This is a genomic window from Streptomyces durocortorensis, from assembly GCF_031760065.1.
Lineage (GTDB): Bacteria > Actinomycetota > Actinomycetes > Streptomycetales > Streptomycetaceae > Streptomyces.
Window position 1 is genome coordinate 1364815 of the sequence record NZ_CP134500.1, and the last position, 57090, is coordinate 1421904.

Sequence of the window (57090 nt, forward strand, 5' to 3'; positions counted from 1 at the left end):
GTTCGCCCAAGAGGTCAACCGCATCGGGACCGAACGCGGAACCCCCCTGAAGTACCAACAGCCGTCCGTTCACCAGTGGTTAAGCGGCCACCTGCCGAAGGAAGCTGTTCGGCCGCTGATCCTGGAAGCACTCGCCCGGAGACTGCTCCGTCCCATCACCCACACCGAGGCGGGATTCCCGGCACCCCCGGAAGAGTCGAACAGCAACCCGACTACCGTGGAGGGGCTGGTAGACCTCGGGAGGCAAGACATGGACCCGTCACGCCGTAGCGTCCTGAGTGCGGGACTGTTCTCCGTCGCGCTTACCGTTCCCGGCTGGCCGGACGTTGTGGGCCGCATGGAAGCAGCGCAGAAGGGCACCCGGACCCGTATCGGCATGTCCGACGTGCAAACGGTCTCGGCCATGACAGAACAGCTCTCGTCGATGGACGACCAGTTTGGCGGCCGGACAGCCCGCCCGCTTGCCGCAATCTTCCTGGTGAACACGGTTGCCCCGTTCCTGCGGACGGACGGCCCCGAGGACGTACGCAAAGCGATGACGTCTGCGGCTTCCGATCTCTGCTACCTCACCGGGTACATGGCCGTTGACGAGGGGTTGCACGGGCTCGCACAGCGCTACTACCTGAAAGCGCTAGAGCTTGCGGGAGCCTCGGAAGACCACTTGACGTACTGCACCACGCTCCGGGGCATGAGCGTGCAAGCGGTAGACCTGAATCAAGGGCCGATGGCTATGCGGCTTGCGGATGCTGCGGCGGCTTCCTCCCCCCAGGCTGGTCCTCGGATGCGTGCCTTCCTCGCTGGCCAGCAGGCACATGCAGCCGCGCAGATCAGGGACCGCCGGTCCGCGCTCATGTACTTGCAGGAAGCCGAAATTGCCATGGAGAAGGCAGAGTCACGCGGGAAGGTGTTCGGCTCGTATGACCCTGCGTCGCTCAATTACCACACCAGTCAAGTGCGGTTCGAAATGGGCGACGTGAACGGCGCAGTTGCCGCTATGCAGGAATCGGACCGACTTCGGTACAGCATCTATCGGCGTACACGCGTCAAGGAACGGGCGATCCTCGCCGAGCGCCAACTAGCCGTGGGCCATCTCGAAGCCGCGTGCCAGACATGGGGGCTGGCGCTGGACGATTACCCCCTGGTCAACTCGGGGCGCATTGACAAGCGGATGACGGGCATGTTCAACCTCATTCGCCCCCACGCCAGGAACCATGACGCCCAAGCCCTCTATCAGCGTGCACGCGAGACCGTTCGGCCCGAACTAGTCCCGGCATAGCAAAAGCCCCGCCGTGCCCCCTGTGAAAGGAGCACGGCGGGGCACTGTTAACGCGGCCTGAATCTGGGGCTTGGGTTTCTGCCCGGGAATTTCCGCGCTATGGCACCTCCACCGAAACGGCCCAATGAGCCATGCGAGTTTTTTGCCTCCCTGCCGCTCAATCTCGGGAGGAGAGGGGAGTACCCCCCTGGTCAGAACGGCGGGCGTTCGTTCGCCTCGCGCCGTGACCGTGCTTCGGCAGCAAATCCGCCCGGCTGATTGCGCGCGGTCTCTCGGTTGTGGCTCGCGACGCACAACGGACGAATATGCTTCGCAGCGTCAGGATTCGATGCACCCCGGGCTATCAACTCGCGTCGGCTCAAGGGGAAATGGTCGGCGACGTTCGCCGACTGCCCGCAGAGCACACACCACGGATTCGCGTACAGGTATGCGCGCCTGATGCGCTGCCAACGGGTTGTGTAGACGGCTCCGCCACGCGACGCACGGTCCGCGTTCGCTTCCCTGGTGTGCTTCGGGCAGCGACCACCACGGGCGGTCAGCTCGGGGCACCCGGGGATAGAGCACGGGGGGGGCGGGGCCTGCGGGGCATGGGGGATCACCTCCGAGTGAAAGGGGTGTTCTGGCAACTCCTGTGATGAACACGGGGGTGGGTACGTCATGGGCGGATGGTCACGCAACATGTGCTCTCATCCGGCGCGATGCCGGAAGGGTCCGCAGCACGGAACGGGAATACCCCAGGTGAGCGAAGCGCGGCTATGCCAACTCGCATGGAATACCGGGGAATCCCTGGTAACCCGCCCGAGAGGCTTGGACACTTACGTCTGTCCAACTCACGCGGGTAGCGCACCCTCGGAGGCCCGCGCTGCCATGGTCCTGCGAACCTTTCCAAACCAGTTGGAAACCCGCCTCTCCTAGCACGCCCGCTGTCCACTAGAGGAGTTTGGCGACAGCGGACCTGTAGCGCACCGCCACCGTGCGGTGCTCCCATCGGCGGACACCGGCACCAGACCACCAACGCGGAAGGCACCATGACGCACCAAACCAAGCCCAGCCCTGCGTTCGAACTCCGATGCGGTGGACTCCACTTGACCATTCAGCGCGTCCCCGGATGGCTGGTGGCAACGCTCGCCACGGCGACAGGCAGCGGGCTCGCCGCGTGGCTCACGTCGCGGTGAGACGCCCCGGGTCATCTTGGCGCGCCTAGGGTAGATCGCGGGGACGGGGTCTGCGGAGGATGGGGGCTAACCTCCGGCTGAGGCTTCAGCTGCTGTGACTCGACGCCTCGCCTGTCGTTTCCCACGGCATGAACAGACCGCGGACCACAACAGTCCTCACCCTCACCGCAGCAGCTATCGGGGCGGCGCTCGCCACCGGCTCACCCGCGTACGCAGGGGGGGTCGGTGATCTCCTGTCACCTGCATTCGGCGCAAGCTGTGCCAACCTGCGCAACGGAACAGCAGCCGGAGGCGAGACGAGTCACGGCAGCGGAACCCTCGGTGGGAACGTTGGGCGCTTTCCGCTGGGCAGCGCGCTTAACCAATGCGGGGGCGCCGATCTTCCGTCGGTCGGCGACCCAAATGCCGCCTCAGGGTCCACTGGCAGAGGAGTTGTGGTTACCGTCTTGGACGATGGGCTCGAATGGACCTAGTCCCTGGCTGAAGTCCGCACTCCGTACGGATCTTGAGCTGGTGGCAGTCGTAGCACAGCACTTGGACGTTCGAGTCCACGTCTTCACCGCCGAGGGACAGCAGACGCGTCCACCCCGTCCGCGGGGAAGTCACCCAAGCACCAGTCGCACCAGGCCGAGCCCCGCCTTTCCGATGAGCTGGCAAGACGGGGACGCGCGGACCTAGATCGCGGCATGGGGGCCCTTCGGCGGGATCACCGGGGGATCAATCGGAGTTCCGTCTGGGTGGCGGGGTGTGAGGTCGATAGCTGTGAGCTGGCCAGCGTGCCGAATTCGGTGAACTCCTCTCGGCATCACAGTCTCTGCCGCCATGGCCGTGTCGGACCATGCGGGCTGCCCATCCGCATCGCGGGGGGAAGTACGGGTAATCCCCATCTGGCCCCGGGTCGAGTGCGTCAACCGCCATCATCACTCCTTCTTGCCCAGAAACTCATCCCGAGCCTTCCGCAGCTCGTCGGCGAACTCGGCGGCCTTCTCCGCAGCCTTCTTTTCGGCGTAGCTCTCAATGTCAGTGAGAATGGCCACCGGGTAGTAACGCTGTTCGGGAACGGTCACGACTTCCTGCAATGCCCGCTGTGCTCGCTGCGCCTCATCGAGAACATGCCTGCGCTTGTGGCGGGCCGACCGGTATTCGACGTAGGCAGCGAACCAAGGTTCCTCGGCCAGCAGTTCATAGAACCGGGCACGGGAATCTTCCCCGGAATTTGCGACTTCCGTCGCTCGCCCCGACCCGTTGTGGGCAAATTCGCGGTCGTATATCTCTCCGCGCTCGGCCCTACGGGCCGCTTCGGCTTCCTGCGCTGCTTCCAATGCGGCCTGTGCGTCAGCGAGCGGGGCAGACAGCTTTTCCGCCTGATCCTGGAGCTTGTCGACTCGTTCCGTTGCCTTCTGGATTTCGTTGGTGGTCATATCAGTTGGCACCCTTCGTCACGTCGCGGCCATGCTCGGCTGCAATCTTCTTGTCGTTCTCGTAGTAGCCAAGGCTCATCCGGATGGAAGTGCCGAGCGTTTCGAACACTTCGGGGCGCGAGTCGCGCAGTGCGGCGAGTTCTTCCATGCGCTCATCCCGCTTGAATGCGTCGGCGCGGATCTGTCCCTTGTTGCGCTCCCCGTCCAGGAACGCGGCACGGTTGAGATATTCGTTCACGGTCTTTCCTTCATTGTGTTCGGGCTTGAAAAGCCCCTGTGTATGGCACGTCAGGGGTTCGTGAGTGAATCTCTGGAGTTGTGGGCGTTCCTGCCCCTATGCGGGGGCCCTTTCCGGGGTTCCGATCAGCGCACGCGCGGCCATCTGCGTCGCCTGGTACGTATCCGTTCGACAGTCCGCCGAGCAGTACAGCGGGCGACGACCCCGCCCGACGTAGTGCAGTTCGTTGGAGCAATTCGGGTGGGCACAGATGCCGGGCCCCGTGTCCTCGGCTCGCTGCCGCGTCGGCGATGAAAGCGAGTGTCGTACGCGCGGCGGCCTGGTCGCCGTTCACGGCGTCCTGTGCGGCGTTCTCAGCGCGTCGCAGCAGCGTGCAGACCTCTATGTGTCGTGTGGTGTCCATCGTTCCTCACTGGTGCAAGGAGAGAGCCGTACAAGCCCTCTCAGCGGCTAAGGGGAAGCCGGGGTTGCCCGCGCTCCCGGCGTCGCTGGTCGGCGAGTGCGGGCCGCTTCCTGGTTCGCGGGTAGTAGGGACCAAGGAATTCCCGCAAAACGGACTTCACAGCGGTCATCGACGGGTGGGCGAAGACCAGCGAAGGTGTCGAAGTTCGACACCCTCAACACCTTTTCGCCTCTCGCTGTAGAGCGGCCCCGCCGGTCGGCGCAGCCTCATGCGTCCGTCTGCGGGCACGTCAGAGCCCCGGCGGGCACACGGGGGCCGTCCGGGGCTCCTGAGAGGCGTAGGGGCGTGCGGTGGGATTACGCGGCCACCAGTTCGCGGACAGGCTCGACCAGACGCACGCTCGCGCCCGGGGTCGGCTCGTCTCCGCGCGCTTCGGATTCCAGCGCCGCCACGACGTCCGCGAGGGCTTCCGCTGCGGGGTCCAGCTCACCGCGCATGGTGAAGTCCACGCGCCGTACGTCGAGCTTGCGCCACCCGCCCCGGACACCGCGCCGCACGTCCAGACGAACGCCCGCTTCAACGAGCATCGCGCGCCGTCCCGCCGTGTCCTTCTCCGCCCACTCGTCCGCGAACGTCCGGCCCGTGCTGGTCACGATCCGTTGCGGCTCGACCTTTTCGGCAGCCTCCAGCGTGGCAAAGCGGTTGTCGAGCGCGTCCGCACGTCGCTGCCATTCGGCCGCCGCGTGCTTGGACTTCTGACGGCCGCGCTGTTCCTGGTGCTCGGCGAACTCGGCCACAGTGGCGCGCAACTCGGGCTCCGGGTCGTACCCCGGAATCTCGACAACGTGAGTCGTTTGGACCGGACCGACCACCCGCAGGAATTCGGCTTCAACGTACTCGTCCACCCAGTCCCCACGGATATGTGCGGCCGCCTCACACTTGATGCCACGGCCATGAGCGTTGCACTTATAGACGGGAGTTTGGTTCGCGCTTGCGGACATCTTGTCGCGGTACATCCGTCCGCCACATGAGTCGCAGTGGATCACGCGCAGCAGCAGTGCGTCCGTGTCCTTGCGTTGCTTGTTGTCGATGCTGCGGGAGTCGAGCACGACCCCGATGCGGTCGAACTCCTCGCGCGTCAGGATCGGGGTTTCGGTCTGCATGATCGGGTTGCCCTCGGCGTCCCGGACCGGCTTGCCCTTGTGCATCTTCCAGCCGAGCAGCGTCGGGTTGCGCAGCATCCGGGTAATGACAGCGGGAGTCCACTTGAACACGTCACGGACGACGTGCGATCCCTTGGCCCCGCCGGTCTTCCTGCCCTTTTCGCGCTCCTTCTTCACGGCCCAGTGATCGCGCGGGCTCGGGATGCTGTCGGCGTTGAGCCCCACGGCGATAGCCGAGACCGTCGTCCCCTCCAGCAGCTCACGGATGATGCGTTCAATGGCCTTGACTGCATCGGGGTCCGGTACGAGGGCCCAGCCGATGCCCCCGTGTTCCTTGGGCATGGGGGCGGGCATGTAGCCGTACGGCGGACGACCACCACCACGCCACCGGAGGGGCATTTTCCGGATGGCAGCCATGGCCCCGGTGACACGGTCGCTGATGCTCTGCGCCTCCACCTGAGCGGCGAAGGCGAACATGGTCATCTGCAATTCCGCCATCGGGTCCAGCGGATTGCGGAAGTCAAAGACGAGCTTGCCCCCGCCGATGCCCTCGGCGAACACCAGCACCTTCATGTGCTCGCGGGCCCACTCGGCCAACTTGTGCATGTCCGCCATGGACCGGATAGCGCGGTCAAAGCGCCACCACACCAGGGCGTCAAAGTCATCGGGCCGCGCGAGCCAACCGCCGAGGGCGGGACGGTCAAAGGGGCTGATCTTGGAAGCGGAAACGTCAAGGTCTACCGCTTCGCGGAGCTGGTCACCCTCGCCGAAGCTGATGTTGTGCGCGGCTGTTGTTAGGTCGTCGGCCTCGCGCTGCCGCTCGGGGCTGGTGGTCTCGTCGGTGAGTACGGACAGACGGATACACCGCACGCCCCGAAGGGTCTCGGCGTAGACCGTGCCCGCGAGGGGGTTCCTGCGTGTGGTCTTTTCCATGGGCCCCGTAGGGACCAAGGAATTCCCGCTACCCGACTTGACCAGGGACGATGCCACCATGCCGACACTCCAGAACCTCTAGTTCTGTGTGTTGGGAGACCCCGAGGGCAACCGCTTCTGCGTCATCGACACGACGCACGGGGGCTGAGGCGCCCCCGGAGTGCTGGGGCCCTGGGGTGTTGGGCGCCGGGGGCCTGGGGTGCTGGGGTCCTGGGGTCAGAGGACGACCTGGTCCGATCCCTGCTCCAGCTTCGTGACCGCGGCCCGGCAGGCGCCGACGAAGCGGTCGAAGACCTCGGTCGTACTGCCGGCCCGGCCCGCGCGGGTGTTGACCGTGAACATGGCGGCGCGCAGTTCCGTGGTGAGCTCCAGCTGACCGCCCTTGGCGAGCATCGTGCGGTTGACGGGGTTGACGCGGTTGACCCCGGCCAGGTTGGGCACCTCGCTTCCGTCCCGCCAGGCGATGCCGACCGCGTCGAACTCCGCCTTGAGCAGGGTCTTGAAGCGGGTGTTCAGTCCGCCGACGACCACGGCCTGCGGGCCGGTGCCCGCCTGCGCCGACGTACAGCCGTGCAGGCTCAGCACGTTGAGGCTGCTCGCGGCCATGGAGAGGGCGACGTGGTCGTCGCAGTTCTTGGCGGTGACGTGCAGATCGCGGTTGCCGGAGGAGCGCAGCCCCTCGAACATCCAGTAGTCGAAGACCCCGTGGCCGTCCTGGAGGGGCTCCAGCGTGGCGGGGTGGTAACCGGCGATGGCGAGGCAGAGCTCGGAGGTTCCCATCTCGATGCCGCCGCCGTGCATCGCCATGACCGTGGTGCGGTTGTACGGATACCTCTGCGGCAGCGAGTGGTCGGTGTACTCGTGCCTCTTGTAGCGGCGGGCGAACTCGACGCCCTCCTTGCCCGCGAGCTTCTTGTAGAGGTCGGAGTTGGAGGTGTAGATGTCCAGGTCGCCGGTGGCATGGGCGTCGGTCGCGGTGATCGAGCCCAGCAGCGGGCCGCTGACGGCGGCGGTGGCGAGGGCGGTGAGCACGGTACGGCGGTGGGTGAAGGTCATGATCGACATCGTCGCCGACGGCGGCGCCGCTGCCCAGGGGTCAGGCTGTGCAGTCGGTCACGGGCCGGTCGCCCGACGGTGGGCCGGGCGCTCCAGGAAGGGTTCCAGCAGTCCCGGTACGGCCTCGGCGGCGAAGGTGAGGCCCTCGCTCGCGTCGGTGTCGTAGGCGGTGTACGCGCCCCCTCCGGCGGCGGTGGTGGCCGTGATGCTGAGCAGCCCGGCCCGGCGCTGGAAGACCGACTGCTTGACCGTCCAGCCGATCACCCCGGCCCGTTCCAGGGCGGCGGTGGAGCGGCGGACCGTGCCGGAGCGGGTCACCAGATAGCGCCCGGAGAGCGCGTGCCCGAGCCCCCGGTACGCGTCCAGGGCCAGGGCCACCGCGAGCGGAAGGAAGACCACCGCGCAGCCCAGGGCGATCCAGAGCAGCACAGGGGTGAGCAGGGCCCCGAGGAGGACCAGGAGCAGCAGGGGGGCCAGGGCCGTGGCGAGCGACCAGCGCAGTCTGCGGCCCCGGGCGGCGTACGGATGGCGGATCAGCGTGGCGCCGGTCGGGGTGACCGCCTCGCGCAGCACATCGGCGGCGACGGTGTCGGCCCTGGGCCGGGGCGCGGCCGGGAGCAGGGTGTTGTGGTCTGCGCTCTGACCCTCGTGGTCCTTGGCGAGCCCGGTGGTGATGGCCTCCAGCCGGGCCGCGCCGAGCAGCCGGATACCGAGCGGCTCGACCAGGTCGACGCCGCGCAGCCGGGCCTCCTCCACGGAGATCGACCGGGAGGTGAACAGTCCGCGCCGCACCCGCAGCGTGCCGCCAGGCTCGCGCTCCAGGCGGTAGTTCCACCACATCTCGATCCAGAGGCCGAGCGCCCCGGCGGCGCCCGCGATCAGGGCCGCCACGACCAGGCCGAGGATCACCCAGGTCAGCGGGGTCTCCCGGAAGAGGTCGCCGACCCAGGCGATGACCGCGCCCTGGGCCCCGACCCAGTCGCTGATCTGCATCACGGCTCCGGCCGCCGCACCGCCGAGCACGGGGGCGACGAAGGACACCGGGGCGTAGCGGACCCACCGGGGGTCCAGCACGGCCAGCTCGCCCTCACGGTGGCCGCCGGACGGCGGGGCCGCGGCGCGTTCCAGCAGCAGACGGCGGAGCCGTTCGCCCTCGGCTCGGGTGACCGGGTCCAGGGTGAGCGTCGAGTCGTGGCCCTGTTCCCCCGTGCCGATGCGGACGGTGACCAGGCCGAGGAGGCGCAGCAGCAGGTTGGCGGTGAGGTCGACCGTGCGGATGCGTGTCCGGGCCAGGGAGCGGCGCTTGACCAGGAGCAGGCCGGTGTGGAGCTCGACGCGCTGCTCGCCGATGCGGTAGCGGGTGCGGTGCCAGCGGACCCGGTCGGCGCCCGCCGCGGCCGCGATGACCAGGAGGGCCCCGGCCAGCGCCCAGAGGACGGCGAGGGGGAGGCCGAGCCAGCGGGAGAGCCCGAGGGTGGCGGGGATGGCGACGCCCGCGACGACGCCCGCCATGACGAGCGCGGTGACCAGAACCGTACGGGGGTCGAGACGGCGCCAGTCGTCTTCCGGGGCGGCGGCGCTCATGTGGCGTCGCCCGGGGTGTCGCGGGTGATGCGGGTGAGCTGCTGGGCCAGTTCGGCGGCCACCTCGTGGTCCAGCCCCTGGATGCGTACCGCGCCCTTGGCGGAGGCGGTGGTGACCGTGACGGTGGCGAGCCGGTAGAGCTGCTCCAGGGGGCCCCGTACGGTGTCGACGGTCTGGATTCGGGACATCGGGGCGATCCGCCACTCCTGCCAGAAGAACCCGGTGCGGACGTACACCGCGTCCTCGGTGATCTCCCAGCGGTGCGTGCGGAACCACCACAGGGGGAGGAGGACGGTGGCCGCCGCCCCCGCCGCGGCCAGGACCGCGGCGGACAGCAGCAGCCAGAAGCGGGCGGGCCCGATCAGCGCGCCCAGCACCGCGAGCGGCACGACGTGCCCGACGGTGAACAGCAGCCACTGGACCCGCCACCAGCCGACGGCCCGCTCGTTCAGCGTGTTGCGCGGCGGCCGCAGCCGTACCGTCGTCCCCTCCCCCTGTGTCATGGGCTCAGCGCCCCCGCAGCGTGCGGTAGGCGGCGACCAGGGCGGCGGTGGAGCTGTCGAGCTGCCCGGTGTCCGCGCCGCTGTCCCCGGTCAGGAGCGGCTCGATCTTCTTGGCGAGGACCTTACCCAGTTCGACGCCCCACTGGTCGAAGGAGTCGATGTTCCAGATGGCGCCCTGGACGAAGACCTTGTGCTCGTAGAGCGCGATGAGCTGGCCCAGGACCGAGGGGGTCAGCCGGTCGGCGAGGATCGTCGTCGTGGGGTGGTTGCCCCGGAACGTCTTGTGCGGCACCAGCGCCTCGGGCACGCCCTCCGCACGGACCTCGTCGGGCGTCTTGCCGAAAGCGAGGGCCTGGGTCTGGGCGAAGAAGTTGGCCATCAGCAGGTCGTGCTGGGCGATCAGGCCGGGCAGCAGATCGTGGACCGGGGCGGCGAAGCCGATGAAGTCCGCCGGGATCATCTTCGTACCCTGGTGGATCAACTGGTAATACGCGTGCTGCCCGTTGGTGCCGGGGGTGCCCCAGACGACCGGGCCGGTCTGCCAGTCCACCGGGTTGCCGTCGCGGTCGACGGACTTGCCGTTGGACTCCATGTCGAGCTGCTGGAGATACGCGGTGAACTTGGACAGGTAGTGGCTGTAGGGCAGCACCGCGTGCGACTGGGCGTCGAAGAACTCCCCGTACCAGACGCCGAGGAGACCGAGCAGGAGCGGGACGTTCTCCTCGGCGGGGGCGGTGCGGAAGTGCTCGTCGACGAGGTGGAAGCCGTCGAGCATCTCGCGGAACCGCTCCGGGCCCACCGCGATCATCAGCGAGAGGCCGATCGCGGAGTCGTACGAATAGCGGCCCCCCACCCAGTCCCAGAACTCGAACATGTTGGCCGTGTCGATGCCGAACTCCTCGACCTTCCCGGCATTGGTCGACAGGGCCACGAAGTGCTTGGCGACGGCGTCCTGACCGGCCCTCAGCTCGGTCAGCAGCCAGTCCCGGGCGGAGGTGGCGTTGGTGATGGTCTCGATCGTGGTGAACGTCTTCGACGCGACGATGAACAGCGTCTCGGCCGGGTCGAGATCGCGGACCGCCTCGTGCAGGTCGGCGCCGTCCACGTTGGAGACGAAGCGGAGGGTGAGCGCGCGGTCCGTGTAGGAGCGCAGCACCTCGTACGCCATGGCGGGGCCGAGGTCGGAGCCGCCGATGCCGATGTTGACGATGTTCTTGACGGGGCGGCCGGTATGGCCGGTCCACTGTCCTGACCGGACCTTCTCGGAGAAGGCGGCCATCTTGTCCAGGACCTCGTGGACAGCGGGCACGACGTTCTGGCCGTCGACCTCGATCACCGCGTCGCGCGGGGCGCGGAGCGCGGTGTGCAGGACCGCCCGGTCCTCGGTGGTGTTGATCTTCTCGCCGCGGAACATGGCGTCCCGCAGCTCGGCGACGCCGGTCGCGGCGGCGAGCTCGCGCAGCAGGCGCAGCGTCTCGTCGGTGACCAGGTTCTTGGAGTAGTCGACGGAGAGTTCGCCGACCCGGAGGGTGCAGTCGGCGGCGCGGTCCGGCTGTTGCGCGAACAGCTCGCGCAGCCGCGTCGCTCCGAACTCCTCACGGTGCTTGGCGAGAGCCGTCCACTCGGGCGTCTGGTTGAGCTTGGCTCGGCTTGCTGCGTTCATCCGGGATATCAGCCCACTTCTTCTCGTACCTCAGCATCCCCGCTGCCCCTCCAACCTAATTGATCGAGGGGACGGGTGGCGCGGAGGCGAGCGGTGGGGGGCGGGAACGCGACCGGCCGGACACCCGTGAGACGGGTGTCCGGCCGGGGAAGGCTCGGGTGGTGCGGGGAAACGGGGCGGACCGGGGCGGTGAAGCTCTAGATCTCGCCGCGGAGCTTGGCCAGCGCCTCGGCGAGGATCGCTTCACCGTCGGCGTCGCTGCGCCGCTCCCGTACGTACGCGAGGTGCGTCTTGTACGGCTCGGTGCGGGGCGGGTCGGGCGGGCTGTCCTTGTCCTGGCCGGCCGGGAAGCCGCAGCGCGGGCAGTCCCAGGTGTCCGGCACCTGCGCGTCATGGGCGAAGCTCGGCTGCGTCTCGTGCCCGTTCGAGCACCAGAAGGAGATGCGCAGGCGCGGCGCGGACTCGCCGCGCTCGGCCTCGCCCATCGGCCCCGCTCCGACCCGGCTTCCCCGGATCGCGTTGCCACTTGCCACGGTCGTAACTCCCTGCGTGATGGTGCTCGGAGGATGCCCCAGTCTACGTAAGGCCCAACGCGCGTCCAGTGGAAGGAGTTACACCGTTACCGGAATCGCGGAACGGCTGGTTCAGTCCAGCTTGATGAGCAGCCCGAGGACGACAATGCACGCGAACCAGATCAGACCGACCACGACGGTGATCCGGTCGAGGTTACGCTCGGCGACCGATGAGCCACCGACGGAGGACTGCATTCCGCCACCGAACATGTCGGAGAGGCCGCCGCCCTTGCCCTTGTGCATGAGCACCAGCAGCATCAGCAGCAGGCTGAAGACGATCAGAGCGATCTGGAACGCCAAAACCACGGCTGGTCCCTACTTTCCGGAATTCTTGACTACTGCGTGTACGTACACCGGGGGCCGAAGGGCGATAACCCCTTCGGCCCCCGCAAGACTACGACGGATCGACGCTACGGCATACTCACTGGTCGCGGAAGCGGACGATCTTGACGAACTCGTCGGCGTCCAGCGCGGCGCCGCCGATCAGGGCGCCGTCCACGTCGGGCTGCGCCATGATGGCCGCCACGTTGCCCGACTTCACCGAGCCGCCGTACTGGATACGGACGGCGTCGGCCAGCTCCTGCGAGTACAGCTCGGCCAGCCGGCCGCGGATCGCGCCGCAGACCTCCTGGGCGTCCTCGGGGGTGGCGACCTCGCCGGTCCCGATGGCCCAGACCGGCTCGTAGGCGATGACGATGGTCTCGGCCTGCTCGGCCGGGATGTCCTTGAGGGCACCGTCGAGCTGCGCGAGCGTGTACGAGACCTGCTCACCGGCCTTGCGGATGTCCAGGCCCTCGCCGACGCAGAGGATCGGGGTCAGGCCGTGCAGATAGGCGGCCTTCACCTTGGCGTTGCAGATCTCGTCACTCTCGCCGTGGTACTGGCGGCGCTCGCTGTGGCCGACGGCCACGTAGGTGCAGCGCAGCTTGGCGAGCATGGGGCCGGAGATCTCGCCGGTGTACGCGCCGGAGTCGTGCGCGGAGATGTCCTGGGCGCCGTACTTGATCTTCAGCTTGTCGCCGTCGACCAGGGTCTGCACGGAGCGCAGGTCGGTGAAGGGCGGGAGGACGGCGACCTCGACGTCCTCGTAGTCCTTGTCGGCCAGCGCGAAGGAGAGCTTCTGGACGTGGGCGATGGCCTCAAGGTGGTTGAGGTTCATCTTCCAGTTGCCCGCCATCAGCGGGGTGCGGGTGGTCATGAAAAGTCAGTCCTCCAGTGCGGCGAGCCCGGGAAGCGTCTTGCCCTCAAGGTATTCGAGGCTCGCGCCACCACCGGTCGAAATATGTCCGAAAGCATTCTCGTCGAAGCCCAGGATGCGGACGGCCGCGGCGGAGTCGCCACCGCCGACGACGCTGAAGGCCGGGGAGTCGACGAGCGCCTGGGCGACCGCGCGGGTGCCCTCGGCGTAGTCGGGGTGCTCGAAGACGCCCATCGGGCCGTTCCAGAAGACGGTGGCCGCGTCGGCGAGCTTCGAGGCGTAGAGCTTGCGGGTCTCGGGGCCGATGTCCAGACCCTCCTGGTCGGCCGGAATGGCGTCGGCGGCGACCGTGGTGGGGTGGGCCGGGGCCTTCGTCTTCAGGTCCGGGAACTCGCCCGCGACCAGGACATCGACGGGAAGCACGAACTCCACACCGCGCTCCGCCGCCCGCTTCAGGTACTCCTGGACGGCCGGGACCTGGTCCTCCTGGAGCAGCGAGATGCCGACCTCGTGGCCCTGGGCCTTGAGGAAGGTGTACGCCATGCCGCCGCCGACCAGGATGCGGTCGGCCTTCTCCAGCAGATGGTCGATGACCCCGAGCTTGTCGGAGACCTTGGCGCCGCCGAGGACGACCGCGTACGGGCGCTGGACGTCGGTGGTGAGCTTCTTCAGGACGCCGACCTCGGTGGCGATGAGGAAGCCCGCGTAGTGCGGCAGCCGGGCCGGGAGGTCGAAGACCGAGGCGTGCTTGCGGTGTACGGCCCCGAAGCCGTCGCCCACGTAGACGTCGGCGAGCTCGGCCAGCCGGTCGGCGAACGCGCCGCGCTCGGCGTCGTCCTTGGCCGTCTCACCGGCGTTGAACCGGAGGTTCTCGATGACGGCGACCTGGCCGTCGGCGAGGCCGGCGACCGTGGCACGGGCGGACTCGCCGACCGTGTCAGTCGCGAACGCGACCTCGGCGCCGAGGAGTTCGCCCAGGCGCGCGGCGGCGGGCGCCAGCGAGTAGGCCGGGTCCGGGGCACCCTTGGGCCGGCCGAGGTGGGAGGCGACGACGACGCGCGCGCCGGCCTCGGCCAGCCTGGCGACCGTCGGGACGACTGCGCGGATACGGCCGTCGTCGGTGATCGTGGTGCCGTCCAGCGGCACATTGAGGTCGGCGCGGACGAATACCCGCTTGCCCGCGACCCCTTCGGCGAGAAGTTCGTCGATCGTCTTCATCTGGTCTTCCGTTACTCCTTGCAAGGACGGATGAGCATGCTAGGCCGTGTCGGCGTGTTCGTGGACACGGCCAGGGGCTCGACCGGCGCCGCGCTGCGCCGGTCGAGCCCCTTACTCACAACGTGTTGCCTGCGATCCGAGGATCAGAGCTGCTCGCCGACGAAGACCGTGAGGTCGACGAGGCGGTTGGAGTAGCCCCACTCGTTGTCGTACCAGCCGAGGATCTTCACCGAGTTCCCCTCCTGGACCATGGTCAGGGAGGAGTCGAAGGTGCAGGACGACGGGTCGCCGACGATGTCCGAGGAGACGATCGGGTCCTCGGTGTACGTCAGGAAGCCCTTGAGCGCACCGTCGTCGGAGGCCTTCTTGAACGCGGCGTTGACCTCGTCCTTGGTGACCTCGCGCGCCAGCGTCACGACGAGGTCGGTGGCGGAGCCGGTCGGGACCGGGACGCGCATGGCGATGCCGTCGAGCTTGCCCTTGAGCTGCGGGAGGACCAGGGCGGTGGCCTTGGCGGCGCCGGTGGTGGTCGGGATGATGTTCTCGGCGGCGGCGCGGGCGCGGCGCAGGTCCGAGTGCGGGAAGTCCAGGATCCGCTGGTCGTTGGTGTACGCGTGGACCGTCGTCATCAGGCCCTTGACGATGCCGAAGTTCTCGTCGAGAACCTTGGCCATCGGCGCCACACAGTTGGTGGTGCAGGAGGCGTTGGAGATGACGTTGTGGTTGGCCGCGTCGTACTGGTCCTGGTTGACGCCCATCACGATGGTGATGTCCTCGTCCTTGGCCGGAGCCGAGATGAGGACCTTCTTGGCGCCGCCCGCGATGTGCTTCTCGGCGTCGGCCTTCTTGGTGAAGATGCCGGTCGACTCGATGACGATGTCGACGCCCAGCTCACCCCAGGGGATGTCTGCCGGGTTGCGCTCGGAGAGCACCTTGATCGTGTGACCATCGACGGTGATGGTGTCGGCGGTGTGGCTGACCTCTGCCTTGAGGCGGCCCAGGATGGTGTCGTACTTCAGCAGGTGAGCCGTGGTCGCAGTGTCACCCAGGTCGTTGACAGCCACGATCTCGATGTCCGCGCCCTGCTCAAGCAGCGCGCGGAAGTAGTTGCGACCGATGCGGCCGAAGCCGTTGATGCCTACGCGGATCGTCACGAACCGATCTCCTCGTTAGGTACGCCGGTTTTCGACGCCGGCGAGTTGTATAGGGATGTCCCCGACCGCTTCCGACCCTACCTCTCCAAGGGCCCGGGAGTGACATCGAGAGGGCCCGTACACGCCACCGGACACGGCCGGAGGCCCGTACTCGCCAGTAGGGGTACGGGCCTCCGTTTCGCCGGTCGGGACTTGGGTCCCGGCGCCGCCGGGACGTCGGTCCCGTCCGCTCGGGACCAACGTCCCCCGTTCGCCGCCGAGTCGGCCGGGTCAGCCGACGAGTCCGTCGGCGAGCTCCTCGCTGAGGGTCGACTCCGTGCCCGGAATGCCCAGGTCCTGGGCCCGCTTGTCGGCCATGGCCAGCAGGCGGCGGATCCGGCCCGCGACCGCGTCCTTGGTCAGCGGCGGGTCGGCGAGGGCGCCCAGCTCCTCCAGGGAGGCCTGCTTGTGCTCCATGCGCAGCCGGCCGGCCGCCGCGAGGTGCTCGGGGACCTCCTCGCCGAGGATCTCCAGCGCGCGGCCCACCCGGGCCCCGGCGGCGACCGCCGCGCGGGCCGAGCGGCGCAGGTTGGCGTCGTCGAAGTTGGCGAGGCGGTTGGCCGTGGCGCGGACCTCGCGCCGCATCCGGCGCTCCTCCCAGGCCAGCACCGACTCGTGTGCGCCGAGCCGGGTCAGCAGGGCGCCGATGGCGTCGCCGTCGCGGACGACGACCCGGTCCACACCGCGCACCTCCCGGGCCTTGGCGGCGATGGAGAGCCTGCGGGCCGCGCCGACCAGGGCGAGGGCCGCCTCCGGGCCGGGGCAGGTGACCTCCAGGGAGGAGGAGCGGCCGGGCTCGGTGAGCGAGCCGTGCGCCAGGAAGGCCCCGCGCCAGGCAGCCTCGGCGTCGCAGGTGGCCCCCGAGACCACCTGCGGGGGCAGCCCGCGGATGGGGCGGCCGCGGCCGTCCACCAGGCCGGTCTGGCGGGCCAGCTGGTCACCGCCCGCCACCACGCGTACGACATAGCGCGAGCCGCGCCGCAGCCCGCCGGGGGCCATCACGATCAGCTCCGAGCTGTGCCCGAAGATCTCCAGGATGTCGCGCTTGAGCCGGCGCGCCGCCATCGCGGTGTCCAGCTCCGCCTCGATCACAATCCGGCCGCTCACCAGGTGCAGCCCGCCCGCGAACCGAAGAATCGCCGAGACCTCTGCTTTTCTGCAGCAGGTCCGGGTGACGGGAAGCCGAGAGATTTCGTCCTTCACCGCTGGCGTCATCGCCATGGGCCGATCCTTCCATGCATCCGAAAAATACGGTCGTACGCGGCGGCCAACAGCTCCTGATCATGAACCGGAACGCCGTCGGGCGAGGCCACCGGCGCCAGCTCGACCGCGGCTCCGAGCCGCTGTGCGGCATGGGAGAGGGACTCGCGGTCGGGCACGGCGGCCTCGTCGGCCAGCACCACGTCCAAGGCGAGTTTAGGGGCGTGTCGTCCCAAAACCTCCAAATGACGCTGCGGTGAGAAGCCTTCTGTTTCCCCGGGCTGTGGCGCGAGGTTCAGCGAGAGGACCTTACGGGCCTTCGTGGTGACCAGGGCGTCGAGCAGTTCCGGCACCAGCAGGTGCGGGATCACCGAGGAGAACCAGGAGCCGGGACCGAGCACCACCCAGTCGGCGTCCAGGACCGCTTCCACGGCTTCCGGGACGGCCGGCGGGTCGGGCGGGACGACGTGCACGGACTGCACCTCGCCCGGGGTGAGCGCCACCGTGGCCTGGCCGCGCACGGTGACGATCGCGTCGGGCAACTCGGGGTCGTGGCCCTTGACCAGCGCCTGGAGCTCCAGTGGGACGGCCGACATCGGCAGCACCCGGCCGTGCGCGCCGAGCAGCTTGCCGACCAGGTCGAGCGCCTGGACGTGGTCGCCGAGCTGCTCCCAGAGTGCCACGATCAGCAGATTGCCGACCGCGTGCTCGTGGAGGTCGCCCTTGGACTCGAAGCGGTGCTGGATGACCCGGGACCAGGTGCGGCCCCAGTCGTCGTCACCGCACAGCGCGGCGAGCGCCTTGCGGAGGTCGCCGGGCGGCAGCACGCCCAGCTCCTCGCGGAGCCGGCCGCTGGAGCCGCCGTCGTCGGCGACGGTGACCACGGCCGTGAGATCGCCGGTGATCCGGCGCAGCGCGGCCAGGGACGCCGAGAGGCCCATGCCGCCGCCGAGGGCGACGACCTTGGGCTGGGCACCGCGTTTGCGGCCCGAGAGCGCCGAGGTGGCACGGCTCAGGCGCCGCATCCGCAGATTGCGTCCGGTCACTCTCGCCCCATGTCACGGTGCACGAGGACGGTCTCGATGCCTTCGGCGGCGAGCCTGGCCGAGAGCTTCTCCGACATGGCGACGGAGCGGTGCTTGCCGCCCGTGCAGCCCACGGCGATGGTCACGTACCGCTTGCCCTCGCGGCGGTAACCGGCGGCGATCAGCTGGAGCAGCTCCGTGTACTGGTTGAGGAACTCCTTGGCGCCCGGCTGGTCGAAGACGTAGTCGGACACCTCCTCGTTCACTCCGGTGAAGGGGCGCAGTTCGGGGACCCAGTGCGGGTTGGGCAGGAAGCGGCAGTCGACGACCAGATCGGCGTCGACGGGCAGGCCGTACTTGTAGCCGAAGGACATCACCGTGGCTCGCAGCTCCGGCTCCGACTCGCCCGCGAACTGGGCGTCCATCTTGGCCCGCAGCTCGTGCACGTTGAGGCTGGAGGTGTCGATGACCAGGTCGGCGTCGCCGCGCAGCTCGCGCAGCAGGTCGCGCTCGGCCGCGATGCCGTCGACGATGCGGCCGTCGCCCTGGAGGGGGTGCGGGCGACGGACGGACTCGAAGCGGCGGACCAGGGCGTCGTCGGAGGACTCCAGGAAAACGATCCGCCGGGTGACGTGCTTGGCCTCCAGGTCGGCGAGGGACTCGCGGAGGTTGTCGAAGAAGCGCCGGCCGCGCACGTCAACGACGACGGCGATCCGGGCCACGTTGCCCTGCGAGCGGGCGCCGAGCTCGACCATGGTGGGGATCAGCGCGGGCGGCAGGTTGTCGACGACGAACCAGCCGAGGTCCTCCAGACACTTGGCGGCGGTGCTGCGGCCGGCGCCCGACATCCCGGAGATGATCACCAGCTCGGGGATGGCCGCCTCACCCGTCTCGTTCGGGGTGTTCGTACTCACGTCTGCTGCTCCGTCTGCTCGGTCTGCGGTGTTCTGTGTGGTCTCGTGGGTGTTCTCGGTCATGAGCTGCCCCCGTCGTCCTCTTCAATGATCTCTCCTGTGGCCGTGTTCACGGCAGGCGCCGCGGGAGCGGTCGTGGCGAGGGCCGCGGCCACCGATTCCGCCGTCCTGCGACCTATCCCGGGGACCTCGCAGATCTCGTCGATTGTCGCCTGCCGGAGCTTCTTCACGGAGCCGAAATGCTTGATCAGGGCCTGCTTCCGGGTCTCGCCGAGGCCGGCCACGTCGTCGAGGGGGCTGGCGCGGAGGCGCTTGGCCCGTTTGGCGCGCTGGTAGGTGATGGCGAAGCGGTGGGCCTCGTCCCGGACGCGCTGGAGGAGGTAGAGGCCCTCGCTGGAGCGGGGCAGGACGACAGGGTCGTCGTCATCGGGGAGCCAGACCTCTTCGAGGCGTTTGGCGAGGCCGCAGACGGCGATGTCGTCGATGCCCAGCTCGTCCAGGGCGCGCTTGGCCGCGGCGACCTGGGGCTGCCCGCCGTCGACCACGACGAGCTGCGGCGGGTAGGCGAACCGCTTGGGCCGGCCGTCGTCCTCCCGGGGCTCTCCGTCGTCGGCAGCGGTGCCAGGGCCGCCCGCGGGGGCGGGCGGGGCGCCCTCCGGGGTGAGCGGGGCGTCCTGCGCCCCCTCCCACTCCCCGGTGCGCTCCTTGTCCTGGAGATAGCGCTTGAAGCGGCGACCGATCACCTCGTGCATCGAGCGGACGTCGTCCTGGCCCTCGAAGCCCTTGATCTGGAAGCGGCGGTACTCGCTCTTGCGGGCGAGGCCGTCCTCGAAGACCACCATCGAGGCGACCACGTCGTCGCCCTGGAGGTGGGAGATGTCGTAGCACTCGATGCGCAGGGGGGCGCTGTCCAGGCCCAGCGCCTCGGCGATCTCCTCCAGGGCGCGGGAGCGGGTGGTGAGGTCGGAGGCGCGCTTGGTCTTGTGCAGTCCGAGCGCCTGCTGGGCGTTGCGCTGGACCGTGACCATGAGGTCCTTCTTGTCGCCGCGCTGCGGGATGCGCAGGCTGACCTGGGAGCCCCGGCGCTCGGCGAGCCACTGGGAGACCGCTTCGGTGTCCTCGGGCAGGGCGGGGACCAGGACCTCCTTGGGGACGGCGTCGCCGCGCTCCTCCCCGTACAGCTGCTGGAGGGCGTGCTCGACGAGCCCGGCGGTGTCGACCGCCTCCACCTTGTCGGTGACCCAGCCGCGCTGGCCGCGGACCCGGCCGCCGCGCACGTGGAAGATCTGGAGGGCGGCTTCCAGCTCGTCCTCGGCGACGGCGATCAGGTCGGCGTCGGTGGCGTCGGCGAGGACGACGGCGCTCTTCTCCATGGCCCGCCTGAGGGCCTCGGCGTCGTCGCGGAGGCGGGCGGCCCGCTCGTACTCCATCTCCTCGGCCGCCTGCATCATGTCCTTCTCCAGGCGGCGGATGTACGTGCCGGTGCGTCCGGCCATGAAGTCGCAGAAGTCCTCGGCCAGCTCCCGGTGTTCCTCGGGGGTGACCCGGCCGACGCAGGGGGCCGAGCACTTGCCGATATAGCCGAGGAGGCAGGGGCGGCCGGTGCGCGCGGCGTTCTTGAAGACCCCGGCGGAGCAGGTACGGACGGGGAAGACGCGCAGCATCAGGTCGACGGTCTCGCGGATCGCCCAGGCGTGGCCGTACGGACCGAAGTAGCGCACGCCCTTCTTCTTGGCGCCGCGCATGACCTGGACGCGGGGGAACTCCTCGTTCAGCGTGACCGCGAGATACGGATAGCTCTTGTCGTCGCGGTACTTGACGTTGAACCGGGGGTCGAACTCCTTGATCCAGGAATACTCCAGCTGGAGCGCCTCGACCTCGGTGGAGACGACCGTCCACTCGACGGAGGCGGCCGTCGTGACCATCGTGCGCGTGCGCGGGTGGAGGCCGGCGAGATCCTGGAAGTAGTTGGCAAGGCGCTGGCGGAGGTTCTTGGCCTTCCCGACGTAGATCACCCGGCGGTGCTCGTCGCGGAATCTGTAGACCCCCGGGGAGTCGGGGATCTGTCCCGGCTTGGGGCGGTAGCTGGAGGGGTCTGCCATGTCTCACACCCTACTTGCGGGGTGTGACAGCACGTCGTCGTCGGGTGGTACCGCGCTCCGGGGTGCCGTGGGGTGTTCGCACCCCGGAGCGCGGGCCTGCGGTCCGGTGGGACTCCTGGTCAGGCGTCCGCGGCCGGGGTTCCTCCGGTGCGGCCCCGGCGGCGCAGGGCGGCGGCCCCGCACAGGGCCAGGGCGAGCAGGGCCCCGGCTCCGGCGACCGTGGAGACGGCGGTCAGGGCGGTGTCCGGGGAGCCCGACGCCGCTCCGGCGAGCGCGGGGCCTCCGGCGGCTTCCGGGGCCGGGCCGGGGGCGGTGCCGGCCGCCGCGTCGGTACCGGTCGCCCCGGGGCCGTAGCCGCCCGCCTTGCCGGACTTCGCGTACCCGGAGCCGGGCAGCTTGTCGCCGTACGCCTCCTGCACCCGGGCCCGGTAGGCGTTCAGGGTCGTGCCCTTCGTGCCCACGGCGGCCGTCGCGTCCTCGTCCAGCGGGAGGACCCGGGAGGCGTCGTGGACGTACCAGGCGTCGATCTGCGGTTCCCGGAACACGGTGCCGCCGGGAAGGGCGCGGGCGCCCCGGGCGGTGTAGCGGGCCTCGTCGTCGCCGGTGGCGATGTTCACCACCTGCCAGTCATCGCCGCCGCCCGCTCCCGGGACCGTCCAGAGCGAGGCCTTCTGGCCGTCGGAGGAGACGGCGGTGCTGGCGAGGTAGTCCAGGGTGCTGGGGGCGGCCCCCGGCTTGCCTGCGACGAACGCGGCGGAGAGCGTCCGTACGGGGACGGCCCTCGCGGTGATCCGGGGTGCGGCCTTCGCCCGGCTCACCGCTCCCTCCCGGGCGAAGAACCGGGACAGGGTGTCCAGGGTGGCGGCCTCGGTGGCCGCCTCGTGGGCGGCTTCGAGGGTGGCGGCGGTCAGCTTCGGCTGGGCGGCGGGGCCCTCGTCGGCGGTTGCCAGGGGCGCGGCGGCGAACAGGGCGGTGGCGGTGAGTGCGGTGGCGACGGCGAGGCGCCGGGTGGTCGCGGTCATGTCCTCACGCCCCGATCCGGTAGAGCGAGTGGGTCCAGGAGAACTCGTTGTTGTTCACGTACCAGGCGTGCGAGGCCCAGTTGTAGCGGTGGCTGGAGGGCCATGGATCGCCCCAGTAGACCCAGCTGTTGGCGTCGTCGTAGCCGTAGATGACGTGCATGTGGCCGCCGCCGGACGACCACTGGATACGGGTCTCGATGGGGCGCTGGGCGGATATCTCGGTCCGCACGGTCGAGTAGCGCAGCCAGCCGGTGACGTACGAGCCGGGCCTGATCCCGGTCCAGGACAGGCCGGTCTGGACGTTGCCGAGGGTGGCCTGCGAGTTGGGGCACGTGGTGTTCTGGTTCCGCCTGAAGGAGGCGTTGCAGAACTGGTTCTGGGAGTAGTCGCGGCCGAACCAGGCGGCGATGGTGTTGCCTCCGGCCGCCCAGCACCAGTTGCTCTTCTGCTGGGCCTGCATGGTGATGTTCAGCCGCTGGGCGGCGGCGATGCCGAGGTCGGCCCTTTCCGTGGACGGGGCAGGTGCCGGGGACGGGGACGCGGTGGCGGTGGCCGCGGGGACGGCGAGCAGGGCGGCGGCCAGGAGGGCGGTGAACGAGAACCTTCCGGGCCTGACTCTTCGGTTGCGCATGGCGGTCCTCCCAAGGCGGGGGGGGTGGGGATCGGAGGAGCGCGTCCGGACGCTGATGAGGAGCATCCGGCGTTGTCCGGAGCAGGTCAACACGCTTCAATGCGAGGTGACATCACGGTGTGAACGGCACGGCACCCGTGTGAACGGCTCCGCCCCCGTCACCTGCTCCCCCGCATCCCCCGGGGGCGATGTCACCACTCCCCACGTGAACGTTCACCGGAGGCCCGCCATGCGGCAGACCGAGACCGAATTGGCCCAGGTGCTGCGGACCGGCCCGTTCCATCTGGCGTTGCGCACCGCCCTGGCGGTGCGCGGGCTGCCGCTCCAGCGGGTGCAGCACCATCTGGCGCACCGGGGCGTCAAGCTCGGGGTGACCAGTCTCAGTTACTGGCAGCAGGGCGTGCGCCGCCCCCGGCGCGCCGAGTCCCTGCGGGCCGTGAGCGCGCTGGAGGGCGTGCTCGCGCTGCCGGACGGCTCGCTGCTGCGCCTGCTGCGGAACGACGACACCCCGGCGGACGCGGACCGTCCGGCTGCCCGTTCGTACCGCTCGCTGATGGAGGCGTCGGGCTCGGTGGAACGGCTCCTCGCGGCGATGGAGTCGCCCGTGGACGGCGGGCTGCACACCGTGGGGCATCAGGAGCGGGTACGGATCGGGGCGCGGCGGGAACTGGCGGGCCGCACCTCGCGCCATGTGGTGCGCGCGCACCGGGACGGCGTCGACCGCTATCTCGCGGTGCACCGGGGCGATCCGGGGTGCGACCCGTCGCGGATCACGGTGCTGGCGCTGGAGAACTGCCGGACGGGCCGGGTCCGCTGGGACCGGGAGGCGGGGCTGCTGGTGGCGGAGCTGCTCTTCGACACCCGGCTGCGGTCCGGCGAGACGTACGTCTTCGGCTACGGCTTCGAGGACGGTACGGGCGGGGCCAGCGGTGAGTACGTACGCGGCTTCACCTTCGGGGGCGGCCAGTACGTGCTTCAGGTCGGCTTCGACGAGGCGGCGCTCCCGGTGCGCTGCCGCCGGTTCGCGCAGGCGTCGGCGGGGGCGGCGCGCGGGTCCCGCGGGGACCTCACGCTGACCGGCCGGCACCGGACCGTGCACCTGGTGGAGGAGGGTGTACGGCCCGGCCTGATCGGGATCGACTGGGACTGGGAGTGAGGCAGGGGCCGGGCTGGGCCGGAATCCGGCGGCTCGGGCCGCTCAGGCCTCGGGGCCCGCGACGAGCTTTCCGCCCTCGGCGGTGACGGGGACGGCGGGCAGCGGCACGGTGGCCGGGCCCTGGACGACCTCGCCGGTGGTCGCGTCGAAGCGGCTGCCGTGGCAGGCGCAGTGGCCCTCGGTGCCCTCGACCTTGGTCAGGACGCAGCCGCCGTGGGTGCACTGGGCGCTGAACGCCTTGTACTCGCCCTTCGCCGGACAGCTGACGACGAGACGCTGCTCGCGGTAGAGCTTGGCTCCGCCGACGGGGACGTCAGCGGCGGCTCCGAGGTCGACGGGCGCGGTCGGCACGGGGTTCTTGGCGTGGCCGAGCTTGGACTCGGTCGAGCAGGCGGCCGCCCCCAGCCCGGCGGCACCGGCGAGCGCGGCGCCCTTCAGCACGGTACGGCGGGCGGCGGGCAGGCCGGGCATGCGGACTCCACGGGTTGTCGTTCGAGGCGGATCAGTGGCTCGGAGGTGGATCACGGTGGGCGTGGGTGAGCATCACCGTGGGTGCGGGTGTGGTCGCCGGACATGCGTCAGGGCGACCACTGCGGCCCCTGGCACCGGTGACAGAACCGACGATACCGGCGGCCGGTGGAAGCCTTGCGGCCGGGCCGTACCCGCTGCCCCGGCAGACCGCGGCGGCCCCCCTCCTCGTGGGGGGCCGCCGCGGTCGGTGAAGGCCGCGCTCAGGCCTTGCGGGCCCGGGTGGCCTTCTTGGCGGCGGTCGCCTTCGTCGCCGCTGCCTTGGTCACCGTTGCCTTCGCCTTGGCCGCCGTGGCCTTCTTGGCCGCGGCCGCCGTCCTCGTGGCCGCCGTCTTCTTCGCCGGGGCGGTCTTGCGGGCGGCCGCCTTGCGGGGCGTCCCCCCGCCCGAGGGCACTGCGGCCTCGCTGATCCGGTCCGCGTCCAGGATGGACTGGAGGAACTTCCCGGTGTGGCTCGCGGGGACCGAGGCGACCTGCTCCGGGGTTCCCTCGGCGACGACCAGACCGCCGCCGTTGCCACCCTCGGGGCCCATGTCGACGACCCAGTCGGCGGTCTTGATGACATCGAGGTTGTGCTCGATGACGATCACCGAGTTGCCCTTGTCGACGAGGCCGGAGAGCACGGTGATCAGCTTGCTGATGTCCTCGAAGTGCAGACCGGTGGTCGGCTCGTCCAGGACGTAGACCGTGCGGCCGGTGGACCGCTTCTGGAGCTCGCTCGCCAGCTTGACGCGCTGTGCCTCGCCGCCGGAGAGGGTCGGCGCGGACTGGCCGAGCCGCACATAGCCGAGGCCGACCTCGTTGAGCGTACGGAGGTGGCGGGCGATCGTCGGGACGGCCTCGAAGAACTCCAGGCCCTCCTCGATCGGCATGTCCAGCACCTCGGCGATGGACTTGCCCTTGTAGTGGACCTCCAGGGTCTCCCGGTTGTAGCGCGCACCGTGGCAGACCTCGCACGGGACGTACACGTCGGGCAGGAAGTTCATCTCGATCTTGATCGTGCCGTCGCCGGAGCAGTTCTCGCAGCGGCCGCCCTTGACGTTGAAGGAGAAGCGGCCCGGCAGATAGCCGCGCACCTTCGCCTCCATTGTCTCGGCGAACAGCCTGCGGACGTGGTCGAAGACCCCGGTGTACGTGGCCGGGTTAGACCGGGGGGTCCGGCCGATCGGCGACTGGTCGACGTGGACCACCTTGTCGACGAGGTCGTCGCCGTCGACCCGGGTGTGGCGGCCGGGGACCGACTTGGCGCCGTTCAGCTCGCGGGCCAGGTGGGTGTAGAGGATGTCGTTGACCAGGGTCGACTTTCCGGAGCCCGAGACGCCGGTGACGGCGGTGAGGACGCCGAGCGGGAAGGAGACGTCGATGTCCTGGAGGTTGTTCTCCCGGGCGCCGTGGACGGTGAGGCTGCGGGCCGGGTCGACCGGGCGGCGGACGCCGGGGGTCGGGATCGAGCGCTTGCCCGACAGATACTGGCCGGTGACGGAGTCCTTGTTGGCCAGCAGCTCCTTCAGCGAGCCGGAGTGGACGACCTTGCCGCCGTGCTCACCGGCGCCGGGGCCGATGTCGACGACCCAGTCGGCGACCTTGATGGTGTCCTCGTCGTGCTCGACGACGATGAGCGTGTTGCCCATGTCGCGGAGGCGGACCAGGGTCTCGATGAGTCGGTGGTTGTCGCGCTGGTGCAGGCCGATGGACGGCTCGTCCAGGACGTACAGCACGCCGACCAGGCCGGAGCCGATCTGGGTGGCCAGCCGGATGCGCTGGGCCTCGCCGCCGGACAGGGTGCCCGCCGCGCGGTTCAGTGACAGATAGTCCAGGCCGACGTCGACGAGGAACTTCAGCCGTTCGTTGACCTCCTTGAGGACCCGCTCGGCGATCTTCTTGTCGCGGGCGTTCAGCTTGAGGCGGCCGAGGAACTCGGCGCACTCGCTGATCGACATCGCGGCGACCTCGGCGATGGACCTCTCCATCACCGTCACCGCGAGGACGATCGGCTTGAGGCGGGTGCCCTCACAGGTCGGGCAGGGCACCTCGCGCATATAGCCCTCGAAGCGCTCCCGGCTGGAGTCGCTCTCGGCCTCGGTGTGGCGCCGCTTCACGAACTGCACCGCGCCCTCGAAGGCGGGGGTCGTGTAGGCGCGCTCGCGCCCGTAGCGGTTGCGGTAGCGGACCTCGGTCTGGATCTTGTGACCGAAGAGGAGCGCCTTCTTGGCGCGCTGCGGCAGCCCGGCCCAGGGGATGTCCGTGCGGAAGCCGAGGGCTTCGGAGAGCGCGCCGATCAGCCGGCCGAAATACTCCTTGGTGTGGCCGTGGGACCAGGGGTGGATCGCGCCCTCGTCGAGCGACTTCTCCTCGTCCGGGACGATCAGCTCGGGGTCGACCTCCATGCGCGTCCCGATGCCGGTGCAGTCGGGGCAGGCGCCGAAGGGCGAGTTGAAGGAGAAGGAGCGCGGCTCCAGCTCCTCGAAGGACAGGTCGTCGTACGGGCAGTAGAGGTGCTCGGAATACATCCGCTCACGCTCGGGGTCGTCCTCGGGGAGGTCGACGAAGTCCAGAACGACCATGCCGCCGGAGAGGCCGAGCGCGGTCTCGACCGAGTCGGTCAGTCGGCGCTTGGCGCTGTCCTTGACGGTGAGACGGTCGACGACCACCTCGATCGTGTGCTTCTCCTGCTTCTTGAGCGTGGGCGGCTCGGCGAGCTGGATGGTGGTGCCGTCGACCCGGGCCCGGCTGTAGCCCTTGGTCTGGAGGTCGGCGAAGAGGTCGACGAACTCGCCCTTGCGCTCGCGCACCAGCGGCGAGAGGACCTGGAAGCGGCTGCCCTCGGGCAGGCCGAGGACCTTGTCGACGATGGCCTGCGGCGACTGGCGGGAGATGGGGCGGCTGCACTCGGGGCAGTGCGGCTTGCCGATCCGGGCGAAGAGCAGCCGGAGGTAGTCGTAGACCTCGGTGATGGTGCCGACCGTCGAGCGCGGGTTGCGCGAGGTGGACTTCTGGTCGATGGAGACGGCGGGCGAAAGCCCCTCGATGAAGTCGACGTCCGGCTTGTCCATCTGGCCGAGGAACTGCCGGGCGTACGAGGAGAGCGACTCCACATAGCGGCGCTGCCCCTCGGCGAAGATCGTGTCGAACGCGAGGGACGACTTGCCCGACCCGGAGAGCCCGGTGAAGACGATGAGGGAGTCACGGGGCAGGTCGAGCGAGACGTTCTTCAGGTTGTGCTCGCGCGCGCCACGGACGATGAGACGGTCGGCCACGCCGGTCCGCACCTTTCTAGAGAGAAGCGGGGGAACTGAGCCCCTGTCCCAGGGTATGGGGGGCGCCACAGCGGTGTACGAAGCTTTCGACTCCGAGCGTATAGCACGCACATTCGATTTACGGTCACCCTGCCACTCCTTCACCCGAATGAGTGGCAGGGCTAGGCTCGGCCGCATGATGGATCATGCGCACGACCTGGGAGCTGTACGCGAAGCGACCGAACGGCTGCTCGACGCAGTCGGGAAACTGGACGACGACGCTGTCGCCGAGCCGTCACGGCTGCCCGGATGGAGCCGGGGCCATGTACTGGCCCACCTGTCACGTAACGCCGACGCGCTCGGAAATGTTCTCCGGGGTCTCCCGATGTACGCGAGCAGCGAAACCCGGGACGCCGACATCGCCGAGGGCGCCCCGCGCCCCCTGGCCGAGCAGCTGGCCGACCTCCGGGAGAGCGCGGACCGCCTCTTCGCGACCGCCGCGGAACCGGCCGACTGGACCCGTACCGTCACCCTGCGCAACGGCGTGACGGACTCGGCCTCCCGGGTCCCCTTCCGCCGCTGGATCGAGGTGGACGTGCACCACGTCGACCTCGACGTGGGCTATGAGCTGGAGGACCTGCCCGCGGACTTCACGACCCGGGAGATCGCCTTCCTCGCCGAGCGCTTCACCGGCAACCCCGATGTGCCCGCCACCGCGCTGACCGACGAGGAAGGCCGCACCTGGAGCACCGGGGGCGGTCCGCAGAGTGCCCTGGTCACGGTCCAGGGGACGGCCGCCGGGCTGCTGGGCTGGCTCGCCGGACGCCGTGACGGCTCCGCCCTGACGGTGGCCGGGGGCCCGCTGCCCGCCCTGCCCCCGCTATAGGCTGAGCCGCATGACGTACAGCGGAGCGGTGAAGGTCGGCGGACCGGCGAGCGTGCATGAACTGGCGGACCTGATGATCTCCAAGGTCGCCGTCGGCGGGATGAACAACAACGCCTATCTGCTGCGGTGCCGGGCCACCGGCGAGCAGCTGCTGATCGACGCGGCGGCCGAGCCGGGGACCCTGCTCGCCCTGATCGGTGACGACGGCATCGCCTCCGTCGTCACCACCCATCAGCACGGGGACCACTGGCAGGCACTGGCCGAGGTGGTGGCGGCCACCGGCGCCCGGACGTACGCGGGCCGGTACGACGCCGAGGGCATCCCGGTGCCGACCGACGTCCTGGTCGAGGACGGCGACACGATCACCGTGGGCCGGGTCGAGCTGACCGCCCGCCATCTGACCGGTCACACCCCGGGCTCCATCGCGCTGGTCTACGACGACCCGCACGGGGCCCCGCACCTGTTCACCGGGGACTGCCTCTTCCCCGGCGGGGTCGGGAACACGCACCAGGACCCGGAGGCGTTCGCGAGCCTGCTGCACGACGTCGAGACGAAGCTGTTCGACCGGCTGCCGGACGAGACGTGGGTCTACCCCGGCCACGGGCACGACACGACGCTCGGCGACGAGCGGCCCCACCTGCCCGAGTGGCGCGCCCGCGGCTGGTAGCCCCGCCTGCCCGGGCGGTGCGCACGCGGTCGGCAACGGCGCCTGCCTGAGTGGCGCGCCCGCGGTCGGCGACGCCGCCGACCAGTCGCGTACCGACCGGTCACCCGAGCCCCCGGTCGCGCCGGCCGGGGCACACGCCGACCGGTCACACACGCACAGCGGCCGGGGTGGAAACGGTCTTCGCCGTTCCCGCCCCGGCCGCTGCCGGTGTGTCCCTGCTGCCGCTCCGGGCGGCCCGGGGTCAGCTGCCGACGCGCTCGCTCTCCTCGTCGGCGGGGCCGACGGGCTCCGCCTTCTCGACCTTCTCCGCCTCGGCCGCCGCCTGCTTCTTGCTGGCGATGAGGCTGGTGACCGTGGTGATCACCAGCACGCCGCAGATGACGGAGAGCGAGAAGGGGATGGAGATCGAGGGAACGTCCACCCCGGACTCGTGCAAGGCGTGCAGCACCAGCTTGACGCCGATGAAGCCGAGGATCACCGACAGGCCGTAACTGAGGTGGACCAGCTTCTTCAGCAGACCGCCGATGAGGAAGTACAGCTGGCGCAGACCCATCAGCGCGAACGCGTTGGCCGTGAACACGATGTACGGGTCCTGGGTCAGGCCGAAGATCGCCGGGATGGAGTCCAGCGCGAACAGGACATCGGTGGTGCCGATGGCCAGCATGACCACCATCAGCGGGGTCAGGATGCGCTTGCCGTTCCGCTGGATGAAGAGCTTCGTACCGTGGTACTGGTCGGCGACACCGAAGCGCTGCTCGATCGACTTGAGGAGACGGTTCTCCTCGAACTCCTCTTCCTCCTCGCCGGCCCGTGCCTCCTGGATGAGCTTCCAGGCGGTGTAGATCAGGAACGCGCCGAAGATGTAGAAGACCCACGAGAAGTTCGCGATCACGGCGGCGCCGGCGGCGATGAAGATCGCCCGGAGCACCAGGGCGATCAGCACACCGATCAGCAGTACCCGCTGCTGGAGGTGCGAGGGCACCGAGAACTTCGCCATGATCAGGACGAAGACGAAGAGGTTGTCGACGCTCAGCGACTTCTCGGTGATGAATCCGGCGAAGAACTCGCCGGAGGCCTGGCTGTTGCCGAACACCAGCAGGCCGAGTCCGAAGATGACCGCCAGCACGATCCAGACGATCGTCCAGATCCCGGCTTCCTTGGTCGACACGTCATGGGGCTTGCGCCCGATGAAGAAGTCGACGGCGATCAGGGCTGACAGACCAAAGATGGTCAGAGCCCAAAGGGTCCATGAAACGTCCACTGCGCCTCCGGCAGTTCGCTACGGCAACTGATTCAGCGTCGTCGCTGCCGGAGGTCTCTTCCACCCTGGCGCACGGCGCGCCTGGGCCGACGCCCCGGGACCGGTCAACGGTCCGTATTGACGGGACGTCGCGTAAGGAGTACTCCCCTCCGTACGCCGAACAGTACAGGCATCACCAAGGAAAGGTAAAGAAAATGGTAAAGAGATGGTCAAATCCGCAGGTCGGGTCTGCTGTCTGATCAACGGCCCGCAGCTCGGCGAGCGGCTGCCACCGCTGTGAGCACCTGCTCCAGGACGCGGCTGCCCGGTGGGATCGCCAGCGGCTCGTACGTCCAGGCGTGCCCGACCCACGGGTCGGCGAGGTGGTTGTCGGCGACCGGGGTGATCCTCAGCAGCGAACGCCACAGCGGGTCGAGCACCGGCCCGTACGCGGTGGCGTCCTCCCGGTCCGCGACCATCAGGAGGTGCACCCCGACCGAGGGGCCCTCGTCGGCGAGGTAGCGGAGCTGGGTGACGGCCCGGTCGTCGAAGCCGTGCGGGAAGTCGTTGACGACGAGGAGCTGCTCGGCGGTGTCCAGGTCCGGCGGGAGCGAGTCGGCCGCCCCGGCCCGGACCGCCATCTGCACCAGGTCCACCCGCCGGGTGAGGTGGGCCAGGACCGAGGACACTCCCCCGGGTCCCGCGGCGGGCGGCCCGGCGAGGACGCCCGCCTCGACCAGCGGCGCGAGCGGACCGGCCGCGGCACCCGCCGCGTCGATGACGTGCACCGCGAACTCACCGGGCGGATACACCGCGAGCAGCCGGGCCGCGTGGGCCACCGCGGTCTCCATGGCCAGTCGGCGCAACCGGTCGGAGTCCATCAGGGCGGCGGCCTCGGACGCCGTCCGGCCGCTGTCCACCCACATCCCGCGCTCCAGCGGCAGCCGGACGAGCAGCGGGATGCGCAGGTCGGTGCGCTCGGGCAGATGGAGGTCACCGATGCGCAGGGCCATCGGTATCTCCATGGGGATGCGGTGGGCGTGCCAGACAGGGTTGCCCCAGCCCGCGTACGCGGCGGGGAGCGCGGGCTCGACGACGGCCGCCTCGGCTGCCAGCTGGCCGAGGTCCCGGTCGAGGGCCTCCCGGGCCCGGGCGGTCAGCTCGTCGCGCTTGGCGCGGGCCTGCGCGCGGGCATGGTCGCCCGCGCCGCCGATCCGGTTGCGCGGGTCGGACAGGGCGTGGTCGAGCTCCTGGCTCATCCGGGACTCGGCGAAGTCCACGGCACTGCGATAGGCGGCCACCGCCCGGGCCAGGTCCTCGAACATGCCCCAGGTCTGGTTGTAGAGGCGTTCGTCCATCGACCAGCCCGTGGCGTCCCCGGCGACCGGCTGCGCGGCCTGCCCGGGCTGGGCCGGGGGTGCGGTGGGCGGAGGCGACGGGGGCGCGACGTGCTGGCGGCGCGGGTGGGCGTAGTTGATGGGCCCTCCCGCGGCGGGGGGCGGGCCGGGTGGGGCGGGGTCGGTCAGCGGCTCGGGGGGCTGGGCGGCCGGGGTCGCAGGGGATGCCGACGGCCGGCGGTGGTCCGCGGGGCCGTTGGCCTGCCGTACGCGGTCGCCCTCCGGGGTACGGGGCGGCGGTGGCGCCACGGAGCGGGCCAGGCCCCCGGTGACGGCCTCCTGTATGGAGCCGGCCAGGGCGGCGGCGTCGGCCACGCCCTGGTCGGCGAGCATTTCGGCGAGCCCCGCCGCGTACCCCTGTCCGACGGCGCGGACCTTCCAGGCGCCCTGGCGGCGGTAGAGCTCCAGGGCGCTGACCGCGGACTCCGCGTCGAGGCCGGTCAGCGTGAAGGTGGCGATCTCGGTGCCGTCGAGGCCGGTGACAGCGACGAAGGGGGCGGGGACCGCGCCGAAGCGCACCGGGCCGCCGACGCCCACGGGCAGCGCCAGCAGCACGGTCACCCGGTGCACCTCGGCAGGCAGCGCCTCCAGGTCGACGGCGAGCCGGTGGTCGGCCGCCGCCTGCTGGGAGACTTCGAGCCCGGGGAGCTGGGGTGCGCCGGGGTGGGCGATCCGCTCGGCGCCGCGCACCGTGCCCCGCTCGTCGCCGAGGGTCGCTCCGGCGATGACGGGCGTGCCCGCGGACACCCGGATCTCCAGACGGGTCTGGGGCAAGGTGTGGTTCTGCCCCCGGACCAGTTCGGCCGTCATTGCCCTGTCCCCCTCGACGATGGCCCGCGCCCACGGGTGCGGTGCCGTGCGGTGTCGCGTTCGTGCGGTGACGCGCGTCCGTGCGGTATCGCGTTCGCGCTGTGCCGGTGCTGTGTGCCGTGCGTGGGGCAGCTCCCGGCGGCGGGTGCCTCCGGGAGCTGCTCGTTCCGTTACCGGTGCCGACGCCGGACCGATCCCGTCCGGTCCGGCCCGGGTCCGCCGCCTACAGGTGCGGCAGGATGGACGGCATCAGGTCCTGAAAGGTGCGGCCGTTGGCCGGGTTGCCGAGGGCCGTCATCTGCCATCCGCTGCCCGCGCGGTGCACCTTCGCCATGATCTGGGCGGTGTACTGGCCGCCGCCGTCCAGCGTGTACCGGGCGAGCTCCTGGCCGTTGGTCTCGTCGACGATGCGGCAGAAGGCGTTCTGGACCTCCTGGAAGGTCTGCCCGGTGAAGGAGTTCACCGTGAAGACGATCTGGTCGATGTGGACCGGCACGCGCTGGAGGTCGACGAGGATCGCCTCGTCGTCCCCGCCGGAGCCGGCGCCGCCGACCAGGTTGTCGCCGGTGTGCTTGACCGAGCCGTCATCGCTGACGAGGTGGCGGAAGAACACGACGTCGACCGGCTGCTTGTCGGCGAAGAGCACCGCCGAGGCGTCCAGGTCGATCTCCCGGGTGCGCGAGCCGAACAGGCCGCGGCGCGGAGCCGCCTGCCAGCCGAGCCCCATCCGTACCGCGGTCAGGGTCCCCCCGTCGCTCTTCTGCAGGCTGATGGCCTGACCCTTGGTCATATTGACCGTCACGCGCTGTCCCCTCTCGGCATTGCCCCGCAACCGTCCGTGTGCGGTTTCCCCGCACCCTACGCATTCCACCTCGGGTGGCAGCAGGTTCGGTCCGTTTTTGTGTCGGTCTTGCAACACACCGGGCGCGCCCGGGCCCGGCTCGACGGAATCAGGCGAGGCCCGCTTCCTTCATCTGGCGCAGCTCCTTCTTCAGTTCGCCGACCTCGTCGCGGAGCCGAGCGGCCACCTCGAACTGCAGATCGGCGGCGGCGGCCCGCATCCGCTCGGTCATCTCCTCGATGATCCCGGCCAGTTCGGTCGCGGGGCGGTCACTGACCACTGCGCCGGCCGAGGCCGCCGCCCGGCCCTTCGCCCCGGCCTTGGCCGCCTTGCCGCCGAGCGCGGGCACCGGGGCCTTGGTCTCCTTGCCCTGCCGGTAGCCGGTGCCGAGGAGCTGCTCGGTGTCGACCTCCTCGCGGGCGATGGTGGCGACGATGTCGTTGATCTTCTTCCGCAGCGGCTGCGGGTCGATGCCGCGCTCGGTGTTGTACGCGATCTGCTTCTCGCGGCGGCGGTTGGTCTCGTCGATCGCCTGCTCCATCGCCGGGGTGATCTTGTCGGCGTACATGTGGACCTGGCCGGACACGTTACGGGCGGCGCGGCCGATGGTCTGGATGAGCGAAGTGCCCGAGCGCAGGAAGCCCTGCTTGTCGGCGTCGAGGATGGCCACGAGCGACACCTCGGGGAGGTCGAGGCCCTCGCGCAGGAGGTTGATGCCGACGAGCACGTCGTACTCACCGGAGCGCAGCTCGCGCAGCAGCTCGATACGGCGCAGGGTGTCGACGTCGCTGTGCAGATAGCGAACCTGGATGCCGAGCTCCAGGAAGTAGTCGGTGAGGTCCTCCGACATCTTCTTGGTGAGCGTGGTGACCAGGACCCGCTCGTCGCGTTCGGTGCGCTTGCGGATCTCGTGCACCAGGTCGTCGATCTGCCCCTCGGTGGGCTTGACCACGACCTCGGGGTCGACGAGGCCGGTGGGGCGGATGATCTGCTCGACGAACCCGTCGCCGCGCGAGAGTTCGTACTTCCCCGGGGTGGCCGACAGATACACCGTCTGGTCGATCCGCTCCAGGAACTCCTCCCACTTCAGCGGCCGGTTGTCCATCGCGGAGGGCAGCCGGAAGCCGTGGTCGACGAGGGTCCGCTTGCGGGAGGCGTCGCCCTCGTACATCGCACCGATCTGCGGGACCGTGACGTGGGACTCGTCCAGGACGAGCAGGAAGTCGTCCGGGAAGTAGTCGAGGAGGGTGTTGGGGGCGGTGCCGGGGGCGCGGTCGTCGAAGTGCATCGAGTAGTTCTCGACGCCGGAGCAGGTGCCGATCTGGCGGAGCATCTCGATGTCGTACGTCGTGCGCATGCGCAGCCGCTGGGCCTCCAGCATCTTGCCCTGCTTCTCCAGCTCGGCCAGGCGCTGCTCCAGCTCCCGCTCGATCCCGCCGACGGCCTTCTCCATGCGCTCGGGCCCTGCGACGTAGTGGCTGGCGGGGAAGACGTGGACCGTGGGGTCCTCGCTGATGACCTCGCCGGTCAGCGGGTGGAGCGTGGACAGGGCCTCGATCTCGTCACCGAACATCTCGATGCGGACGGCGAGCTCCTCGTAGACCGGAAAGATCTCGATCGTGTCGCCGCGGACCCGGAAGGTGCCACGGGTGAACGCCAGGTCGTTGCGGGTGTACTGCATCTCGACGAAGCGGCGCAGCAGCTGGTCGCGGTCGATCTCCTCGCCGACCCTGAGCCGGACCATGCGGTCCACGTACTCCTGGGGCGTACCGAGGCCGTAGATGCAGGAGACGGAGGCGACCACGACGACGTCACGCCGGGTGAGCAGCGAATTCGTCGCCGAGTGGCGCAGCCGCTCGACCTCCTCGTTGATGGAGGAGTCCTTCTCGATGTAGGTGTCCGACTGCGGGACATACGCCTCGGGCTGGTAGTAGTCGTAGTACGAGACGAAATACTCCACCGCGTTGTTCGGGAGGAGCTCGCGGAACTCGTTGGCCAGCTGGGCGGCGAGCGTCTTGTTCGGCGCCATCACCAAGGTCGGTCGCTGAAGCTTCTCGATCATCCAGGCGGTGGTCGCCGACTTGCCGGTGCCGGTCGCGCCGAGCAGGACGACGTCCTTCTCATCGGCGCGGATGCGCCGCTCCAGCTCGGCGATGGCCGCCGGCTGGTCGCCGCTGGGCTGGTAGGAACTGACGACCTCGAAGGGCGCCACCGAACGTTCGATCTTGGAAACGGGCCGCATGCAACCACCGTACGGCTCCCCACTGACAACAGCCCCGGATCAGCGGTACCGGGGCCGCCCGGCGGTCTCCCGGGCCCCTGGGCGCCGCTCCGGTTCGTCGGTCACCGCGCGCGGGTCGAACATGAGCACCAGCGCGGCCAGCAGCAGGAAGCAGCCGGGGCCGATCAGCATCGGGCCGATCGTCTCGGTGGGGTGGTCACCGGGCAGTACGCCGGACATCTCGGGCGGCAGGTGCAGGTGCACGTCGAGGGCGGCCATTCCCGTGTAGTGCATTCCGGTGACCGCGGCGGCCATCAGAGCGCTCGCGCCGAGACTGGACAGGAGCCCACGGAGGGAGACGGCCGCCCACAGCGCGGCCGTGGCGGCCGCCACGGCGATCAGCACCGAGAGGGCGACCAGGGGCGTGTCGTAGGCGAGCTGTCCCTCCAGACGCATGCCCGCCATCCCCAGGTAGTGCATCGACGCCACGCCGAGGCCGGTGATGGTGCCGCCCGTGATCAGCGCCATGCGGGTCGCGCCCCGGTACCCGACAATGTAGATGCCGATGCCGACCATGAGGACGGCCAGGGCCAGTCCGGCGAAGGTGAGGGGCTTGTCGTAGGAGATCGGTGCCTCCTTGACGCTGAAGCCCGTCATCGCGACGAAGTGCATGGTCCAGATGCCGGATCCGATGGACAGCGCGCCGAGAGCCAGCCAGCCGGTCGTGAAGGAGCGTGCGGTGCGCAGGGACCTGATGGTGCAGCGGAGTCCGAGGGCGGCCCCCAGGCCGGCCATGAGGAACGCCACGACGGGGGTCACCAGGCCGTAGGTGAACCCGTCGACCGTTCCCTGCGTACCGATTGTTGTTGTCACGATGTCGGCCGCTCGCACCGTGTCGACTGTTCCCTGCATGTCGACCGTTCCCTGCATACGGACACGCCCTTCGAGAAGACCCGGGGTCGAGGGAGTCCCTGAGGGGCGAGTCCCCGGCAGGCAGATGGAGAACGTGCATTTTATCGGCACGGCGCCCCAGGAAGTGAACCTGGCCTCATGCTCCCCGCGTGGGCTCCGGCGTTCTCCGCCGGATCTCCGGCAGTCTTCACCGGACTCCCGAGGCGAAAGTTCCGTTCATGCCGTGGCCATCGCCTCCCTGCCCGGCGTTGGCAAGCCGCTGTCAGTCTCGGCGTGTCCGCACACTCCGATGCGAGGAGTTCCCGTGTTCGTACGCACCGCAACCGCCTCCACCACCGCCGTCGCCCTGGTCGGCGCCGGCGCTCTGCTGCTGCCCGCCGCCGACCGGACCGAGGCCTCGGCGCAGCGGACGAACCCGGTCGTCGTCGCCCACCGGGGAGCGTCCGGCTACGCACCGGAGAACACCCTCGCCGCCGTCGACGCGGCCGACGCGCTGGGCATCGACTGGGTGGAGAACGACGTGCAGCGCACCCGCGACGGCGTGCTCGTCGTGCTGCACGACACCGACCTCAAGCGCACGACGAACGTCGAGCAGATCTTCCCGGACCGGGCGCCGTGGGCGGTCAAGGACTTCACCGCGGCGGAGGTGGCGAAACTCGACGCGGGCAGCTGGTTCGGGACGCAGTTCACCGGGGTCCGGGTACCGACCCTCACACAGTTCCTGCACCGTCTGGAGCGCAACCGCCAGAAGCTGCTCCTGGAGATCAAGAGCCCCGGGACCTATCCGGGCATCGAACGGGACATCGTCCGCGTACTGCGGAAGGAAGGGTGGCTGGACCGCTCCCATGTACGGGATCGCCTGGTCATCCAGAGCTTCGGCGCCGACAGCGTGCGGAAGGTGCATGCCCTGCGCCCCGACATCACGACCGGCTTCCTGGGCACGCCCGCGGTGGCCGATCTGCCCGGTTACGCGGCGTTCACCGATCAGATCAACCCCTCGTACGCGACGATCAGCGCCGACTACGTGGCAGCCGTACAGCGACTCAAGGGCCCGCACGGCAAGCGTCTGCGGGTCAACACGTGGACGGTCAACGACGCGGCCAAGGCGGCGAAGGCGCGTGCGTTCGGAGTCGACGGGATCATCACCAACTATCCCGACGTGGTACGAGACGCGACGAGCTGAGCCGAGCTGTGCTGGACTCGGTTCGGCACGGCACGGCCGAGCTTGGACTCAGCGCGGCTCGGCTGGGCCGACCGTCGAAGGCGATCCGGCGCTGTCAGTGGTGGATCGTACGGTGGTCGGCATGGACAGTGTGAACGGCGTGGCGGACAGCGCGGTGGACGGCGGGGCTGGTTCCGGGGGCGCCGGTGGACCGACCGTGGAGTGGTCCGTCGTGCCGAGTGCCATCGGGCCGCTGCTGCTCGCCGCGACCTCCGCCGGGCTGGTGACCGTGGCCTTCCACGCCCGCCCCGCCGTCCGGGACGCGGCGCTCGGTCAGCTGCGGGCCCGGCTCGGCGCGGAGCCGGTGGAGGCGCCCGGCTCCGATCGCCTGGCCGAGGCGATACGCGCGCTCGCGGAGTACTTCGCGGGCGAGCGGCAGGACTTCGGCCTGCGGCTGGACTGGTCGCTGACAGCGGGCTTCCAGCGCGAGGCGCTGCGCGAGCTGGCCTCGGGGGTGCCGTACGGCACGGTCATCGGTTACGGGGCGCTGGCGGCGCGGGTGGGCCGGCCGGACGGCGCTCAGGCTGTGGGAGCGGCCATGGGGTCCAATCCGCTGCCGGTGGTGGTGCCGTGCCACCGGGTGGTGGAGAGCGACGGGGGTCTGGGCGGGTTCGGGGGCGGCCTGGAGACCAAGCGGCAGCTGCTGGCGCTGGAGGGGGTCCTGCCGCAGCCGCTGTTCTAGGGCGTCCGGGGGTGGGAGGCGGTCGTTGTTCCGGCTGCTCCAGCTGTGTCCACGGCAGCCCGCGCGGCCGGGCCGGGCCCTGCTCCCCCCACGGCCTCGCTGCGGCCGGGGTCACCCGTCCGGGTGCATCGCGGGGCGGGACCGATGGCACACTGCGCCAGTGACGCCACCGCTCTCCCTCCCCCAGGTCACGGCCGCCGGGCTGCCCGCCCTCCAGCGCCGGACGTCCGCCGTGCTCATCGTCAGCCAGATACTCGGCGGCCTCGGTGTCGCCGTCGGCATCGCCCTGGCGCCGATGCTGGCCGCCGAGGTGAGCGGGTCCGATGCGCTGTCCGGGCTGGCGCCGACCGCGTCCGTCGCCGGCACGGCGCTGCTGTCGCTGCCGCTGGCCGCCCTGATGACGTCCCGGGGCCGACGGCCCGGTCTGGTGCTGGCGTATCTGATCGGCGCCCTGGGTGGCGGCCTGGTGGTCCTCGCCACGATGCTGCCGAGCTTCCCGTTGCTGCTCCTCGGCATGGCGGCGTTCGGGGCGGGGTCCTCTGCCGGACTCCAGGCGCGGTTCGCGGCGGCCGACCTGGTGGGGCCGGAGCGGCGGGGCCGGGCGATCTCCACCGTCGTCTGGGCCACCACGATCGGTTCGGTGCTGGGGCCCAATATCTCGGCCCCGGCGAGTCGGCTGTTCCGCGGTACGCCGGTGCCCGAGGCGGCGGGGCCCTACCTGTGCTCGGCGGCCGTCTTCCTGCTCGCGGGGCTCGTCGTGGCCCTCGCGCTGCGCCCGGACCCGCTGCTCACGGCCCGCGCCCTGGCCCCGGAGGAAGCGTCGGCCCCCGGGAAGCGTTCCCTGCGCGCCGGGGTCGAGGCCGTCAGGGAGTCGCCGATGGCCCGGCTGGCCCTGGTGACGGTCACCCTGTCACACACCGCGATGGTGTCGATCATGGTCATGACCCCGGTCGACCTGGGCCGCCACGGTGCCGACCTCCAGTTGATCGGGCTCGTCATCAGCGGGCACATCGCGGGGATGTACGCGTTCTCGCCGGTGATGGGCAAGCTGGCCGACCAGTTCGGCCGACTCACCGTGATCGGCCTGGCGGTCGGGCTGCTGAGCTGCGCCGCGCTGCTCGCGGGCACGGCCGGGCCGCGGCACGGGCAGACCGCCGTCGGCCTGTTCGTGCTCGGCCTCGGCTGGTCCGCGGGCATGATCGCCGGTTCCGCGCTGCTCACCGACGCGGTGCCGCAGGCCGCACGGGCGGCCGTGCAGGGGCTGTCGGACCTGACCATGAACGCGGCCGCCGGCCTCGGCGGAGCGGCCGCGGGCGTGATCGTCGCCCAGTGGGGGTACGGCCCGCTGAACGCGATCGGCGCCGCGCTGGTCCTGCCGGTCGCCGCGCTCGCCCTGCGCCGGAGCCTGCGGCCCGGGGCCGTCGGCAGCGGCTGAGGCGCCGTCCGACCGAGGCGGGCCGCCCGCCACCCCGGGGAGGGCTACGGTGCCACCGCGCCCAGGACCGGAGCCGCGCCCAGGACCGGAGCCGGAGAGAGGAACCGGAGCCGGAGCGGGAGGGGCAAGGCCGGAACCGGAGCGGGAGGGCCAGAGCCGGAATCGGAGCTGCCGCGAAGCCCGACCCGGGTCACTCATGCCCGAGTCGTCAGAGGCTGATGTGGTACGCCTTGCGGAGCGTCTCGTGGACGGTCCAGGTCGTCCGGTCGCCCTCGCGCAGAACGCAGGCGTCCCCGGGGCCGATCTCCAGCGTCGCCCCGCCCTCGACCGCGACGGTCGCCCGTCCGCTGACGACCACGAACAGCTCGTTCGCCTCGGTGTCCGTGACGACGCCGGGCGTGATCTGCCAGATCCCCCGGATCTGCTTGCCGTCGGCCGACTCCCACAGCACCTTGCCCGTCACCACGGGATCGCCCGAAACGATCTGTGCCGGATCGAGCGGTTCCGGAACGAGTTCGGCGTCCGGGATGTGCACGGCGAAGGAAGCGGGGGCCTGGTCATTTGTCGTCATGGCCGGTCACCTTAGCGACCGGTTCCGGCCGACCCGCGAGCAGGACCGGCCGGACGTGCTCCTTCCGTGGTTTGCACCCACCCCGCCCGCGACAGGGATGGGGCATGCCACAGAACCCAGCGGAACAGAACCCGGCAGAACAGAGCCCACCGGAACAGAGCTCTCCGAAACAGCTCCCTCCGGACCGGCGGAACCCCTACGAGCCGGTGCTCTCGGCAGAGGTGCGCGCCGCCCTGAGTGCCCGGCTGCCCGTCGTGGCCCTGGAGTCGACGATCATCGCGCACGGGCTGCCGCGACCCGGGAACCTCCAGGTCGCCCTGGAACTGGAGGCGCTCGTCCGGTCCGCCGACGCGGTCCCGGCCACCGTCGCGGTCCTGGACGGGCGGGCCCATGTGGGCCTGGACAAGGATCAGTTGGAGCGGGTGGCCGCCGATCCGGCCGTGCGGAAGCTGGGCCACCGCGATCTCGCCCCCGCGCTCGCGGCCGGAGCGAGCGGCGCGACCACGGTGTCCGCGACGGCGTTCCTGGCCGCGCGGGCGGGGCTCGGCGTCTTCGCGACGGGCGGGCTCGGCGGCGTACACCGGGAATGGGCCGCGAACCAGGACGAGTCCGCCGACCTGCGGCTGCTGGCCCGCACCGGGATCACCGTGGTCTGCGCGGGCGTGAAGTCGATCCTCGACGTCCCCGCGACCCTCCAGCGGCTGGAAACCCTCGGCGTCGGCATCCTCGGTTACGGCACGGAGCACTTCCCCGGCTTCTACCTCAGCAGCTCCGGCGAACCGGTCGACTGGACGGTCCACAGCCCCGAGGAGGTGGTCGAGGTGATGCGGGCGAAGGACGCTCTGGGTGGCACGGAGTCCGCGCTGATCGTCGCCAACCCCGTACCGGAGGAGGATCAGTTGGATCCCGCTCTGCACGACCGGGTGCTGGCGGAGGCGCTGGACGCGTGCCGGGAGCGCGGCATCTCGGGGCAGGGCGTCACGCCTTTCCTGCTGGACCAGTTGATGCGCCGGACCGAGGGCGCGTCGCTGGAGGCGAACCTCGCGGCGGTACGGGGAAACGTGCGCCTCGCGGCCCGGATCGCCGTCGCGGCGGCCGTACGGTGAACCGCCCGGCGTCAGGCGGCGGCCTCCTCGTCGTGGGGGACGTGGTCACGGACGTGGTGGCGCGGTACGGGCCGGCTCTCGCGCACGGTACGGACACGGCGGCCCGGATCCGGACCCTGCCGGGCGGGGCGGGGGCCAACGTCGCCTGCTGGGCGGTACGTTCGGGCTGCGCGAATGTGACGCTGCTCGCCAGGGCAGGGGCGGAGTCCGCCGAGTGGCACCGGGAGGCGCTGGAACGGGCAGGGGTACGGGCGTTCCTGGCGGTGGACGAGGAGGTGCCGACGGCGACCGTCGTCGCCCTGGTGGACCCGGCCGCCGAGCGCACGTTCCTCACCGACAGCGGGGCGGTGCTGCGGCTCGCCGCCGAGGACTTCTCGCCCGCGCTGCTCGACGGGGTCGGGCGGCTGCATCTCTCCGGCTACCTCCTGTTCGCCGCGACGAGCCGGGCTGCCGCTCACCTCGCCCTGCGCACCGCCGTGGAACGGGGCGTAGCGGTGAGCGTGGACCCGGCGTCGGCCGGGTTCCTCGCCGAGCTGGGGCCGGAGCGGTTCCTGGAGTTCACGGAGGGGGCGGAGCTGCTGCTGCCGAACGCGGACGAGGCCCGGCTGCTCACCGGGCTGCCCGAACCCGAGGCCGCGGCGGCCGAGCTGAGCCGGCGCTTCCCGCGCGTCGCGGTGACGCTGGGCGAACGGGGAGCCGTGCTGGCCGCCGGGGGTGAGGTCATCGGCCGCGTCCCCGCCCCGCCCGTCCGCGAGCCGGTCGACTCGACGGGCGCGGGCGACGCGTTCACGGGCGGGTTCCTCGCGGCCCTGCTCGCCGGGGCGGACGACAGGGCGGCCGCGGCGGAGGGCTGCCGGGCCGGGGCGGAAGCAGTGACCACGGTGGGCGGCCGCCCACCCGCGTGACCGATGGGGCAAGCCATACCCGCGCGTGACCGATGGGGCATGCCATACCCGTGACCGATGGCCTTACGCCCGCGTGACCGACAAGGCCGCCCGCACCCGTGAGGCCGCATACGCGCGGCTCCGCGGAGGCCGGGGCTCGCTCCCGGGGCTCGGGCTCCCTCCGCCCACCGCCCCTCCGCGCCGGTCCGGCGATGCTGTCGGCGGCGCGGAGACATCCGCCTCAGCCCGGCAGCCCCGACCACGCCGGATGCCCCGGGTCGTCCGCCCGTACCACCACGTCCGCCCGCTCCGCAGGGCCCACCTCGTCCTCGTACCGCGCGAAGGCGGGCAGCGTCCAGCGCTCCGGCTCCTCCGTCCGCCGCCGCAACGCCCCGGAAGACAGCCGCAGATGGACGCTCAGCGCGAACGGGAACCAGTGCCCCAGCAGCAGCGGGCCGTGCACGAGGACGACCCCGCCCTCCGGCAACGGGTGATACGGCGTGCGCGTCGCCCGGTCCGTCGCGGGGTCCCACAGGTCCGGCAGTACCCGGCCCGAGCCGCCCGCCTCCAGGGGGCCGAACACCTCGCGCCACAGCGCCCCGGTGTCGAACCAGCTGTCCGCGTACGAGTCCGGGTCCTCCTTCCCGTACTCGAACCGCAGACTCGCCGGGCGCAGGAAGCCCTCGGTGGACACCACGAGCACCGCCCGGCCGCGCAGCCGCAACTCCTCGGCGACGCGTTCGGCCAGGCCGCCGGTGCGGGCGGCCGGGGCGCCGTCGATGCCGAGGGCGAGCCAGGGGGCTCCGTCGGGGGCGGACAGGCCGTCGGCGTGCCGGGCCAGCTCGTCGGCCAGCCGTTCCCAGGTGATCGCTTCGAGTCGCACGCCCCCATCATCCCCGTCGGCGCGTCAGGCGCCCCGCAGTTCGGTGGCGAGCGGGCCCTCCCCCGACACCTCGATGCGGCCGTCCTTGACCGCCTCCGCGAGAGTGACTTCGCCTCGCCCCAGCTCCAGGCACAAGGCCGCGTCGAGGGTGATGCGGGCATCGGCGTGGTCCGCGGGGCCGTACCCGTACATCTGGCCGTACAACTCGGCGTCGTCGGCTCCCGATACCAGCGCCTGACTTCCCGTTCCCGTACGGACGTGGAACTCGCCCTCGTCGAGGCGGACTTCCAGAACACCGTCCTGGGTGAGTCCGGCCAGCGCGCGCAGCAGCGGCAGCGCGAACCAGTGGGCCCGCACCGCGTCGGTCGGGCGGCGTTCGGTGAGTGCCGGGGCGCCCCAGTCGGCGAGAGCCGCGAGGACCGGGAGCAGGCCGCGGCCGCGCCCGGTCAACTCGTAGACCGATGCCGCGGCCGGGGGCGGCAGCTTGCGGCGTACGGCCAGTCCGGTCTGTTCCATGTCCTTGAGGCGGGAGGCCAGGACATCCGTGCTGACGCCGGGCAGATCGGCGTGCAGGTCGGTGTACCGGCGCGGCCCGCCCAGCAGTTCACGGACGATCAGCAGCGTCCACCGGTCCCCGACGGAGTCGAGGGCGCGGGCGGCGGCGCAGAACTGGTCGTAGCTCCGGCGTCTGACGGGGCGTGGTGCGGCGGGCTGCTGACGTGGCATGCGACGCAGTCTAGACATGTTGTTGGACTTTCCAAGCCCAAGCTTGGTAAAACCAAGTATCGCAGTTCGGCTCGGGGAGGCACCGCATGGAGTTCCGGCAGTCCAGCAAGCTCAACGAGGTCTGTTACGAGATCCGGGGCCCGGTCATCGAGCACGCCAACGCCCTGGAGGAGGCGGGGCACAGCGTGCTCCGGCTCAACACGGGCAATCCGGCGCTCTTCGGCTTCGAGGCGCCGGAGGAGATCGTCCAGGACATGATCCGGATGCTGCCCCAGGCCCACGGCTACACCGATTCGCGCGGCATCCTCTCCGCTCGGCGGGCGGTGGCCCAGCGCTACCAGGCCATGGGCCTGACCGAGGTCGGCGTGGACGACGTCTTCCTCGGCAACGGGGTCTCCGAGCTGATCTCGATGGCCGTGCAGGCGCTGCTGGAGGACGGCGACGAGGTGCTGATCCCGGCCCCGGACTTCCCCCTGTGGACCGCGGTGACCACGCTCGCGGGCGGCAAGGCCGTGCACTACATCTGCGACGAGGAATCCGACTGGAACCCGGACCTCGCCGACATGGCGTCGAAGATCACCGACCGGACCAGGGCCGTCGTGATCATCAACCCGAACAATCCCACCGGCGCCGTCTATCCCCGCGAGATCCTCGAAGGAATCCTGGACCTGGCCCGCCGGCACGGGCTGATGGTGTTCGCCGACGAGATCTACGACCAGATCCTCTACGACGGGGCCGAGCACCACAGCGCGGCGGTCCTCGCCCCGGACCTGGTCTGCCTCACCTTCAGCGGTCTCTCGAAGACGTACCGGGTGGCCGGGTTCCGCTCCGGCTGGATGGTGGTCTCCGGTCCGCAGCAGCACGCCCGCAACTATCTGGAGGGCCTCACCATGCTGGCCTCCATGCGTCTCTGCCCCAACGCCCCCGCGCAGTACGCCATTCAGGCCGCGCTCGGCGGGCGGCAGTCCATCCGGGAACTGGTCGCGCCCGGCGGCAGACTGCACGAACAGCGCGACCGGGCCTGGGAGCGGCTGAACGAGATCCCCGGGGTCTCGTGCGTCAAGCCGAAGGGCGCGCTGTACGCCTTCCCGCGCATCGATCCGAAGGTGCACCCCATCGTCGACGACGAGAAGTTCGTGCTGGACCTGCTGCTGCGGGAGAAGATCCAGGTGGTGCAGGGCACGGGCTTCAGCTGGCCGCGCCCGGACCACTTCCGCATCCTGACCCTTCCGCACGCCGACGACCTCGACGCGGCGATCAGCCGCATCGGCCGCTTCCTGAGCGGATATCGCCATTGAGTCCTCCCCTTCCTGAAAGGAGGGGATTCCTGGCTCAGGCCGCCTCCTGGAGCAGCGCTCCAGGAGGTCTTGCGCCATCGGCACCAGCCGGGGTGAGACCAGCCCGGACGAGCATGACGCGTGCGGAGTTCTTGTCCCGTGGGGACACGGTGCCGCATGCGGTGCAGGTGTAGGTGCGTTCACCCAGCGGCAGCGCGTGCTTGGCTCTCGCATCGCAGCGACCGCAGTCCATCGTGGTGAACGCGGGATGTACCAGGCGGACGTCCCGCCCATACTTACGGCCCATCTCGATCAGGGCGGCCTTGGTGGCGCCGATGGCGGCGTCAGCGGCCTTGCGGGCCATGGTGGTCTTGGCAAGGAACCTCGGACGGAAGTCCTCGACTGCGATGACGTCATGATCGCGGACGACCTTCTTGGCCCACTTGCGGCCGGTGTCCTCACGCTGCCTCGCGACCTTCTTGTATGCCTTCGCCCGCAGCTTCCTCGCCCGGCGGTAGCCCTTCGAGGCGGGTTGCCCCCTATTCGGCCTGCGGCGGGCCATCATCCGGTCGTACCGGGCCACCGTCGCCCGCGCCTTCCCTCCATGCTCGGCGTGCGGCAGGTCGTACGCGTCGGAGGTGGTGGTCGAGGTCTCTTTCACTCCCCAGTCCACGCCGAGGGCGCGGCCCGTCTCCGGCAGGGGCTCCACCTGGGCAGGTACGACGAACGAGCAGTACCAATGCCCAAGGCTGTTCTGGTACACGCGCACCGAGGACGGCGCGTGCGCCAGGTCCCGCGACCACACCACTCCCACCACGATGCCGCCCGCCAGATGCAGCCACCCGTCCTTCAACCGGAATCCACGCCTGGTGTAGTTCAGGGTCGGCAGAGCCTCGCGTTTCGCCTTCCACTTCGGCATCCCGGCCCGGCGCGCCACGGGCAGACGCTCCGTGATGTCTTTCTGGGCCTTGGCACGGGAGCGGCTGAAGTCACGGATGACCTGCTGCTGGGCAACCGAAGGCCCCTCACGCAACCACGGCGTGAGAGCACGGGCCTCGGTCAGCATCCTGTCCAGCTGCCCCGGACCACACGTGGCCTTCTCACCGGTGGCCCTGTTGCGCCGATGTACGGCCCTGGACTTGGCCACGCACTCGTTCCATACCCACCGGCATCGGTCCCACTCCGCCCACAGAGCACTGCGGGCGGTGGACGAGACACGCAGCCGGTACGAGTACCGGGCGTACCCGGTCTCCGCTACCCCTGCCACCGGCACCATCTCGCCCCGCTGTATCACTGGCCGGAACACCGTGCCGTCCCCAACCCCCGGAAGGGCCATAAGTGCGAGAGCAGTACACACTCACCCACTACCTCAGGCGCACACGTTCGAGTCGTCGGGGCCGAATCGGCAGTGACACGGACGGTTCTTCGCCGGACGCGGCGCCTTCTGGCACAACCGACCGCGCTCCGCAACGGGAGCGGGCCCGGAGGCGTAGCCGGCCTCCGGGCCCTGTAGGTGCCGCCCATCGGGCACGCCGGCACGTTTAAGGGTCCGGGTCAGTCATGATGTCGTCGCGTCCTGCCTTTGGACCACCGCAGATCGGAGCTCTGCGGGCCGGACTTGAACCGGCATCTCGACGCGCGCGGGCCCGGGCCCGTTCGATCCGGCGATCGGCGGCGAATGCTGAGTCTGGAGCAAGAGTCTGAGATTGACGGCGGTCTGCCTCTGCCTGCTTGGGCTACTCCGGCCCGTGCCGGAGGGAGGAGTCGAACCTCCACTGGAACCGCGCCTTCACGACAAGCTTCAGTTTCAGCTTGCGCTCCTCGCGCACCCCGTCCGCCTTGATCGGCGGCCGGGGAATCCATGGTCGGTCACCCGAAGAGGTAACCGAATACCGCATCACCCACCCGCTGGTCGGTGACCTCCGCGCCGTTGGCCTCCTCGCGGGCGAACTTCACGGCCTGCTGGAGCTTCTCGACCCGGTCCAGCAGTTCGTTGACGCGCCGTGCGGGCAGCGCCCCGGAGAACTTGACGGTCGTCCAATACCCGATCGGCACGTCCTCGTAGTACACCTCGACCTGCGCCGGGTGCTTCTCGGTCGCCTCCGCCTTGACGTGGTTGCGGGGCACCTTCTTCGTACGGAGCGTCCGGACCGGCTCCGTCTTCCAGGAGTCGGTCGACGGGTCCTGCGTCCAGGCCTCGGCGGCGTCCAGGACGGGCAGCTTGCGGATGAAGGTGTTGAGGTCGGTCAGCTGCTTCTCCAGGAAGAGCAGATACGACACCGGCACCTCGCTCACCAGCACCCGGCCGTCGACCTTCACGTCGGCCCTGGCCGAGCAGTTCGCCCAGTCCTTCGTGGCGGTCACATCGAAGAGCCGGGTCAGCGTGGCCGCGGTGTCCCGCAGCACGTCCTCGGCCTTGACCTGGACCAGCGTCGACTCGGGCGGAAGCTGCTCGCCCTCCTCGTCCTTGGGCTGGTAGGTCCGGGAGATCCCGGCCAGCAGTCCGGCCTTCTGGAGGCCGTGATGTGCCGCTGTCAGGTCCTGGTGCGCCTTGGACTTGACGCCCTTCTCCACTGCGATGATCTGATTGAGTTTCGCCACGTCGAGGACGCTAACAGCGGCAACTCCACTGTGGCCAAGGGTTTTAGGGTTTCACGGGGTGAGGGCTCCACCGCACGTGATGAGGGCTCTACCGCACGTAGGACGGGTCGGCGTCGAATCCGTCCGGGACGGAGTCACCCGCGAGCAGGGCTTGCAGGGCGGCCACCGGGTCGGGGTCCGGCGCGGCGCGGGGCCACCAGTCGTCGGCGCCGGGGTCCGATTCGTAGCCGTACCAGCGGCCGTCGCGGCCGAAGCGGAGCTGGAACGAACCGTTCGGGTGGGTCAGGTGGTTGCGCCAGGGCGTGAAGCGTGGGTGACCTGCGGCGGCGAGCGCGGGGCGGGCCCGGTCGAAGGGGCCCGCCGGGGGGTCCCAGGGCGTCTCCAGGACCGCGAGGCCCTCTGCGCCGTTCTGCCGCCAGGCGGCGACGGCGCGGGCGAGATCGGTGGTGGTGCGGCCGGTGGCGTACGCCAGCTCGCGGTAGAGCGCACGCGTGGTGGCGGTGAGTCCGGCGGTGGGACGCGAGGCGGCGAGGCGGACCGCGTCCTGCCAGGCCGTGAGCCCGGCCAGCGGATCACGGCCGGTGGTCAGCAGGGTGTGGGCGCGGGCGGCCGCGTCGGTGGCGAGGTGGTCCAGGCCCAGCGGATCGCGGGCGCCGGGCAGGTCCGGGTACGACGGGGGCTGGCCGGGGTGCGGCGGGACGGGGAGGGGCACCGGGAGCGGGGGCAGGAAGCGGGCGGCCAGCGCCTCTTCCGCCGCGACCGACGGGGTGGCGGGGGCGGCCGGGCGCTCCCGGGCGGAGTGCTCGGCGTTGCGGCGGCCCAGCTCGTCCAGCAGCTCGCGCTCGCCCCGGCCCCGCATGAGCAGCAGGACGAACGGGTCGCTGTCGAGCAGCCGGGCGGTCTGGAAGCAGAGGGCGGCGACGTGCTTGCAGGGCCGCCCGTGGTCGGGACAGGAGCAGCTGGGGTCGAGGTCGTCGGCGGCGGGCAGCAGCCGCACACCGGCCCCCTCGGCGGTGGCGGCCAGCGAGTACGGCATCTCCTTCGCCAGCAGCGCGGACAGGTCCCCGGGCCGGGCGGCGACCGCGTCGAGAAGGGTGTCCCAGCCGGGGTCGGTGAGGGTACGCAGGCGCAGTTCGGCGCGGTAGGGGCGGACCCGGCTGCCGTGCACATAGGCGATGACGCGGCCGGGGGTGACGGTGATCGCCGCGACCTGGCCTTCGTCGGCGTACGCACGGCCGCGGGCGAGCCGCGCCCCGTCCATCGACAGCGACTCCAGGGCCGTCACCCAGGCCCGGCCCCACCAGCTGTCCGCGAAGGGCTCGCCGTCCCGGGAGGTGCGGGCGGGCACCGCTTCGAAGGTGCGCCGCAGATCGTCGGGGCCGGGCCGGACGCGGGGTGCCGAACGGGGCGTCGGCCGGGGGCTCATGCGGGCCTCCGCAGGGCGACGAGGTCGGCGAGGTCGCGGTCGCTGAGCTCGGTCAGCGCGGTCTCACCGGTGCCGAGCACCGCGTCCGCCAGGGCCCGCTTGGACTCCAGCAGCTCACCGATCCGGTCCTCCACCGTGCCCTCCGCGATGATCCGGTGGACCTGCACGGGCTGGGTCTGGCCGATCCGGTACGCCCGGTCCGTGGCCTGCTCCTCGACTGCCGGGTTCCACCAGCGGTCGTAGTGGACGACATGGGCGGCGCGGGTCAGGTTCAGCCCGGTGCCCGCCGCCTTGAGGGAGAGCAGGAAGACGGGGACCTCGGCGGACTGGAAGCGGTCCACCATCCGCTCCCGCTCGGCCACCGGCGTACCACCGTGCAGGAGTTGGGAGGGGATCGCACGGGAGGCCAGGTGCGCGGAGAGGAGCTTCGCCATCGTCACGTACTGGGTGAAGATCAGGACCGAGCCGTCCTCGGCCAGGATCGTGTCGAGCAGTTCGTCCAGCAGGGCGAGCTTGCCCGAGCGGGCCGTGAGCCGGGTGGGCTCCTCCTTCAGATACTGGGCGGGGTGGTTGCAGATCTGCTTGAGCGAGGACAGCAGCTTCATGACGAGACCCCGGCGGGCGATGCCCTCGGCGCCCTCGATCTGGGCCATCGTCTCGCGGACGGCGGCCTCGTAGAGCGTGGCCTGCTCGCGGGTGAGGGCGACGGGGTGGTCGGTCTCCGTCTTGGGCGGCAGCTCGGGGGCGATGCCGGGGTCGGACTTCTTGCGCCGCAGGAGGAACGGGCGGACCAGCCGGGACAGCCGCTCCACCGCCTCCTCGTTGCCCAGACCGGCGGCCGTGCCGGTGTTCTCCACGATCCGGGCGTGCCGGGCCCGGAACGTCTTGAGCGGGCCGAGCAGTCCGGGCGTGGTCCAGTCGAGCAGCGCCCAGAGCTCGGAGAGGTTGTTCTCGACAGGGGTGCCGGTGAGGGCGACTCTGGCCGGGGCGGGGATGGTGCGCAGGGCCTTGGCCGTGGAGGAGTGCGGATTCTTGACGTGCTGCGCCTCGTCGGCGACGACCAGGCCCCAGCTGTGCTCGGCGAGTTGGGCGGCGCGGCTGCGCATCGTGCCGTAGGTGGTCAGGACGAAGCCGTTGTCCGGATCGGTCAGGGTCCGGTCCGTGCCGTGGAAGCGCCGCACCGGGACGCCGGGGGCGAAGCGGTTGATCTCGCGGTGCCAGTTGCCGAGGAGGGAGGCGGGGCAGACCACCAGGGTCGGCGAGGGGTGCGCGCGGTGCAGGTGGAGGGCGATGAGGGTGATCGTCTTGCCGAGGCCCATGTCGTCGGCGAGGCAGCCGCCGAGCCCGAGCGCGGTCATCCGGTCCAGCCAGGCCAGACCGCGCAGCTGGTAGTCGCGCAGGGTCGCGTCCAGTCCGGGCGGCGGCGGGATCGTGGTGTCCTCGGCGAGGATGCGCGTCCGCAGTGCGGCGAGGGCTCCGGCCGGAACGGCGTCCACCCGTTCACCGTCCACCTCCGCGCTGCCCGTGAGGGCGACGGCCAGCGCGTCCACCGGATCCAGGAGCCCCAACTCCCGTTTGCGCGCCTTGCGTACGAGCGCGGGGTCGACGACCACCCATTGGTCGCGCAGTCGCACCACCGGCCGGTGGGCCTCGGCCAGGGCGTCCATCTCCGCCTCGGTCAGCTGCTCGTCCCCCAGTGACAGCTGCCAGTCGAAGGCGAAAAGCTGCTCGGCGTCGAAGAACGAGGTGCCGTCGGTGGCCGAACCGGGCGCGGGCCGCACCACGGCGGCCGCGGTCAGCGAACGGGCCAGCTCGCGCGGCCAGTGGACGTGGACCCCTGCCGCCGCCAGCCGGGCCCCCGCGTCGCTCAACAGCTCGTACAGCTCGTCCTCGGTGATCGCGAGCACATCGGGGACCGGCTGTCCCAGCAGCCGTTCCAGCGGGGCCCAGATCCGGGCGGCCCGGCGCAGCGCCAGCACCGCGTCGACCCGGGCACGCGGTCCGAACGGCTCGCCCGCCCCGCCGTTCCACAGGGCGGCCGCGTCCACCACATACGTGGGGTCGGCAAGGCTGTGCACCTGCACGATGGCCGCGGCGGCAGGGCGGACCGCGGGGTCGTCGGGGTGCGCCGCTTGCTCCACGGCCTCCGGCGCGGCCTCCCCGGAGGCCGTGACGGCGTAGGTGTCGGCGGTGTCGAACAGCTCGTACGCGGAGAGGTCGAGGCGAAGCGAGATCTTCACACCGGCGTCCAGCCCCGAGGCCACCTCGACGGCCCAGGCGGCGGCGTGGGGCAGGTGCTGGGGCTCACGGGCGGCGAACGGCGCGCCCATCGCGAAGGGCGCGGCGGGGGTGCGCGGCAGTGTGTCGGCGACGGCGTCCAGGAACGACCCGATCAGCGTCTCGGGGTCAGGGAGGCGGGGCGGCTCGGACGCCGCGACCGGCACCGCGTGCCCCTCGGGCGGCAGGGCGGCGGCGACGGCCCGCAGATGCGCCACGTCCTCGGCGTCCCGCGGGCCCGCCCGCCAGGCGTCATGGCCGTCCGCCGTGATTCCTGGCAGGAGCCGGCCGCGCGCGACGAGCTGAAGGGCGTGCAGTGCGGCCGCGCCCCAGCAGCGGGTGGCGGGATGGGCGGATGCCTGCTGCCGGGCCCGGATGAGCACGGGCAGCGCGTCGGTCACGGACAGCAGTGCCGCGGGCACCACGGAACGCCGGACGCCTCCTGGCCTCGCCGCCCCGTCCGGCCGGACGACCGTGAGTTCCGCGGCGGTGTACGGCACGGTGTCCCCGGACGGGCCCGAGCCATCCGCGTACATGAAGGAGGCCTCGCCCCGCCCCGAGGCGTCGGCGTCTGCGGAAGAGGCACCCACCTGGGCCGGCACCGCGCCAGGTGAGCCGTCGCCGCCGTCCGCCCGGGGGTCCCAGAAGGCGATGCGGCCTTCCCTGGGCACCGTGCCGGGCAGGAAGACCGCCGCGCAGCGCAGCAGGCGTCCTGCGTCCGCGCTGCGCTCCACCACGTCCTCGCCGCGACGGGTCCCTACCGTCATGTCCGCCCACCCCCTCCCGCCCTGCACGCGGTCTCCGTCCAGCACGGAATGTGCTGACTCTGCGAGTCTAGGCGGGAGGTCCGACAACCCATGCTCCGCCCACATCTCCCCAGGTCAGCAGCGCACCGGGCCTACCACGGCGGCTCTTCCCGGCAAGCGGCCGCCACGCTCAGTGATGGGCGAAGGGTTCCGATGCAGCCGGTTCCTCGGAGAGCCGCTTCCTGGAGGTTCGCGTCCCGGGAACCCGCTCCTCCGGCAGCTCTGCTTCGGGAGCGTCCGTCCCCGGGCGCTGCGCCCCGGCGAGCGGTGTCTCCTCCGGAGCCGCCTGCTGCGGTGTCGTCTCCAGCGGTGTCATCTCCTGCGGAGCCGCCTGCTGGGCCCGTTCCAAGAAGCGGAGCAGTTCCACCGGGAAGGGCAGCACCAGCGTGGAGTTCTTCTCCGCCGCGACGGCCACCACGGTCTGGAGCAGCCTCAACTGGAGCGCCGCGGGCTGCGCTGACATCTCGCCCGCCGCCTGGGCCAGCTTCTTGGATGCCTGGAGCTCGGCGTCGGCGTTGATCACCCGGGCACGCCGCTCCCGGTCGGCCTCCGCCTGGCGGGCCATGGACCGCTTCATGGTCTCCGGCAGCGAGACATCCTTGATCTCCACCCGGTCGATCTGCACGCCCCAGCTGACCGCAGGGCTGTCGATCATGAGCTCCAGCCCCTGGTTCAGCTTCTCGCGGTTGGACAGCAGGTCGTCGAGGTCGCTCTTGCCGATGATCGACCGGAGAGAAGTCTGGGCCATCTGCGACACGGCGAAGCGGTAGTCCTCCACCGCGATGACGGCGGTCGTCGGGTCGACGACCTTGAAGTAGATGACCGCGTCGACCCGGACGGTCACGTTGTCCCGGGTGATGCCGTCCTGGGCGGGCACGGGCATGGTGACGATCTGCATGTTGACCTTGTGCAGACGGTCCACGACCGGCACGATCAGGGTGAAACCCGGCCTGCGCACCTCGTCGCGCAACCTGCCGAGCCGCAGCACCACACCCCGCTCGTACTGCCGGATCACCCGGGCCGCCGCCATCAGATACATCCCCGCTACGCAGACCGCCGTCACCGCTGCGATCGCCAGCTCCTGAACCATCGCGGGCCCCCTGACCGGCATGGAGCCTACCTACACGAGCGAATAACTCCTCTTTGCAGCGTTATGCCCTGTTTGCCGTACGGCGAACCTTTGAATGGAGGCGCGTCTCGCCCGGTCGGCTGCGCAGCGGATGCCGGAGCGACCCGGTGCGGGCAGGGTGGCCAGCGCCAGCACGTCTCCCCCGACGTACCGATGAGCCGGACGATCAGACGAGGACCCGCCCATGTCCGTGACCGCGACCCTTCACCGCCGCCGACGCCGCCTCGGCATCGCCGCCGGAGTCTCGCTTCTCGCCCTCGCCGCCTCCGGCTGCTCCGGGCTCGGCCGCACGGCGGTCGGCCCCGTGACGTACACGACGGAGCGCGAAGCGGTGGTGCAGGTGAACAGCCCGTCGGTGCGCGGCTGCCACAGGATCGCCCCGGCCGGAGCCCACGAGATCGAGAACGGGACGCTCGTCGACATCGTCCTGTACCCCACCCGCGACTGCACCGGCGAGGGGACGGCGTACGTGGCGACAAGGTTCAGCGATGTGACTCCGCCGGGGAGCGTGTGGCGCAGCTACAGCTTCGTGCACTGAACGCACTCAGCGTGTCAGCGGGGCGGGGCTGGGCGGGCCTGCACCCAGGTGCCGTCGTCGGTGAGGGTGCGGTCCACCGCCAGTCCGGCCGCCGCAAGATGTCGGGCGAGATCCGCCTCGGAGAGCTCCCGCGACAGGAACGTCTGCGTCCACCGCGCGTCGTCGAAGTGACACTCCGCGCGCACCGAACGCACCCCGTCGCCCACCGGCTCGGCGGAGACTCCGAGCGGTGCGCCACGCCCTCGCGCTGGATGAGGACGATCCCGTCGTCCCGCACATGGGCACGGCAGACGCGCAGCATCGCGTCACGCACCCGGTGCTCGCCCGCGTGGACGATACAGCTCCACCGCGCACCCGTCCGGCGTGATGACCCCCGGGCCGGTCCCCTCGTACCCCTCGCGCACCGAAGGTTCGTCCACGCCTGGCGAACGGGCGGCCGACGGCGACAGTTCCCCTCCCATCACACCCGGTCAGCGGGCGGACCCGCAGCGCGGTGGGCGCGCACCGGGGCGCCGTGCCCTGTTCCGTCCGCCGCCACACGGGTCCATCCTGGGAAGTGAGGCGATCGTCATGCGTACCGGCAGTGAACCCGCGACCGCCCGCAGTGCGCTGCGGATGCGGCTCTGGCTGAGCCTGTGGGGGACGCTCTGGGCCCTCTTCGGCCTGGGGGCCTTCTCCCTCGCCGGGCGGCCGGGCTGGGCCGTGGCCTGCGCGGTGGTGCTGGTCATCGCGGTTCTGGACCTCTTCGTGATCGCGTACCGCATGCGCCAGGGACCGCGCTACCAGCCGGGCCGGGACATCCCACCGTACGAACCGGACCACGGCGACGGCCGGCCGGGGCCACCGGGGCAACCCTGAGCGGAAGGGGCGGCGGCAGGCGGGAGAAGCGCCCCGAGCTGTCAGGCCCCCTCGTCGAACTTCGCGGCCCGCAGGTACTCCGGCTTCGGGTCGAGCGCCGCCGCGAGCCGGAAGTGCCGGGTCGCCGCTTCCGGGCGTCCGGCCCGCTCGAAGGTGCGGGCCAGCGCGAAGTGGGCGAACGCGTTGTCCGGCTCACGCTCCAGCACCAGCTCGAATTCCAGCTCGGCCGGGCGCAGTTGGGCGGCGGCGAAGAAGGCGCGGGCCCTCAGCAGCCGGGCCGCGGTGTTCTCCGGGTGAGCGGCGATCACCGAGTCGAGCAGCTTTACCGCGCCCCGGGGGTCCCGGGCGTCGAGCAGTTGCTCGGCCGCCCGGAAATCGATGACATGGGTTTCCGGGTTCCTCTCGGGCACGGTCGCATCCTTCCCTCACTCGCGCGTTTCCAACGTCCGCCCCGGCTCCGGTATTCCGGGCGGGCGGACGCGGGTGCGGGCTCCACGGGTGCGGGCTCAGTGGGCGGCGGCCCGGCGGACCAGCTCGTCCCAGACCTTGCGGACCTGCGGTTCCAGCGCCTCCAGCGGCCCGTCGTTGTCCACGAGCAGGTCGGCGACGGCCCGGCGCTGCTCCCGGGTCGCCTGGGCGGCCATCCTGGCACGGGCGTCGGACTCGGTCATTCCGCGCAGCGTCACGAGCCGGTCGAGCTGGGTCTCGGGCGATGCGTCGACGACCACGACCAGGTCGTAGAACGGTGCGAGGCCGTTCTCAGTGAGAAGCGGGACGTCGTGGACGACGACGGCGTCCGCTGGAGCCGCCCGCTCCAGTTCGGCCGCCCGGGCGCCGACCAGGGGGTGGACGATCGCGTTCAGCGCGGCGCGGCGGTCGGCGTCGGCGAAGACGAGCGCGCCGAGCGCCGGGCGGTCCAGGGTGCCCTCGGGGGTGAGGACGCCCGGACCGAACTCCTCGACGACGGCCGCGAGTCCGGGCGTACCGGGCTCGACGACCTCGCGGGCGATCCGGTCGGAATCGATCAGTACGGCCCCGTGCTCGACGAGCAGCCGCGACACTTCGCTCTTGCCGGCGCCGATCCCGCCGGTCAGGCCCACCTTCAGCATGGAGCGCAGCCTACGGGGCGGGGCCGCCCGCTCAGCCGTCGCCCTCCCGCTCGGCGAGGAAGCGTTCGAACTGGCGGCCGATCTCGTCGGCGGACGGCAGGTCGACCGGTTCGGCGACCAGGTTGCCGCGCGTCTCGGAGCCGGCGACCGCGTCGTACTGATGCTCCAGGCCCTCGACGAGGGAGACCAGCTCCTCGTCACCCTGGCCGATCTGGCGGTCGATCTCGGTCTGGGTCCGGTGCGCCTCGGTGCGCAGGGAGTGCGCCAGGGCGGGCAGCACCAGACCGGTCGCCGCGGTGATGGCCTCCAGCGCGGTCAGCGCCGCGTCCGGATAGGAGGACCGGGCGACGTAGTGCGGGACGTGGGTGGCGACCCCGAGGACGTCGTGACCGGACTCCATGAGCCGGTACTCGATGAGCGCCTCGGCCGAACCGGGGACCTGCGCCTCGTCGAAGGGACTGCGGTGGCCCGGCATCAGGTCGGTGCGGTTGCCGTGCGGGGTGATGCCGACGGGGCGGGTATGCGGGACGCCCATCGGGATGCCGTGGAAATTGACCGCGAGGCGGACCCCTAGACGCTCGACGATCTGCTCGACGGCTGCGGCGAACCGCTCCCACTCCACGTCCGGCTCCGGCCCCGACAGCAGCAGGAAGGGCGCTCCGGTGGCGTCCTGGACCACCCTGACCTCCAGGGTCGGGGCCTCGAAGGACGTCCAGCGGTCGCGCCGGAAGGTGAGCAGGGGGCGCCGTGCGCGGTAGTCGACGAGCCGGTCGTGGTCGAAGCGGGCGACGACCTGGTGCGGCAGCGTCTCCAGCAATCCGTCGACGATCTGCTCGCCGGTCTCGCCCGCGTCGATGTATCCGTCGAAGTGGTAGAGCATGACCAGGCCGGCCGACTCCTGCGCCAGCGCCATGTCGACGACGGCCAGGCCCTTCGGCTCCCATTCGTACAAACTCTGCGGATCAGGCACGGTTACCGCTCCTCCTCGTGTTCCTCCAGAAGAACGCACCCGCCCGCACGAGCATTCCCCGTAACCGCACTTTCCGGCAACGGGGCTTCACGGCGCGTCAGTTAACGGTCCGGGCGCAAGGTCCGCGCGGTTGCTGGTCCAGACCTTGACGTGTCCCGCCGTCGTCCCTACCGTCACTGGGCAACACGTTCAGCAGCACGTTCCAG

Annotated in this window: 48 protein-coding genes and 1 pseudogene (1 of these 49 only partly in view); 12 read left to right on the forward strand and 37 right to left on the reverse strand. The window is 70.7% G+C overall.

Translation table 11 applies throughout. The features are described from left to right. Positions 1–1276, forward strand: the 3' portion of a protein-coding gene (locus RI138_RS06025; RefSeq protein WP_311119058.1) for a tetratricopeptide repeat protein. Its footprint begins 68 nt before the window's first position; 1276 of the gene's 1344 nt are visible here — the last part of the coding sequence; the start codon falls outside the window, past its left edge; the stop codon is at positions 1274–1276. Positions 1277–3371: 2095 nt separating this feature from the next. Here the strand turns inward: RI138_RS06025 and RI138_RS06030 are convergent. From RI138_RS06030 to RI138_RS06115, 18 genes are all read right to left on the reverse strand, one after another. Next, positions 3372–3872 (reverse strand): hypothetical protein, encoded by a 501-nt coding sequence (locus tag RI138_RS06030; protein WP_311119059.1) that lies wholly within the window; start codon positions 3870–3872, stop codon positions 3372–3374. Position 3873: 1 nt separating this feature from the next. After that, entirely contained in the window at positions 3874–4110 is a 237-nt protein-coding gene (locus tag RI138_RS06035; RefSeq protein ID WP_311119060.1) for a hypothetical protein, read from the reverse strand. Between the two features lie 759 nt (positions 4111–4869). Beyond that, positions 4870–6609, reverse strand: coding sequence for a recombinase family protein (locus tag RI138_RS06040; RefSeq protein WP_311119061.1), 1740 nt, complete (start codon positions 6607–6609; stop codon positions 4870–4872). A 216-nt stretch (positions 6610–6825) separates the two neighbouring features. Continuing rightward, a complete protein-coding gene (locus RI138_RS06045; protein WP_311119062.1) occupies positions 6826–7665 on the reverse strand; it encodes a poly-gamma-glutamate hydrolase family protein in 840 nt (279 codons plus the stop codon). A 57-nt stretch (positions 7666–7722) separates the two neighbouring features. Beyond that, positions 7723–9249: a PH domain-containing protein gene (locus RI138_RS06050; RefSeq protein ID WP_311119063.1), complete on the reverse strand. Its 1527-nt coding sequence runs from the start codon at positions 9247–9249 to the stop codon at positions 7723–7725. Next, positions 9246–9752, reverse strand: coding sequence for a PH domain-containing protein (locus tag RI138_RS06055; RefSeq protein WP_311119064.1), 507 nt, complete (start codon positions 9750–9752; stop codon positions 9246–9248). Before RI138_RS06055 ends, RI138_RS06050 begins: the two co-directional genes overlap by 4 nt. Positions 9753–9756: 4 nt before the next feature. Beyond that, a complete protein-coding gene (gene pgi / locus RI138_RS06060) occupies positions 9757–11415 on the reverse strand; it encodes a glucose-6-phosphate isomerase (protein WP_311119065.1) in 1659 nt (552 codons plus the stop codon). 197 nt (positions 11416–11612) lie between these two features. Next, positions 11613–11948 (reverse strand): RNA polymerase-binding protein RbpA, encoded by a 336-nt coding sequence (locus tag RI138_RS06065; RefSeq protein ID WP_096629167.1) that lies wholly within the window; start codon positions 11946–11948, stop codon positions 11613–11615. Between the two features lie 111 nt (positions 11949–12059). Further along, entirely contained in the window at positions 12060–12293 is a 234-nt protein-coding gene (gene secG, locus RI138_RS06070; protein WP_096629166.1) for a preprotein translocase subunit SecG, read from the reverse strand. A gap of 115 nt (positions 12294–12408) precedes the next feature. Continuing rightward, on the reverse strand, positions 12409–13185 hold the full coding sequence (gene tpiA, locus RI138_RS06075) for a triose-phosphate isomerase (protein ID WP_096629164.1): 777 nt from the start codon (positions 13183–13185) through the stop codon (positions 12409–12411). 6 nt (positions 13186–13191) lie between these two features. After that, entirely contained in the window at positions 13192–14403 is a 1212-nt protein-coding gene (locus tag RI138_RS06080; protein WP_096629163.1) for a phosphoglycerate kinase, read from the reverse strand. A 143-nt stretch (positions 14404–14546) separates the two neighbouring features. Further along, positions 14547–15557, reverse strand: a complete 1011-nt coding sequence (gene gap, locus RI138_RS06085; protein ID WP_007448512.1) for a type I glyceraldehyde-3-phosphate dehydrogenase — start codon at positions 15555–15557, stop codon at positions 14547–14549. 270 nt (positions 15558–15827) lie between these two features. Further along, the gene (gene whiA, locus RI138_RS06090) at positions 15828–16817 is read right to left on the reverse strand and encodes a DNA-binding protein WhiA (protein ID WP_030919772.1); all 990 of its coding nucleotides are present in this window, start codon (positions 16815–16817) and stop codon (positions 15828–15830) included. Next, a complete protein-coding gene (locus tag RI138_RS06095; protein WP_311119066.1) occupies positions 16808–17842 on the reverse strand; it encodes a gluconeogenesis factor YvcK family protein in 1035 nt (344 codons plus the stop codon). The genes whiA and RI138_RS06095 overlap by 10 nt, the downstream gene beginning before the upstream one ends. Then, positions 17839–18798, reverse strand: a complete 960-nt coding sequence (gene rapZ / locus RI138_RS06100; protein ID WP_311119067.1) for an RNase adapter RapZ — start codon at positions 18796–18798, stop codon at positions 17839–17841. Before rapZ ends, RI138_RS06095 begins: the two co-directional genes overlap by 4 nt. After that, positions 18795–20837 carry an excinuclease ABC subunit UvrC gene (gene uvrC, locus RI138_RS06105; RefSeq protein ID WP_311119068.1) on the reverse strand — a complete coding sequence of 681 codons (2043 nt, stop codon included), beginning with the start codon at positions 20835–20837 and terminating at the stop codon, positions 18795–18797. Before uvrC ends, rapZ begins: the two co-directional genes overlap by 4 nt. 119 nt (positions 20838–20956) lie before the next feature. Further along, the gene (locus tag RI138_RS06110; RefSeq protein ID WP_311119069.1) at positions 20957–21859 is read right to left on the reverse strand and encodes a hypothetical protein; all 903 of its coding nucleotides are present in this window, start codon (positions 21857–21859) and stop codon (positions 20957–20959) included. Positions 21860–21863: 4 nt separating this feature from the next. After that, entirely contained in the window at positions 21864–22490 is a 627-nt protein-coding gene (locus RI138_RS06115; RefSeq protein ID WP_311119070.1) for a papain-like cysteine protease family protein, read from the reverse strand. Between the two features lie 229 nt (positions 22491–22719). On the opposite strand from RI138_RS06115, the gene RI138_RS06120 reads away from it, so the two are divergent. Further along, entirely contained in the window at positions 22720–23646 is a 927-nt protein-coding gene (locus RI138_RS06120; RefSeq protein WP_311119071.1) for a hypothetical protein, read from the forward strand. Positions 23647–23688: 42 nt separating this feature from the next. Here the strand turns inward: RI138_RS06120 and RI138_RS06125 are convergent, their stop codons facing one another. Both RI138_RS06125 and uvrA read right to left on the reverse strand, forming a co-directional pair. Continuing rightward, positions 23689–24117 (reverse strand): Rieske (2Fe-2S) protein, encoded by a 429-nt coding sequence (locus tag RI138_RS06125; RefSeq protein ID WP_311119072.1) that lies wholly within the window; start codon positions 24115–24117, stop codon positions 23689–23691. Positions 24118–24377: 260 nt separating this feature from the next. Further along, positions 24378–27431, reverse strand: a complete 3054-nt coding sequence (uvrA, locus tag RI138_RS06130; RefSeq protein WP_311119073.1) for an excinuclease ABC subunit UvrA — start codon at positions 27429–27431, stop codon at positions 24378–24380. A gap of 175 nt (positions 27432–27606) precedes the next feature. Between uvrA and RI138_RS06135 the strand changes: the two genes are divergently transcribed. Both RI138_RS06135 and RI138_RS06140 read left to right on the forward strand, forming a co-directional pair. Beyond that, positions 27607–28296: a maleylpyruvate isomerase family mycothiol-dependent enzyme gene (locus RI138_RS06135; protein WP_311119074.1), complete on the forward strand. Its 690-nt coding sequence runs from the start codon at positions 27607–27609 to the stop codon at positions 28294–28296. Positions 28297–28306: 10 nt separating this feature from the next. Further along, complete coding sequence (locus RI138_RS06140; protein WP_311119075.1) at positions 28307–28963, forward strand: MBL fold metallo-hydrolase; 657 nt, start codon at positions 28307–28309, stop codon at positions 28961–28963. Between the two features lie 241 nt (positions 28964–29204). Here the strand turns inward: RI138_RS06140 and RI138_RS06145 are convergent, their stop codons facing one another. The 5 genes from RI138_RS06145 to RI138_RS06165 form a co-directional block, all read right to left on the reverse strand. Then, positions 29205–30224 carry a TerC family protein gene (locus RI138_RS06145; protein WP_311119076.1) on the reverse strand — a complete coding sequence of 340 codons (1020 nt, stop codon included), beginning with the start codon at positions 30222–30224 and terminating at the stop codon, positions 29205–29207. A gap of 239 nt (positions 30225–30463) precedes the next feature. Beyond that, positions 30464–32410, reverse strand: a complete 1947-nt coding sequence (locus tag RI138_RS06150) for a TerD family protein (RefSeq protein ID WP_311119077.1) — start codon at positions 32408–32410, stop codon at positions 30464–30466. Positions 32411–32633: 223 nt separating this feature from the next. Further along, on the reverse strand, positions 32634–33212 hold the full coding sequence (locus RI138_RS06155; protein WP_096629140.1) for a TerD family protein: 579 nt from the start codon (positions 33210–33212) through the stop codon (positions 32634–32636). A gap of 148 nt (positions 33213–33360) precedes the next feature. Then, positions 33361–35493, reverse strand: coding sequence for an excinuclease ABC subunit UvrB (gene uvrB, locus RI138_RS06160; RefSeq protein WP_311119078.1), 2133 nt, complete (start codon positions 35491–35493; stop codon positions 33361–33363). A 39-nt stretch (positions 35494–35532) separates the two neighbouring features. Continuing rightward, entirely contained in the window at positions 35533–36384 is an 852-nt protein-coding gene (locus RI138_RS06165; protein WP_311119079.1) for an MHYT domain-containing protein, read from the reverse strand. Positions 36385–36688: 304 nt separating this feature from the next. Here RI138_RS06165 and RI138_RS06170 point away from each other — a divergent pair, with 304 nt between their 5' ends. The 3 genes from RI138_RS06170 to RI138_RS06180 all read left to right on the forward strand — a co-directional run bounded on the left by RI138_RS06170 (position 36689) and on the right by RI138_RS06180 (position 39723). Then, positions 36689–37567 (forward strand): glycerophosphodiester phosphodiesterase family protein, encoded by an 879-nt coding sequence (locus tag RI138_RS06170; protein WP_311119080.1) that lies wholly within the window; start codon positions 36689–36691, stop codon positions 37565–37567. A gap of 121 nt (positions 37568–37688) precedes the next feature. Further along, positions 37689–38288: a methylated-DNA--[protein]-cysteine S-methyltransferase gene (locus RI138_RS06175; RefSeq protein ID WP_311119081.1), complete on the forward strand. Its 600-nt coding sequence runs from the start codon at positions 37689–37691 to the stop codon at positions 38286–38288. Between the two features lie 160 nt (positions 38289–38448). After that, positions 38449–39723 carry an MFS transporter gene (locus tag RI138_RS06180; protein WP_311119082.1) on the forward strand — a complete coding sequence of 425 codons (1275 nt, stop codon included), beginning with the start codon at positions 38449–38451 and terminating at the stop codon, positions 39721–39723. A gap of 208 nt (positions 39724–39931) precedes the next feature. On the opposite strand, the gene RI138_RS06185 is transcribed toward RI138_RS06180, so the two are convergent. Then, on the reverse strand, positions 39932–40294 hold the full coding sequence (locus RI138_RS06185; RefSeq protein WP_096629133.1) for a cupin domain-containing protein: 363 nt from the start codon (positions 40292–40294) through the stop codon (positions 39932–39934). A 104-nt stretch (positions 40295–40398) separates the two neighbouring features. Here RI138_RS06185 and RI138_RS06190 point away from each other — a divergent pair, with 104 nt between their 5' ends. Both RI138_RS06190 and RI138_RS06195 read left to right on the forward strand, forming a co-directional pair. After that, positions 40399–41400 (forward strand): pseudouridine-5'-phosphate glycosidase, encoded by a 1002-nt coding sequence (locus RI138_RS06190; RefSeq protein ID WP_311119083.1) that lies wholly within the window; start codon positions 40399–40401, stop codon positions 41398–41400. Next, positions 41397–42305: a carbohydrate kinase family protein gene (locus RI138_RS06195; protein WP_311119084.1), complete on the forward strand. Its 909-nt coding sequence runs from the start codon at positions 41397–41399 to the stop codon at positions 42303–42305. Before RI138_RS06190 ends, RI138_RS06195 begins: the two co-directional genes overlap by 4 nt. Positions 42306–42525: 220 nt before the next feature. Here RI138_RS06195 and RI138_RS06200 read toward each other — a convergent pair whose 3' ends face one another. Together RI138_RS06200 and RI138_RS06205 are read right to left on the reverse strand one after the other, a co-directional pair. Further along, positions 42526–43167 carry a nucleoside/nucleotide kinase family protein gene (locus RI138_RS06200; RefSeq protein WP_311119085.1) on the reverse strand — a complete coding sequence of 214 codons (642 nt, stop codon included), beginning with the start codon at positions 43165–43167 and terminating at the stop codon, positions 42526–42528. Between the two features lie 24 nt (positions 43168–43191). Then, entirely contained in the window at positions 43192–43893 is a 702-nt protein-coding gene (locus tag RI138_RS06205) for a winged helix-turn-helix transcriptional regulator (RefSeq protein ID WP_311119086.1), read from the reverse strand. An 86-nt stretch (positions 43894–43979) separates the two neighbouring features. On the opposite strand from RI138_RS06205, the gene RI138_RS06210 reads away from it, so the two are divergent. Then, positions 43980–45191 (forward strand): pyridoxal phosphate-dependent aminotransferase, encoded by a 1212-nt coding sequence (locus RI138_RS06210; protein ID WP_311119087.1) that lies wholly within the window; start codon positions 43980–43982, stop codon positions 45189–45191. A 34-nt stretch (positions 45192–45225) separates the two neighbouring features. Here RI138_RS06210 and RI138_RS06215 read toward each other — a convergent pair whose 3' ends face one another. From RI138_RS06215 to RI138_RS06235, 5 genes are all read right to left on the reverse strand, one after another. Next, positions 45226–46446 (reverse strand): RNA-guided endonuclease InsQ/TnpB family protein, encoded by a 1221-nt coding sequence (locus RI138_RS06215; protein ID WP_311119088.1) that lies wholly within the window; start codon positions 46444–46446, stop codon positions 45226–45228. A 593-nt stretch (positions 46447–47039) separates the two neighbouring features. Further along, the gene (locus RI138_RS06220) at positions 47040–47771 is read right to left on the reverse strand and encodes a DUF7873 family protein (protein ID WP_311119089.1); all 732 of its coding nucleotides are present in this window, start codon (positions 47769–47771) and stop codon (positions 47040–47042) included. An 88-nt stretch (positions 47772–47859) separates the two neighbouring features. Next, positions 47860–49197: an SWIM zinc finger family protein gene (locus RI138_RS06225; RefSeq protein ID WP_311119090.1), complete on the reverse strand. Its 1338-nt coding sequence runs from the start codon at positions 49195–49197 to the stop codon at positions 47860–47862. Continuing rightward, positions 49194–52241 carry a DEAD/DEAH box helicase gene (locus tag RI138_RS06230; RefSeq protein ID WP_311119091.1) on the reverse strand — a complete coding sequence of 1016 codons (3048 nt, stop codon included), beginning with the start codon at positions 52239–52241 and terminating at the stop codon, positions 49194–49196. Before RI138_RS06230 ends, RI138_RS06225 begins: the two co-directional genes overlap by 4 nt. Before the next feature lie 169 nt (positions 52242–52410). Continuing rightward, complete coding sequence (locus RI138_RS06235; protein ID WP_311119092.1) at positions 52411–53370, reverse strand: slipin family protein; 960 nt, start codon at positions 53368–53370, stop codon at positions 52411–52413. 223 nt (positions 53371–53593) lie between these two features. Between RI138_RS06235 and RI138_RS06240 the strand changes: the two genes are divergently transcribed. After that, positions 53594–53947, forward strand: a complete 354-nt coding sequence (locus RI138_RS06240) for a hypothetical protein (protein ID WP_311119093.1) — start codon at positions 53594–53596, stop codon at positions 53945–53947. Between the two features lie 14 nt (positions 53948–53961). Here RI138_RS06240 and RI138_RS06245 read toward each other — a convergent pair. Continuing rightward, a pseudogene (locus RI138_RS06245) lies at positions 53962–54366 on the reverse strand (hypothetical protein). Between the two features lie 127 nt (positions 54367–54493). Here RI138_RS06245 and RI138_RS06250 point away from each other — a divergent pair. Beyond that, the gene (locus tag RI138_RS06250) at positions 54494–54805 is read left to right on the forward strand and encodes a DUF6343 family protein (RefSeq protein ID WP_179500200.1); all 312 of its coding nucleotides are present in this window, start codon (positions 54494–54496) and stop codon (positions 54803–54805) included. Between the two features lie 41 nt (positions 54806–54846). Here the strand turns inward: RI138_RS06250 and RI138_RS06255 are convergent, their stop codons facing one another. The 3 genes from RI138_RS06255 to RI138_RS06265 form a co-directional block, all read right to left on the reverse strand. Further along, a complete protein-coding gene (locus RI138_RS06255) occupies positions 54847–55215 on the reverse strand; it encodes a tetratricopeptide repeat protein (RefSeq protein WP_096629112.1) in 369 nt (122 codons plus the stop codon). Positions 55216–55311: 96 nt separating this feature from the next. Beyond that, positions 55312–55914, reverse strand: a complete 603-nt coding sequence (gene coaE, locus RI138_RS06260; RefSeq protein ID WP_311119094.1) for a dephospho-CoA kinase — start codon at positions 55912–55914, stop codon at positions 55312–55314. Positions 55915–55945: 31 nt separating this feature from the next. After that, positions 55946–56884, reverse strand: coding sequence for a PAC2 family protein (locus tag RI138_RS06265; protein WP_096629108.1), 939 nt, complete (start codon positions 56882–56884; stop codon positions 55946–55948). Positions 56885–57090: the final 206 nt, after the last annotated feature.

What these genes read in the sequence shown, in the direction of transcription:
- RI138_RS06030 (WP_311119059.1), bottom strand. Translation starts at nt 3,872, where the DNA reads ATGACCACCAACGAAATCCAGAAGGCAACGGAACGAGTCGACAAGCTC.
- RI138_RS06040 (WP_311119061.1), bottom strand. Translation starts at nt 6,609, where the DNA reads ATGGAAAAGACCACACGCAGGAACCCCCTCGCGGGCACGGTCTACGCC.
- RI138_RS06045 (WP_311119062.1), bottom strand. Translation starts at nt 7,665, where the DNA reads ATGACCTTCACCCACCGCCGTACCGTGCTCACCGCCCTCGCCACCGCC.
- RI138_RS06050 (WP_311119063.1), bottom strand. Translation starts at nt 9,249, where the DNA reads ATGAGCGCCGCCGCCCCGGAAGACGACTGGCGCCGTCTCGACCCCCGT.
- RI138_RS06055 (WP_311119064.1), bottom strand. Translation starts at nt 9,752, where the DNA reads ATGACACAGGGGGAGGGGACGACGGTACGGCTGCGGCCGCCGCGCAAC.
- pgi (WP_311119065.1), bottom strand. Translation starts at nt 11,415, where the DNA reads ATGAACGCAGCAAGCCGAGCCAAGCTCAACCAGACGCCCGAGTGGACG.
- tpiA (WP_096629164.1), bottom strand. Translation starts at nt 13,185, where the DNA reads ATGACCACCCGCACCCCGCTGATGGCGGGCAACTGGAAGATGAACCTC.
- RI138_RS06080 (WP_096629163.1), bottom strand. Translation starts at nt 14,403, where the DNA reads ATGAAGACGATCGACGAACTTCTCGCCGAAGGGGTCGCGGGCAAGCGG.
- whiA (WP_030919772.1), bottom strand. Translation starts at nt 16,817, where the DNA reads ATGGCGATGACGCCAGCGGTGAAGGACGAAATCTCTCGGCTTCCCGTC.
- rapZ (WP_311119067.1), bottom strand. Translation starts at nt 18,798, where the DNA reads ATGACCGAGAACACCCACGAGACCACACAGAACACCGCAGACCGAGCA.
- uvrC (WP_311119068.1), bottom strand. Translation starts at nt 20,837, where the DNA reads ATGGCAGACCCCTCCAGCTACCGCCCCAAGCCGGGACAGATCCCCGAC.
- RI138_RS06110 (WP_311119069.1), bottom strand. Translation starts at nt 21,859, where the DNA reads ATGACCGCGACCACCCGGCGCCTCGCCGTCGCCACCGCACTCACCGCC.
- RI138_RS06115 (WP_311119070.1), bottom strand. Translation starts at nt 22,490, where the DNA reads ATGCGCAACCGAAGAGTCAGGCCCGGAAGGTTCTCGTTCACCGCCCTC.
- RI138_RS06120 (WP_311119071.1), top strand. Translation starts at nt 22,720, where the DNA reads ATGCGGCAGACCGAGACCGAATTGGCCCAGGTGCTGCGGACCGGCCCG.
- RI138_RS06125 (WP_311119072.1), bottom strand. Translation starts at nt 24,117, where the DNA reads ATGCCCGGCCTGCCCGCCGCCCGCCGTACCGTGCTGAAGGGCGCCGCG.
- RI138_RS06135 (WP_311119074.1), top strand. Translation starts at nt 27,607, where the DNA reads ATGATGGATCATGCGCACGACCTGGGAGCTGTACGCGAAGCGACCGAA.
- RI138_RS06140 (WP_311119075.1), top strand. Translation starts at nt 28,307, where the DNA reads ATGACGTACAGCGGAGCGGTGAAGGTCGGCGGACCGGCGAGCGTGCAT.
- RI138_RS06150 (WP_311119077.1), bottom strand. Translation starts at nt 32,410, where the DNA reads ATGACGGCCGAACTGGTCCGGGGGCAGAACCACACCTTGCCCCAGACC.
- uvrB (WP_311119078.1), bottom strand. Translation starts at nt 35,493, where the DNA reads ATGCGGCCCGTTTCCAAGATCGAACGTTCGGTGGCGCCCTTCGAGGTC.
- RI138_RS06165 (WP_311119079.1), bottom strand. Translation starts at nt 36,384, where the DNA reads ATGCAGGGAACAGTCGACACGGTGCGAGCGGCCGACATCGTGACAACA.
- RI138_RS06175 (WP_311119081.1), top strand. Translation starts at nt 37,689, where the DNA reads ATGGACAGTGTGAACGGCGTGGCGGACAGCGCGGTGGACGGCGGGGCT.
- RI138_RS06185 (WP_096629133.1), bottom strand. Translation starts at nt 40,294, where the DNA reads ATGACGACAAATGACCAGGCCCCCGCTTCCTTCGCCGTGCACATCCCG.
- RI138_RS06190 (WP_311119083.1), top strand. Translation starts at nt 40,399, where the DNA reads ATGCCACAGAACCCAGCGGAACAGAACCCGGCAGAACAGAGCCCACCG.
- RI138_RS06205 (WP_311119086.1), bottom strand. Translation starts at nt 43,893, where the DNA reads ATGCCACGTCAGCAGCCCGCCGCACCACGCCCCGTCAGACGCCGGAGC.
- RI138_RS06210 (WP_311119087.1), top strand. Translation starts at nt 43,980, where the DNA reads ATGGAGTTCCGGCAGTCCAGCAAGCTCAACGAGGTCTGTTACGAGATC.
- RI138_RS06215 (WP_311119088.1), bottom strand. Translation starts at nt 46,446, where the DNA reads ATGGTGCCGGTGGCAGGGGTAGCGGAGACCGGGTACGCCCGGTACTCG.
- RI138_RS06225 (WP_311119090.1), bottom strand. Translation starts at nt 49,197, where the DNA reads ATGAGCCCCCGGCCGACGCCCCGTTCGGCACCCCGCGTCCGGCCCGGC.
- RI138_RS06230 (WP_311119091.1), bottom strand. Translation starts at nt 52,241, where the DNA reads ATGACGGTAGGGACCCGTCGCGGCGAGGACGTGGTGGAGCGCAGCGCG.
- RI138_RS06235 (WP_311119092.1), bottom strand. Translation starts at nt 53,370, where the DNA reads ATGGTTCAGGAGCTGGCGATCGCAGCGGTGACGGCGGTCTGCGTAGCG.
- RI138_RS06240 (WP_311119093.1), top strand. Translation starts at nt 53,594, where the DNA reads ATGTCCGTGACCGCGACCCTTCACCGCCGCCGACGCCGCCTCGGCATC.
- coaE (WP_311119094.1), bottom strand. Translation starts at nt 55,914, where the DNA reads ATGCTGAAGGTGGGCCTGACCGGCGGGATCGGCGCCGGCAAGAGCGAA.